The 57,671-nt window shown below is 65.1% G+C and carries 43 protein-coding genes (2 of these 43 cut by a window edge); 30 read left to right on the top strand and 13 right to left on the bottom strand.

What is annotated here, in order from left to right; genetic code table 11:
- The 5 genes from L1069_RS06945 to L1069_RS06925 form a co-directional block, all read left to right on the top strand.
- A protein-coding gene (locus L1069_RS06945; RefSeq protein ID WP_129373313.1) for a nucleoside-diphosphate sugar epimerase/dehydratase crosses the window boundary here: on the top strand, positions 1-414 show its 3' portion. The gene continues 1,467 nt to the left of window position 1, outside the view; the window shows 414 of its 1,881 coding nt (coding positions 1,468-1,881); its start codon lies off the left edge, out of view; the stop codon is at positions 412-414.
- A gap of 233 nt (positions 415-647) precedes the next feature.
- Complete coding sequence (locus L1069_RS06940; RefSeq protein ID WP_129373312.1) at positions 648-2,864, top strand: YjbH domain-containing protein; 2,217 nt, start codon at positions 648-650, stop codon at positions 2,862-2,864.
- A gap of 2 nt (positions 2,865-2,866) precedes the next feature.
- Positions 2,867-3,559, top strand: coding sequence for a YjbF family lipoprotein (locus L1069_RS06935; RefSeq protein WP_237455179.1), 693 nt, complete (start codon positions 2,867-2,869; stop codon positions 3,557-3,559).
- Positions 3,560-3,733: 174 nt separating this feature from the next.
- On the top strand, positions 3,734-3,988 hold the full coding sequence (locus L1069_RS06930; protein ID WP_237455178.1) for a hypothetical protein: 255 nt from the start codon (positions 3,734-3,736) through the stop codon (positions 3,986-3,988).
- A gap of 328 nt (positions 3,989-4,316) precedes the next feature.
- On the top strand, positions 4,317-5,030 hold the full coding sequence (locus L1069_RS06925) for a sugar transferase (RefSeq protein ID WP_237455177.1): 714 nt from the start codon (positions 4,317-4,319) through the stop codon (positions 5,028-5,030).
- A gap of 170 nt (positions 5,031-5,200) precedes the next feature.
- Here the strand turns inward: L1069_RS06925 and L1069_RS06920 are convergent, their stop codons facing one another.
- On the bottom strand, positions 5,201-5,392 hold the full coding sequence (locus L1069_RS06920; protein ID WP_237455176.1) for a hypothetical protein: 192 nt from the start codon (positions 5,390-5,392) through the stop codon (positions 5,201-5,203).
- A gap of 647 nt (positions 5,393-6,039) precedes the next feature.
- On the opposite strand from L1069_RS06920, the gene L1069_RS06915 reads away from it, so the two are divergent.
- Genes L1069_RS06915 through L1069_RS06905 form a run of 3 tightly spaced genes read left to right on the top strand, consistent with a single transcriptional unit; the run spans position 6,040 to position 8,911 of the window.
- Positions 6,040-7,503: a UbiA family prenyltransferase gene (locus L1069_RS06915; RefSeq protein WP_237455175.1), complete on the top strand. Its 1,464-nt coding sequence runs from the start codon at positions 6,040-6,042 to the stop codon at positions 7,501-7,503.
- Positions 7,500-7,925 (top strand): GtrA family protein, encoded by a 426-nt coding sequence (locus tag L1069_RS06910; protein WP_237455174.1) that lies wholly within the window; start codon positions 7,500-7,502, stop codon positions 7,923-7,925. Before L1069_RS06915 ends, L1069_RS06910 begins: the two co-directional genes overlap by 4 nt.
- Positions 7,922-8,911, top strand: a complete 990-nt coding sequence (locus tag L1069_RS06905) for a glycosyltransferase (protein WP_237455173.1) — start codon at positions 7,922-7,924, stop codon at positions 8,909-8,911. Before L1069_RS06910 ends, L1069_RS06905 begins: the two co-directional genes overlap by 4 nt.
- 16 nt (positions 8,912-8,927) lie before the next feature.
- On the opposite strand, the gene L1069_RS06900 is transcribed toward L1069_RS06905, so the two are convergent.
- Positions 8,928-10,133 (bottom strand): glycosyltransferase, encoded by a 1,206-nt coding sequence (locus tag L1069_RS06900; protein ID WP_237455172.1) that lies wholly within the window; start codon positions 10,131-10,133, stop codon positions 8,928-8,930.
- A gap of 283 nt (positions 10,134-10,416) precedes the next feature.
- On the opposite strand from L1069_RS06900, the gene L1069_RS06895 reads away from it, so the two are divergent.
- The 3 genes from L1069_RS06895 to L1069_RS06885 all read left to right on the top strand — a co-directional run bounded on the left by L1069_RS06895 (position 10,417) and on the right by L1069_RS06885 (position 14,990).
- The gene (locus L1069_RS06895; protein ID WP_237455171.1) at positions 10,417-11,418 is read left to right on the top strand and encodes a sulfotransferase; all 1,002 of its coding nucleotides are present in this window, start codon (positions 10,417-10,419) and stop codon (positions 11,416-11,418) included.
- 63 nt (positions 11,419-11,481) lie between these two features.
- Complete coding sequence (locus L1069_RS06890) at positions 11,482-13,767, top strand: exopolysaccharide transport family protein (RefSeq protein ID WP_237455170.1); 2,286 nt, start codon at positions 11,482-11,484, stop codon at positions 13,765-13,767.
- Positions 13,764-14,990: a polysaccharide biosynthesis/export family protein gene (locus L1069_RS06885; RefSeq protein ID WP_237455169.1), complete on the top strand. Its 1,227-nt coding sequence runs from the start codon at positions 13,764-13,766 to the stop codon at positions 14,988-14,990. Before L1069_RS06890 ends, L1069_RS06885 begins: the two co-directional genes overlap by 4 nt.
- 131 nt (positions 14,991-15,121) lie before the next feature.
- On the opposite strand, the gene L1069_RS06880 is transcribed toward L1069_RS06885, so the two are convergent.
- Both L1069_RS06880 and L1069_RS06875 read right to left on the bottom strand, forming a co-directional pair.
- Entirely contained in the window at positions 15,122-16,033 is a 912-nt protein-coding gene (locus L1069_RS06880) for a family 16 glycosylhydrolase (protein WP_237455168.1), read from the bottom strand.
- A complete protein-coding gene (locus tag L1069_RS06875) occupies positions 16,017-16,706 on the bottom strand; it encodes a hypothetical protein (RefSeq protein WP_237455167.1) in 690 nt (229 codons plus the stop codon). Before L1069_RS06875 ends, L1069_RS06880 begins: the two co-directional genes overlap by 17 nt.
- 290 nt (positions 16,707-16,996) lie before the next feature.
- Here L1069_RS06875 and L1069_RS06870 point away from each other — a divergent pair, with 290 nt between their 5' ends.
- From L1069_RS06870 to L1069_RS06850, 5 genes are all read left to right on the top strand, one after another.
- Positions 16,997-17,902, top strand: coding sequence for a glycosyltransferase (locus L1069_RS06870; RefSeq protein ID WP_237455166.1), 906 nt, complete (start codon positions 16,997-16,999; stop codon positions 17,900-17,902).
- Positions 17,903-17,939: 37 nt separating this feature from the next.
- Positions 17,940-18,746 carry a sulfotransferase family 2 domain-containing protein gene (locus L1069_RS06865; RefSeq protein ID WP_237455165.1) on the top strand — a complete coding sequence of 269 codons (807 nt, stop codon included), beginning with the start codon at positions 17,940-17,942 and terminating at the stop codon, positions 18,744-18,746.
- Positions 18,727-19,689: a glycosyltransferase gene (locus L1069_RS06860; RefSeq protein ID WP_237455164.1), complete on the top strand. Its 963-nt coding sequence runs from the start codon at positions 18,727-18,729 to the stop codon at positions 19,687-19,689. The genes L1069_RS06865 and L1069_RS06860 overlap by 20 nt, the downstream gene beginning before the upstream one ends.
- Entirely contained in the window at positions 19,686-20,972 is a 1,287-nt protein-coding gene (locus tag L1069_RS24255; protein WP_237455163.1) for a glycosyltransferase, read from the top strand. Before L1069_RS06860 ends, L1069_RS24255 begins: the two co-directional genes overlap by 4 nt.
- A gap of 621 nt (positions 20,973-21,593) precedes the next feature.
- Positions 21,594-24,644, top strand: coding sequence for a G8 domain-containing protein (locus L1069_RS06850; protein ID WP_237455162.1), 3,051 nt, complete (start codon positions 21,594-21,596; stop codon positions 24,642-24,644).
- Here the strand turns inward: L1069_RS06850 and L1069_RS06845 are convergent.
- From L1069_RS06845 to L1069_RS06835, 3 genes are all read right to left on the bottom strand, one after another.
- Positions 24,629-25,918, bottom strand: coding sequence for an O-antigen ligase family protein (locus tag L1069_RS06845; RefSeq protein ID WP_237455161.1), 1,290 nt, complete (start codon positions 25,916-25,918; stop codon positions 24,629-24,631). The genes L1069_RS06850 and L1069_RS06845 overlap by 16 nt on opposite strands.
- A gap of 20 nt (positions 25,919-25,938) precedes the next feature.
- Positions 25,939-27,594 (bottom strand): GMC oxidoreductase, encoded by a 1,656-nt coding sequence (locus L1069_RS06840; protein ID WP_237455160.1) that lies wholly within the window; start codon positions 27,592-27,594, stop codon positions 25,939-25,941.
- Between the two features lie 70 nt (positions 27,595-27,664).
- A complete protein-coding gene (locus L1069_RS06835; RefSeq protein WP_237455159.1) occupies positions 27,665-29,380 on the bottom strand; it encodes a hypothetical protein in 1,716 nt (571 codons plus the stop codon).
- Positions 29,381-29,584: 204 nt separating this feature from the next.
- Here L1069_RS06835 and L1069_RS06830 point away from each other — a divergent pair, with 204 nt between their 5' ends.
- From L1069_RS06830 to L1069_RS06800, 7 genes are read left to right on the top strand one after another with little or no spacing between them, the layout of a single operon-like run.
- A complete protein-coding gene (locus tag L1069_RS06830) occupies positions 29,585-35,026 on the top strand; it encodes a PQQ-dependent sugar dehydrogenase (RefSeq protein WP_237455158.1) in 5,442 nt (1,813 codons plus the stop codon).
- Between the two features lie 37 nt (positions 35,027-35,063).
- A complete protein-coding gene (locus L1069_RS06825; protein WP_237455157.1) occupies positions 35,064-37,103 on the top strand; it encodes an acyltransferase family protein in 2,040 nt (679 codons plus the stop codon).
- Positions 37,103-38,284 carry a glycosyltransferase gene (locus tag L1069_RS06820; protein WP_237455156.1) on the top strand — a complete coding sequence of 394 codons (1,182 nt, stop codon included), beginning with the start codon at positions 37,103-37,105 and terminating at the stop codon, positions 38,282-38,284. Before L1069_RS06825 ends, L1069_RS06820 begins: the two co-directional genes overlap by 1 nt.
- A complete protein-coding gene (locus L1069_RS06815; protein ID WP_237455155.1) occupies positions 38,284-39,165 on the top strand; it encodes a PIG-L family deacetylase in 882 nt (293 codons plus the stop codon). Before L1069_RS06820 ends, L1069_RS06815 begins: the two co-directional genes overlap by 1 nt.
- Positions 39,162-40,019 carry a formyltransferase family protein gene (locus tag L1069_RS06810; protein ID WP_237455154.1) on the top strand — a complete coding sequence of 286 codons (858 nt, stop codon included), beginning with the start codon at positions 39,162-39,164 and terminating at the stop codon, positions 40,017-40,019. Before L1069_RS06815 ends, L1069_RS06810 begins: the two co-directional genes overlap by 4 nt.
- Positions 40,016-41,005 carry a sulfotransferase gene (locus tag L1069_RS06805; protein ID WP_237455153.1) on the top strand — a complete coding sequence of 330 codons (990 nt, stop codon included), beginning with the start codon at positions 40,016-40,018 and terminating at the stop codon, positions 41,003-41,005. The genes L1069_RS06810 and L1069_RS06805 overlap by 4 nt, the downstream gene beginning before the upstream one ends.
- Positions 40,999-42,552, top strand: coding sequence for an oligosaccharide flippase family protein (locus tag L1069_RS06800; RefSeq protein ID WP_129373282.1), 1,554 nt, complete (start codon positions 40,999-41,001; stop codon positions 42,550-42,552). The genes L1069_RS06805 and L1069_RS06800 overlap by 7 nt, the downstream gene beginning before the upstream one ends.
- Here the strand turns inward: L1069_RS06800 and L1069_RS06795 are convergent.
- From L1069_RS06795 to L1069_RS06780, 4 genes are all read right to left on the bottom strand, one after another.
- Positions 42,494-43,615, bottom strand: a complete 1,122-nt coding sequence (locus tag L1069_RS06795; protein ID WP_237455152.1) for a glycosyltransferase — start codon at positions 43,613-43,615, stop codon at positions 42,494-42,496. The two genes, L1069_RS06800 and L1069_RS06795, sit on opposite strands and share 59 nt — an antisense overlap.
- A 178-nt stretch (positions 43,616-43,793) precedes the next feature.
- Positions 43,794-44,504, bottom strand: coding sequence for an IS30 family transposase (locus L1069_RS06790; RefSeq protein WP_237455151.1), 711 nt, complete (start codon positions 44,502-44,504; stop codon positions 43,794-43,796).
- Complete coding sequence (locus L1069_RS06785) at positions 44,435-44,629, bottom strand: helix-turn-helix domain-containing protein (protein WP_237455150.1); 195 nt, start codon at positions 44,627-44,629, stop codon at positions 44,435-44,437. The genes L1069_RS06790 and L1069_RS06785 overlap by 70 nt, the downstream gene beginning before the upstream one ends.
- Before the next feature lie 344 nt (positions 44,630-44,973).
- The gene (locus L1069_RS06780) at positions 44,974-47,373 is read right to left on the bottom strand and encodes a calcium-binding protein (RefSeq protein ID WP_237455149.1); all 2,400 of its coding nucleotides are present in this window, start codon (positions 47,371-47,373) and stop codon (positions 44,974-44,976) included.
- A gap of 305 nt (positions 47,374-47,678) precedes the next feature.
- On the opposite strand from L1069_RS06780, the gene L1069_RS06775 reads away from it, so the two are divergent.
- Positions 47,679-48,860, top strand: coding sequence for a DUF2793 domain-containing protein (locus L1069_RS06775; protein ID WP_237455148.1), 1,182 nt, complete (start codon positions 47,679-47,681; stop codon positions 48,858-48,860).
- A gap of 226 nt (positions 48,861-49,086) precedes the next feature.
- On the opposite strand, the gene L1069_RS06770 is transcribed toward L1069_RS06775, so the two are convergent.
- A complete protein-coding gene (locus tag L1069_RS06770) occupies positions 49,087-50,523 on the bottom strand; it encodes a mannose-1-phosphate guanylyltransferase/mannose-6-phosphate isomerase (protein WP_237455147.1) in 1,437 nt (478 codons plus the stop codon).
- Positions 50,524-50,691: 168 nt separating this feature from the next.
- Between L1069_RS06770 and L1069_RS06765 the strand changes: the two genes are divergently transcribed.
- Positions 50,692-51,213 (top strand): hypothetical protein, encoded by a 522-nt coding sequence (locus L1069_RS06765; protein ID WP_129373278.1) that lies wholly within the window; start codon positions 50,692-50,694, stop codon positions 51,211-51,213.
- Here L1069_RS06765 and L1069_RS24250 read toward each other — a convergent pair.
- On the bottom strand, positions 51,210-52,298 hold the full coding sequence (locus tag L1069_RS24250) for a glycosyltransferase family 10 (RefSeq protein ID WP_237455146.1): 1,089 nt from the start codon (positions 52,296-52,298) through the stop codon (positions 51,210-51,212). The genes L1069_RS06765 and L1069_RS24250 overlap by 4 nt on opposite strands.
- A gap of 144 nt (positions 52,299-52,442) precedes the next feature.
- On the opposite strand from L1069_RS24250, the gene L1069_RS06755 reads away from it, so the two are divergent.
- The 5 genes from L1069_RS06755 to L1069_RS06735 all read left to right on the top strand — a co-directional run.
- Complete coding sequence (locus tag L1069_RS06755) at positions 52,443-53,342, top strand: hypothetical protein (RefSeq protein ID WP_237455145.1); 900 nt, start codon at positions 52,443-52,445, stop codon at positions 53,340-53,342.
- A 1-nt stretch (position 53,343) separates the two neighbouring features.
- Positions 53,344-54,699: a hypothetical protein gene (locus L1069_RS06750; RefSeq protein ID WP_237455144.1), complete on the top strand. Its 1,356-nt coding sequence runs from the start codon at positions 53,344-53,346 to the stop codon at positions 54,697-54,699.
- Positions 54,696-55,628, top strand: coding sequence for a sulfotransferase (locus L1069_RS06745; RefSeq protein WP_237455143.1), 933 nt, complete (start codon positions 54,696-54,698; stop codon positions 55,626-55,628). The genes L1069_RS06750 and L1069_RS06745 overlap by 4 nt, the downstream gene beginning before the upstream one ends.
- A gap of 83 nt (positions 55,629-55,711) precedes the next feature.
- On the top strand, positions 55,712-56,830 hold the full coding sequence (gene gmd / locus L1069_RS06740; RefSeq protein ID WP_237455142.1) for a GDP-mannose 4,6-dehydratase: 1,119 nt from the start codon (positions 55,712-55,714) through the stop codon (positions 56,828-56,830).
- Positions 56,831-56,834: 4 nt separating this feature from the next.
- On the top strand, positions 56,835-57,671 hold the 5' portion of the coding sequence (locus L1069_RS06735) for a GDP-L-fucose synthase (protein ID WP_129373273.1). It continues 141 nt past the right edge of the window; 837 of the gene's 978 nt are visible here — the first part of the coding sequence; the start codon lies at positions 56,835-56,837; the stop codon falls past the right edge of the window.

Genomic DNA, 57,671 nt, shown 5'->3' with positions numbered 1-57,671 from the left:
GTGCAGCTGGTCTTGCAGGCCAGCGACATGGCCGAAGGCGGCGAGGTGTTTGTGCTGGACATGGGCGAGCCGGTGCCGATCCTGCAGCTGGCCCGCCAGGTGATCGAAAGTGCGGGCCATTCGGTGCGCGACGCAGACCATCCGGAGGGCGACATCGCCATCGAGATCATCGGGATGCGCCCTGGCGAGAAGATGGAGGAGGAGCTGACCCTGACCGGGGAGCTGGTCCATACCCGCCATCAGAAGATCTTTTGCGCCCGCGAAACCGTGCTGTCGGAGATCGAAGTGGCAGCGCTGCTCAGAAGCCTGCGCCAGGCGGTGGCCTCAGGCGACGAGGCGGCGGCGCGGCAGGTGATCAAGCGCTGGGTCGAGGGCTATTGCCAGCCGCCGGCCCCGGAGCGCAAAAGCTCCTGACCCTGCAGTATCCCGGTACAATATCCCCTTAATCAGACCCGTATATCCTGCGCGGGGGCGCATTGCAGCTGCGGCACATGTGCGGCCTTGGGGCTGCAGTGGCGGTGAAACTGCCGCCGCCGGGGCCGTGGCAATTGATCCGGCCTTGCCAATCATGCTCTAAACGGGGCAACAGGTGGCAAGCCCGGGCAGCGAGACCCGGCCAGAGGCAGTTCCAAAAGGCAGGTTTTCCCGTGATCCCGATCAAGACACTTGTGTGCAGAGCCGCGCCGGCTGCGCTGCTGTGCCTGGCGGCCGGGCCGGGTCTGGCCCTGGGGCCGGAGATCACCCGGGCAGGCCATGGCGCTGCCCCCGGCACCGAAGGTGCCGCACCGCGGCTGAAGCCGCTGCCGCCGCCGAGCCTCAACTTTTACGGCTCGCCGGGGATCATCGATACCCCCAGTTCCGAGATGCTGCCCGACGGCCAGTATGCGGTCACCTATTCCTGGTTCGGCGGCACCTCGCGCTACAACATCACCGTGCAGGCGCTGCCCTGGCTCAGCGCCTCGTTCCGCTACAACGGCATCCAGGATCTGGGGCTGTTTGGTTTTGACACCTATTACGACCGCGGCTTTGACGTGCGCGCCCGGCTGTGGCGCGAGCGCGGCTGGCTGCCCGAGGTCACCATGGGGCTGCAGGATTTTGCCGGCACCGGGGTTTATGCGGCAGAGTATTTTGTCGCCACCAAACGGTTTGAGGGCGCCGCCTTAGGCTGGGGCAAGACGCCGGGGCGGCTGAAGCTTTCGGCTGGCCTGGGCTGGGGACGGCTGGGCAGCAGCGGCGCCATTGGCAATATCGGCGGCGTGCGCCCGACCTTCGTGGGCGGCAGCACCGGCGGCGAGCTGGCCACCGACCAGTGGTTCCGCGGCGATTTCGCGCCCTTTGGCGGTTTTGAATGGCAGCCGGATGAGCGTTGGAGCCTGAAGGCGGAATATTCCACCGACGCCTATGTGACCGAAACCCAAGTCTCAAACGTGTTTGAGCGCAAATCCTCGGTCAACTACGGGGTGGAATACCAGTATTCCGACCGGCTGCGGCTGGGCGCCTATTACCTTTACGGCTCGGAAATCGGCTTTAATGCGCAGATCCAGCTGAACCCGAACAACCCGCCGACCCCGATGGCGGTGCCCGCGCCGCATCCCATTATCCCGCGCACGCAATGGGCCACGGAAGCCAGCCATTGGAGCCAGGACTGGGTGGCCAGCGAGAGCAAAAAACGCAAGGTCCGCGACCTGGCGGCGCAGGCGCTGAAGGCGGACGGGCTGGTGCTGGAGGCGATCACCCTTACTGGCACCACAGCCGAGCTGCGCTACCGCAACCCGCGCTACCGCTCGGCGGCGCAGGCCGCAGGCCGGGCCGCCCGGGCGCTGGCCCAGGCGCTGCCGCCCTCGGTTGAGACCTTCCGCCTGGTGCCGGTGCGCCGCGGCCTTGGCCTGGCGGTGCTGGAGGTGCGGCGCTCGGATCTGGAGGCGCTGGAGTTTGACGCGGATGCAGCGGATGCGCTGAGTGCCGCCGCCGGTGTCCGCGATGCCGGGCCGCTGCCGGACGACGCGATTTTCTCGGGTGAGCTGTATCCAGCCTTTGCCACCTCGGTCAGCCCCTTTACAAAACCGGCCTATTTCGATCCTGCGCAGCCGTTCCGGCTCGATGCCGGGCTTGATTTTGCCGCCTCTTATGCGCCGGCGCCGGGCTGGCGCATTGCCGGCACCATCCGTCAGCGGCTGGCGGGCAATGTGAAAAACGGCCGCGCCTCCAATTCGGTGCTGCCGCATGTGCGCACCGACCAGCGCGAATATGCCCAGTTCGGCACCACCCTGGAAAACCTCTATGCCAGCCGCCTGTGGAAGCCGGGCCGCAATCTTTATGCCCGTGCCACCGCGGGCCTGTTCGAGAGCATGTACGGCGGTGTCTCGGGCGAGCTCTTGTGGAAACCGGTCAACAGCCGCATCGGCCTGGGGGTCGAAGGCAACTACGTGGTGCAGCGCGATTTCGACCAGCGCTTTGGTTTTCGCGATTACCGCACCTTCACCGGCCATGCCTCGGCCTATGCGGAACTGGGCAAGGGCTATCTGATGCAGGTCGACGCGGGCCGCTACCTGGCAGGCGATTACGGCGGCACCTTCAGCCTCAACCGCGAGTTCAACAACGGCTTCTTGATCGGCGCCTTCTTTACGCTGACCAATGTCTCGGCCGAGGATTTCGGCGAAGGCTCCTTTGACAAGGGTTTCCGCTTCCGCATCCCCGTCGACTGGCTTTTGGGCAAGCCGTCGCGGTCCGGTTTCGGCCTGACCATCCGCCCGACCCAGCGCGACGGCGGCCAGCGGGTGTCGGTGCCGGACCGGCTGTACGGGTCGGTGCGCGAGGCCCACCGCAAGAGCCTGGAAGAACAGCGCGCGAGGTTCTGGGAATGAGCATGATCAGGAAAACCGCTGCCTTGGCCGGGCTGGCCGGGCTGGCGCTGGTGCTGGGGGCTTGTGCCAAAGGCCCCGAGAAAACCCCGGCGGAGCTGGAAGTGCTGCGGGCGGTGGGCGCGCAGATCACCAAACGCCGCAGCGCCGCGCCGCCGCCGGTGCAGCTGACCCGGGCGCTTTTGGACAAGCAAAGCCAGGCCTATATCGAGGTCACCATCGAAAACCGCGATGCCAAGGCCTATCTGACCCGCGCCCTGACGCGGCGCGACAGCAGCCCCGGCACGGTTGAGGTCTGGCGCACCCAGGACAATGTCTCGCTGGCCTTGCGCAGCGGCATGGTGATTGCCACCCGCGGCCTTGGCGGCGGGCTGCTGTCGGCGCAGGTGCCGGCTGCGGACGGCGCGGCGGGCCCGGCACGCGGCGGCGCGCGGCGTTATACGGTGCGCGCCAAGGGCAACGGCCAGGCGATCCTCAGCATGGCCTGCAGCCTGCAGGACCTGGGCCCGGAGCCGGTGGAGATTGTCGGGGTGACCCATCCCGCCCGCCGCCTGCAGGAGCGCTGCGAGGGCGCCGGCGGCGTGGTGATCAATGATTACTGGATTGATTCCCGCCCGGGCCGCACTCAGGTCTGGCAGTCGCGGCAATGGGCCGGACCGGAGACCGGATACGTGCGGATCCGCCAGCTGCGGCTGTGACCGGCGCGCGGATTCCGCCGGTTTCCCGCGGCTTTGCGGCAACGGGCAGAAAAAATCCGCGGAACAAACCGGATTTCAACAGTTTTGCGGCTATTCCATACGTTGAAAAGAAAAACCGCCTCCCATAAGGTCGCCTCAACACATGTTTCCACAGTTCTCCAGAGGAGTTTGAAAATGAAAACCATTCTGACCGCCCTGACCCTGGCCGCGCTGGCCTCCGCAACTGCTGTTTCGGCCCAGACCGCTCCGGCGCCCACCGGTGCTGAAGCTGGCGCAGGCGGCGGCGCAGGCGCAGGCGGCGGTATCGGTGCTGCCGGCGGGCTGAGCGCCGGCGCCATTGCAGGTGCCGTGGCTGGTCTGGCCGTGCTGGGCGTGGTTGCCAATGACGACGACGAAGTCGGCACCACCACCACCACCACCACCGAGTGATTTTGACTGCGCCGCTGGCGCAGGCATGACTTCACGGAAACGGGCCTCCTTCGGGGCCCGTTTTCTGTTGCGGTCCCGAGGGCCGGATACGCCCGCACCCTGGCGTCCTAAGAGCTTTTTACTCCCCCATGCCAGCTCGGGTATCCCCAGGATCCGGGAACGGTACGGTTTCCTGAAACTTAAACTGTTTCCTGAATTTCAGCTCACCTTGAATTCTTAGTTAAAAATTTACTTTTTTTGAGAATCGCGCTTAGAATGGCGTCTGTCAGGGGGGAAATTTTATCAAGTTGTTCTAGTTTGCCCTGATGTGGTGTTTTGGGTAGTGAGTATGAAAAATGTTGTTGAGTACCAGGTTCCGTTACGAAATTTCGATGCTTCGGGGACCTGCGGGGGGACCGACACGGCTGTTGCCAGGCTTGTAAAAACGGGGGGGATCTACCGCCGCGCCGGCAAGCGGGTCTTTGATCTTTTGCTGGCCATGGCGCTGCTGCCGCTGATTGCGCCGCTGATTGCCATCCTATGGCTGGCAGCCCGGCGGGACGGCGGGCCGGGCTTTTTCGGGCATACCCGGATCGGCCGGGGCGGCACCAGCTTCAAGTGCTGGAAGATCCGGACCATGGTGATGGGGGCGGAAGAGAAGCTGCAGGCCTATCTGCGCGATCATCCCGAGGCTGCAAAGGAATGGGAGGCCAGCCGCAAGCTGGCCAAGGATCCGCGGGTGACGCGGTTCGGGGATTTCCTGCGGAAATCCAGCCTGGATGAGCTGCCGCAAATCTGGAATGTGCTGGCCGGCGAGATGAGCTTTGTCGGGCCGCGTCCCGTGGTTGCGGACGAGATCAGGAAATACGGCAGCCAGTCCGGGTCCTATCTGGCGCAAACCCCGGGGATCACAGGGTTCTGGCAGGTTTCGGGACGCAACAGCGTCACCTATGGCGAGCGCGTGTCGATGGATGACGACTATCTGCGCAACATGAGCTTCCTGCTGGACCTGCGGATCCTGTTCAAGACCTGGCTGGTGGTGATCAAGCGCACCGGCTGCTGAGAGCCAAGCCTGCGGCCTGTTTGAATCAGCGGCCGCGGGCGGGACAGTCTCCGGTCACAAGCAGTGTCACCAGCTGCTGCTTTGGCACGGGGGGAGGCCGCCAGACAGGTGCTGGGGGCAGGGGGCAGGAAAATGTCCGGGCGGGAGACCGGAAACGGCGCGCGGCCGGATTACCGGCGCTGGCGCCGCGCGGCTGGATCACAGGGCAGAATGGCGGTGCAGACGACATAGCAGGCAGCCACAAAAAGCGGCGCCCCAAGCAGCAATCCCGCGGCAGCAAGCCACCAGGAGGCGCCGGACAGCATCAAAACCAGGCCCAGGCAGAGGGCAAAGCTCGGTGCGCTTACAGGCAGATGTCTCATACAAGGCGGCTCCGTTCAGGGTTGCAGGCATGTATCATACCCACAATCATTGCGCGATCCCTTCTCATAGTCAAATCCTACGGTCTCTCCTCAAAAACCGCAAGATGTTGTGTTCACATTGGCTTGAACACACGTTATCTTCCAAGTGCGCGCCATAAATGGACCTTGTACGGCCCTGGTGCGGCTGTGCGCGGGTCTTATAATGCGCTTTCGGACACCATTTTCCGTACCGGTGCAATCGAATGAAGCCGGACCGCCGCATTTCAGCAAAATCCTGCTGCCGGCAGGCAACCAGGCCCCGGTTTCACGGCAAAAAACCGCGCCCGGGCAAGTCCTGGGGCAAACGTTTCGAAATCACCGCATTGGCAGCAGAGTGCCCTTCGCTTGTAGCGGCTCCAATAGCGGAACTGTTCGGACGGCTTCGCGGCCAGGCCCCCTGACGCGCGCGAGTTTCTTACCTGAAGAAGAAGCAGCGCCGCAGCTGGCACCTTGCAGGAAAACCTGTGCATTTTCTGCAGACAACCCGGAATATTGCTCTAGATTTCTAGATCGTACGCCGGATCCACACGCAGCGTGAACGCGCGGCGCGCCGGAAACACGTGTTAGGATGCCGGGTGTGTGCCACTCTGTTTTATTGCGGGATTGCGATGGATGATTCACGAGGGTTCGGGACCCTTACCAAAGCCGGAATTGCGGATCTGACGCTGGTCGTCGACCTCGACGGCAGCCTGCTGCGGACGGATATGCTGTTTGAAACGGCCTGGTCGGCGCTGTCGCGCCGATGGACCAGCGTGCTGCCGGTACTGGGCAAGCTGGGCCAGGGCCGGGCGCCGCTGAAGCGGTTTCTGGAACGCGCCGGCCCGGTTGATGCGGCGACGCTGCCTTATAATGAAAAAGTGATCGCCTATGTCGCCGAATGGCGCCAGCAGGGCGGCCGCACGGCGCTGGTCTCGGCCTCGGACCAGAACATCGTGACGCGTATCGCCGATCATTTGGAACTGTTCGACGAGGCGATCGGCTCGGACGGGCAGGAAAACCTGAAGGGAGAGGCCAAAGCTGAACGGCTGCGGGCGCTTTATGGCGACAAAGGATACGCCTATATCGGCGACTCCCGGGCGGATCTGGCGGTCTGGCGCAGTGCCGCCCAGGCGGTCACCGTCGGCCTGCCGCCGCGGCTGGCGGCAGAGGCGGAGCGCACCACCGGGACCGTGCTGCACCTGACCCCCAGGGAGGACCGTCTGCGGCCGCTGCTGCGGGCGATGCGGCCGCATCAATGGCTGAAGAATGTCCTGGTGTTCCTGCCGCTGATGGCGGCGCATCAGTTCGGCCTTGCAGCCATCGTGCAGACGCTGATGGCCTTTGCCGCCTACAGTCTGATCGCCTCTTCGGTCTATCTGCTGAATGATCTGCTGGATCTGGCCGCCGACCGGGTGCACCCGCGCAAACGGCTGCGGCCCTTTGCCAGCGGCCGGCTGCCGCTGGCCTGGGGCACGGTGCTGGCGCCGGGGCTGCTGCTGGCCGGCTTTGCCATTGCCTTTGCGCTCGGGCCGGCCTTTGCGGCGGTGATGGCATTCTACTATGCGGTCACCACGGTCTATTCCTTCCTGCTCAAGCGCCGCCTGGTGGTGGACATCTGCGCACTGGCCGGCCTTTACACCCTGCGGATCATCGCCGGGGGGGTGGCCACCGGGATCCCGCTGTCGGTCTGGCTGCTGGCGTTTTCGATGTTCTTCTTCTTTGCGCTGGCGGCGATGAAGCGGCAGGCCGAGCTGGTTGCCGAAGGCGGCGGCGGGGACAAGACGGTGGCCGGGCGCGGCTACCGCACATCGGACACGCCGCTGGTGGCCAATATGGCGGTGTCTTCGGGCTACATGTCGGTGCTGGTGATGGCGCTGTATCTCAACACCGGCGGGGTGCGCGAGCTTTATGCCTATCCGGAGGCGCTGTGGGGCATCTGCCTGGTGCTGCTGTTCTGGCTCAGCCGGATGGTGATGATCACCCACCGCGGCTGGATGCATGATGATCCGGTGGTATTTGCGGCGCGGGATTATGTTTCCATTGTCTGCCTGGCGCTGATTTTCCTGTTTGCCCTGGGCGGGGTGATGCTGTGAGCGGCACCGCGCTGGCCCTGCGCTATAGCGCCTTTGCAGTGCTGGCGGTGCTGGCCAATCTGGCGGTGCAGCGGCTGGTGCTGGCTGCAAGCGGCAGCAGCGCGGGCGGTTTTGCCGCTGCGGTGGGCTGCGGCACAATCGCCGGGCTGGCCCTGAAATATGTCCTGGATAAGCGCTGGATCTTTGCCGATGCGACCCGGGGACTAGCCGCGCATGGCCGGAAATTCACGCTGTATACCGCGATGGGGCTGGTCACGACCGCGATCTTCTGGGGCACCGAGACCGTCTTTTGGCTGCTGTGGCAGAGCGATGCAATGCGCGAGCTGGGCGCGGTGCTGGGACTTGCTGTGGGCTATGCGGTCAAATACCGGCTCGACCGCCGCTTTGTGTTCCGCGAGACGATGCAGGTGCGGGCGGCATGAAGCCGGCCGCGCCCGTAGCGCCGCCGCGGGCAACCATCGTGATTGCCGCCTATAACGCCGAAGCCACGCTGGAGCGGGCCTTGCGCTCCGCCTTTGCCCAGACGGTGCCGGTTGAGGTCGTGGTGGTTGACGATGCCTCGCAGGACGGCACTGCGGATCTGGCCGAGCGGCTGTGCCGCAGCGTGCCGCGGGCCATGGTGCTGCGCCAGCCGCGCAATGCCGGGCCCGCGGCTGCCCGCAACCGCGCCATCGAGGCCGCCACGGCGCCCTGGATTGCAGTGCTGGACGCCGATGACCACATGGCCCCCGACCGTATCGCCCGGCTGGCGGCCGAGGCCGAGGCCGGGGCGCTCGATTGCCTGGCGGATGATCTTTACATGGTCACCGAAGCGGATCCTGCGGCTACCGCACGGCGGCTCTGGAGCCCGGATGACTTCGGGCGGATGCAGATCACGCTGGCGTTTTTTGCCAGTGCCAATACGCATGGCAGCCGCGGCCAGCGGGGCGAGCTGGGCTTTATCAAACCGCTGATGCGGCGCGCCTTTCTGCAGCAAAACGGGCTGCGCTACGCCGAGGATCTGCGCCTGGCCGAGGATTATATTCTCTATGCCCGGGCGCTTGCCGCCGGGGCGGCCTTCCGGCTGGTGGACCCGCGGGGCTATTTCGCCGTTTACCGGGAAAACTCCCTGAGCGGCTGCCACAGCACAGATGATCTCGGGGCGCTGGTACAGGCGGACCGGCGGCTGCTCAGCGCGCCGGAGCTGGACCGCAGCGCCCGCGCCGCCATCCGCCTCCATTGCCGGGAAGTGCATAAGGAATGGGTCTGGCGGCGGATGATCGATGCCGTGCGGGCCAGGGATCTGCGCAGCATGGCGGCGCTGTGGCTGTCACCGCCCGCGGTGTCGGCGGCGCTGCTGGGAAAACTGTTGGAGCAAGCCTGGTTGCGCGGGCGGCGCAGGCTGGGCCTGGGACGGAGGGAAAGCTAGGGGCGGCCTCTGCAAATCACCAGTTATAGGCGCTGGGTGGCAATGTGCTGTTCTCATGCAGCTCTGCGCTGCCGGGAGCGGAGACGGAGACGGCGGCCGGCCGCAGCTGCAGGCGGGTGGTGCCGAGCATCCGGGCAAGGCGCAGGGTTTCGGCCGCATCGCAGCCGGTCAGCGCGCGGCGCAGCGACCACAGCAGACCGCGCCCCAGGCTGGCGGTTATTTCAGACCCGCTGCGCCCGCTGCGGCGCAGCTGCACAAGGCGGGCGCTGTCCTGCGGGCTGAAGACAACCCCGTGCTTGCCGGAAACCGCCCGGCGGCAGATCGCAACCTCAGCCGGGGCCAGAGGCACCGCAGGCGCCGCGGCGGCGGCAGCCTCGAAATCCTCCAGCGCTTCCTGCCACAGCCCGTGCCGGGCAAAGACGCCGCCGCGCTGCAGATGCGCGGCGCGGCGCACCTGCGCCGGTTCGCCTGTGAACATCGCTTCCATCAGCGGCAGCGGCAGATGATCGCGCAGGCCCCGGAACACCGCCCTGTCCTGCTCGGCCCAGACGCGGTCGGCGGCGCTGGCGGCGTGGCGGTGGCCGGCCGGGCCGCGTTCACCGTCGTGCTTGCGCTGCAGAAACAGCACCCGGCTGGTCATCTTTATGGGAAAGCGCACCGCCAGCCGCACAATCATGTCGTAATCGATCGAGCGCGGCAGATCCTCGCGGAACGGGCCGGCCCGGTCATAACACTGGCGCCGCACCAGGGTGGCGTTCTGGAACAGAAAGATATCCTCCAGCAGATGGCGCAGCGGCGAGCCGGTGCCAAGATCGGGCCAATAGCCGGGGCCGGTCGCCTCGCGGCCCTGCGGGGTATCGCGGAACCGGTTGTAGCTGCCCCCCGCGATGCCGGTCCCGGGGGCCGCGTCCAATATCCCCGCCAGCCGCTCTGCCGCGTCCGGGGCGGCAATGTCATCGTCGTCGCAGATCCAGATGTAATCGCCGCCGGCCAGCGCCAGCGCCCGGTTCAGCGCTGCCGCCTTGCCGGCATTTTCCGCCCGGTGGTATTGCAGCCGCGGATCGCGGACGGCGGCCACGGCTTCACTGGTGCCATCGGAAGAGCCATCATCCCAGACAATGATCTGATCAACCGGCCGCGACTGCTGCTGCAGCGCCGCCAGCGCCTCCAGGAGGTAATCTCTGCGGTTGAACGTCGGAACGATGACGGAAATTGCCGGCACACTGCAGCCTGTTGAAATCCCTTACCGGTTCACTATCCGGCCCGGCCGGCGATTTGTCCACAGGCGATGTCCAATCGCGCCGCAAGCCTGCCACCGATGCCGGGAGCGATGCGCGCAGGGAGCCGGAACAGTCCAATCTGCGGCGCGCAGACCACAGGCCGGCCGCAATAGCGTTGCCGACCTCTCGTGTTGCCCTAGTCTTCTATGCAGTCGCATTTTCCTGCCGCCGCAACGCGTTCTCTGCCACGCGGATATTCAGGCTTAGTTTGAGGTACCGGTTCCGGTGAATAAAATTGTTCCGCATCCCGACGAAACGCCGGTCCGTTTTGATGCCGGGCCCGGTACCCGCCGGGGTCCCGATTTCATCATCGGCGGGGCGCCGAAATGCGGCACCACATCGCTGCATTTCATCCTCGATCAGCACCCGGCGATTTCGCTGCCGCAGGATGAGGTGCATTTCTTTGATGCCGACGACCCGATTGCGCATCCCGATTTCCTGAGCGTGCAGGGCGGTGCGCTGCAATGGTGGGATCCGCGGCCCGGGGCGCAGGCCAATCAGGACTGGTATGCAGGCCGCTTTCCCCGCCCGGCACCGGGCGGGCTGGTGGGTGAGGATTCGACCACCTATCTGATGTCGGAACTGGCGGCCCGGCGGATCGCGGCGCAGCTGCCCGATGCCAGGCTGGTGTTTATGCTGCGCCATCCGGTGCAGCGCGCCTATTCGCAGTACTGGCACCTGATCAAGACGTCCCGCGCCGCCGAGAGTTTTGAGACCGCGATCCTGCGCTATCCCCATATCCTGCTGGGATCGGGCTATGCGGCCGGCCTGCAGCGCTTTATCAGCGCGCTTGGCCGGGACCGGGTGCATGTCTGCCTGTTCGAGGACTTCCGCGCCGATATTCAGGGCTGCGTTGACGGGGTGACGCATTTTCTGGGGGCCGATCCGATGCGGGTCGACCCCGAGCGGGCCTGGTTCAACCGCACCAGATATCCCGCGCGCCCGGCCTTGCACCGGATGGCGAACCGGATCGGGCGGCATCTGGTGCGCGGCCGCTACCGGCAGCATATGGGCGGTTCCGCCACGCTGGCCCGGCGGGTGGAGAATAAACTGCATTACTGGTGGTTCGCGCATGTCAGCCCGCGCTTCATGACCGCCGGGCGGCCGCCGCCGATGGCCGCCGCCACACAGGCCTATCTGGAACAGCATCTGTCGGCCCGCAATGCGGGTCTCTCAACGCTGCTGGACCGCGATCTGCCGTCAATCTGGCCAGGGATGAGGTGCTGAAATGAGACATGGAACACCAGCAGTGCGCCCGGGCGCAGAGCCGGGCAACGGAGGACCGGGCCATTGAACCGGCGCAGCGGGGTTTTCAGTTTCATGGCGGATGATCCGCTTGATGCCACGCCGCGCGACGGTGCGGTCAAACTGTCCGATATCTATCTGTTTTTCTGGCGCCGCTGGCTGCTGATCGGGCTGATCTTTCTGGCCGTGGTGGTGGTGAACGGGGTGATGCTGATGCAGATCCAGCCGCGTTATACCGCCACCGCCGAGGTGACCCTGGTGGATCCGCGGCAGAACAGCACCCCGATTGCCGACCTGCTGACCGGCGTGCCGCTGAGCCGCCAGGTGGTCGAGCAGGAAATTGCGACGATGCGCTCCAAGGCGTTCATGATCGAGGTGGTGAAGCGTTTGGGCGTCGATGAAAACTCGCCGATGCTGGAGGCCGGCGGGCCGCCGGCGCTGCCGCTGCGCGTGCTGGGTTCGGTCAAGCGGTTCGTATCCGGGCTGATCCGCTCCAAATCTGCGGCAGGCGCCGCCGGCAAGCCCTCGGCAGCCAGTGTGCCGCTGCCGCAAACTGCCGCGGACACCGAGGCCACGGCGCAGATCCTGGCCGGAGACATGCTGCAATACGGTCCCGCCGCCGACCGCCTGGCTGCCTTGCTGCAGATTGAACAGAGCGGCAACGGCTATGGCATCAGCCTGTCGGCCGAGGCGGCGGATCCGCTGTTTGCAGCCGCCATCGCCAATGCAGTGGCCGCCGAATACCCGCGCTTCAGCCTTGGCCTGCGCAGCCAGGCCATCGAAGAACAGGTGCAGCTGCTGAGCGGCCGCGTTGAAGAGCTGGGGCATAACCTGGAAGAGGCCGAAACCGCGGTGGTGGACTTCCAGACCCGCGTCGCAGGCGTCAACCAGGACAATGCCGACCGGCTGAACCGGCAGATCGAGAACCTGGGCCGGGCGCTGATCGAGGCAAGGACCGAAATCGTGACCGTCGAAGCACAGCGTCTCCAGGTGCTGGAACTGGTGGCGGCCGATGGCCCCGCCGCAGCCTCGCAGGTGCTGGATTCACCGATTTTGAACGGCCTGCGCCTGCAGCTGTCCGGCCACCGGATTGAGCGCAGCCGCGCGGCCGGGCAGTTTGGCGCCGATGCGCCGCAGGTGGCGGCGCTGGATGCGGTGATTGCACGGGTCAAGGAAGAAGCGGCGCTGGAGACTACCCGCATCGTCGCGGAATATCAGACCCGGGCCAGCATTGCCTCTGCTGTGGTGGCCTCGATCGAAGAGAAACTGACGGGGCTGGAACAGCTGGTCAACGCCCGCTCGCGCAATATGGTCGAACTGGCCAAGCTGCGCCGCATCGCCGATGCCAACCGGATCGCCTATGAGGAATTCCTCAAGGTGGCCACGGAATCGGCGCAGCTGAAAGCGCTGCAGCAGCCGTCGGTGCGGCTGCTGTCCTTTGCCGAAGTCCCGCAGACCCCCAGTGCGCCAAGGTCGCTGCTGCGGCTGGCCATCGCGGGTGTGGCAGGGCTGGCCATCGGACTGGGAGCGGCGCTGCTGCTTGAGCTGACCAGCAACAGCATCAAGACCACCCGCGCCTTGCGCCAGGCGACCGGCCTGCCGGTCATCGGCAGCCTTTCGCATCTGCGCAAAAAACGGGCGGCACAGCTGCTTGGCCGCCTGGGCAGCGGCGCACAGCTGCCTGCAGCGGAACGCACCCTGGTCGAAGAGGGGCGCAAACTGGCGCTGTTCCTGTCCGGCGCCGCCGACCGCGGCCGCGGCACTATCGTTTTTACCTCGGCGCTGCCGGGCGAAGGCAAGGCCCTGACCGCAGCGCTGGTGGCGCATGCGCTGGCCGCGCGCGGCCAGTCTGTCATCCTGGTCGATGCGGCACAGGACAGTGCCAAGGCAAACCGCGCGCCCTCCCCGGCTGCCGGGGACACAGAGGCTGCGGGGCCGGTTCCGGGCGGGGTTGTCCGCTCCCCGGCGGGCTATTGGTTCCTGTCGGTTGCCGAGACCGCCCGGACCGGTCTGGACTGCCTGCCGGACCGCTGGATCGAAACCGCGGTGACCAGCCTGGCAGACAAATACGACTATGTTCTGATCAATACCACGCCGGTGCTGTCGCTGGGCAACGTGTCAAGCTTCCTGCGCCATGCGGATGCCCTGGTGGTGGCCTCGCGGTGGAACGCCACAGCCCAGCAAACCGTGGAAACCTGCATTGAGCGGCTCCGCGATCTGCGGGCGCAGAACATCTATGCGGTGATGACCGGGGTCAAACGCCGCGCCGAGCGGAAATACGAGTATCCCGGATTTATGAAAACCGTCAAACCATGGTGGAAACAGACATGATGCAGACCCTGCGATCTGCCGCAACCCTGGCCTGGCTGCTGCTGACCCTGCTGGCCGCAGCCGGAGCTGCCGCAGCCCCTTACCGGCTTGGCCCCGAGGACACCGTGTCGCTGCGGGTGGTTGCCTGGAACGACGAGAGCGCCTCTTATCAATCGATGGAGGCGCTGGCCGGAAACTATACCGTGGCGCCGGATGGCAGCCTGGCAATCCCCATTGCCGGAAGCATTGCCGCCGGCGGCGCCACCGCCGAGGACCTTGCCGCAGAAATCGCGGCAAGGCTGCAGGCCGCGGCAGGCCTGTACCAGCCGCCCGCGGTCTCTATGCAGATCCTGGCCTACCGGCCGTTTTATGTCAGCGGCGATGCCGCCGCGCCCGGCGCCTATGCCTGGCGTCCCGGGCTGACTGCCAGCAAGGCACTGGCGCTGGCCGGCGGGCTTTACCGCAGCCGCAGCCAGTTGCCGGGCGAAGGTACCGAATACCGGCTGGTGAATTCGCTGCGCGGAACCCAGGTGGAGCTGGTGCGGATGCGGGCGCGGCAGGCCCGGCTTATGGCCGAGCAGGCAGGCGCGGAGAGGATCGCCTTTCCGCAAGACCTGCGCCATCCCGACGGCCCGGAGGCTGTTGCACGGATCCTGACCGAAGAAACCGCAATCTTTGATATCCGGGGTGAATCGCAGGTCCGCACCATTGAATCGAACGAGGCGCTGATCGCGCTGTACCATACCGAGCTTGAGGCGCTGAACGGCAAGCTGGAGGGGCAGCGGCGGCAGGTTGAGATTGCCCGCGACCAGGCCGATAAACTGCGCGGCCTGGTGGATCGCGGCGCCGTGGTTGCCAGCCGTCTGGTGGATGCCGAACGCATCCTGGCCAATCTCAACGCCGAGGAACTGGACCTGAACACCGCGATCTTCCGCGCCCGCCAGCGGATCGGCGAAACCCGGCGCGACCTGCTGCAGGCGGTGGACAACCGCCGCCACGAGGTGGTCGCCCAGTTGCAGGACACCCGCCGCAAGATCGAGCTGGAAACCAAGCGCGAGGCGATGTTCCTGGGGCTGGCGGCCTCGCAAGGCTCTGCGCTGGGGGATCTGCCGCTGAGCGTCGGCATGAAAGTCCGCCGCAGCACTGCGGACGGGGTTGAGGTGATCACGGTAGGGCCTGATGATGCAATCCGGCCGGGCGACGTCTTTGAGGTATCGCTGGATTTCACACTCACCACTCAGTGATCCTGCCCCAGTGAACTCCCCGAGTGAATTTCTCAGAAACCCTGGCGTCCGGAATGCCGCCGGGGCGGTGCATCGGTTGCCCCCCCTGAGGCGCCGCTCCTGAATCTGCGCTGCGAGCCCGGTTTCAGGCTCTATTCCGTTGTCATCAACTCACTGCAAGACGGTGTGCCGCCTTCGGGCGGCGTGTAGGAGGCGCATTGCACCAGCGCCGAGGCATGGGTGTCCTTGGGCGCAATACCCGACCAATGGGCCTGCTTCTCACTGCCGGCCCAAAGCTCGAAGTAGATCTTCATCGGCGGCCGCGGCACATGCTCCGCCCCTGTCAGGCGGAACAGCTCGGTGCCGCCCGCGGACCAAATGATGGCGTCCTGGGACCAGTCGATTGTATAAAGGCGCGGCGCGGCTGCAGCGTCAAAACCCAGATCAACCCAGGGCGGCTGCTCCAGCGGCGCGCCATCGCGGAACCGGTTGAAATGCGCCCTGGCGGTGTCCTTGCCGAGGATCTCGATATTGATTTCCTCGTGGCTGTGGCCGAAATGCGGGCCGGTATAGAGGTAGAAGGCTGAGATCAGCCCTTTGCCGGCCGCCGCCTGCATCACCACCTCATAGCGGCCGTAACCGTACCAGTTGCGCCGCTGCACCTGTCCGCTGACAAACTCCTTTGAGGTTTTTCCGGCTTTCAGCAGCGATCCGTTATCCGTCTTCATCTCCTTGCCGTCCACGCGGTCTGCCGGGTCCGAAGGCGCGAGGTGCATCCGCGCGCCCGCTGCGCCGAACTCAACCGCCTCCTTGCGCCAGGCGGTTTGAAACCAGCCGGCCGGGTGGTCATACTCGGCCCGCCACCAGTTGGCTCCGGGGCCGCTGATCGGAAACACCGTCCGGAACGGCACCCCTGCCGTTTTGCCTTCTATCTGGCCGGCAGCAGCCCCCGTCATCAGCAGGCAGGACAGCCCAAGCGCTGCTGAAGTGAGAATACTCTTTTTGAGACGGACAGAAGGTCCGCCCCGAGTCGTTATGGCAGCCACGTCAATACTCCCATCCATGTAAGGAAATTTCATGTTCGAATGCATCGGCAATGATGCGGATTTGCTGCGGGGCGAAGACCTCGCGGTAGGGCCGCTTGTCCGGGCGCAGGGTGGATTTTGCCTGCGGCAGCCCTTCAAACGGCACCCCTATTTCGGCAAAGAGACCGGCAAGCTCCGCATCGAGACGGTCATAGCGCAGCACCCGGTCGACAAGCGGCTTGCCTTTGGTGTCGCAATAAAACGGCGCATTATGGCAGAAGATGCGGTTCTCCAGATAGCGGTCCAGCGTCAGCTCCGGATCGTGATGGCGGTGCCAGGCGGCATTGCGGAACATGTGAAAATGCGACAGCGTCTTGTCCCAGGGGTTCCGCTCGACGCAGACCTTCAGGTAGCTGTCCCAGATCCGCGCCGGCAGACGGGCACGGGCAAAACGGGCCGGGATATGGTTGTAGATCCGGTCGCGCCGCAGGCATTCCAGAACGTTCTTGCGCAGATCGCCGGACCTGCGCACCCCGCGCCAGGGCGCAAACCAGCCCCGCCAGTTGCGCGGCTTGTGCCCGGGGATACCCGGGAAGATCGGCGTCACGATATCATCCGGCCCGCAATGCCGGGCCAGCTCCAGTTCGATACTTGTTCCTGCAGACTTCAGCGTCTTCACAAAAATAAGCTTGTGACGATGCGAAACGATCATTTACGATTACCTAAGAACAAAACCACCCGTGCCGTGCAGCACCTCGACCTATCAAATAATATGGCCGCAGGCCGGTTCGGCGAGTTTTTTCTGCAAACCGGGACGGCATCCCTGCGGTCCCGGCAACCGCGCTGATGTGGCGGCTGGTCGATGCCGGGCGCAGTTTTCCAGCACCCTCCGGCAGGGCATTGCGTCTTGCAACAGCCTGATCACTTGTGCATAATTTTCCTGCAGCCCATGAGTGCCGGCCTTGACCGGATTGTTAAAGAGTACCCTTTCGGAGTGTGTCTTTGAAGATTTTCGTTTGTGCGTGCACGTTCCGGCGTCCTGACGAGCTCACCGCACTCTTGCGCTCCTATCGCACGCTTGACGTGCGCCGCGACATGGAGCTGACTTTTCTCATCGTGGACAATGATGACACCCCCTCCTCGCAGGAGGTGTTTAAACGGGAAACCCGCGATTTCCCCTGGCCCTGCCGCTATGTGCACGAGCCCCGGCCGGGGATCCCGATGGCGCGCAACCGCGGGCTGACGGAAGCCGGGAGCGAAGGGTTCTTTGCTTTTGTGGACGACGACGAGACAGTGACACCATCGTGGCTGACCGAGCTGGTGGGTGTGGCTGAACGCACTGGCGCCGCTTTTGTGCAGGGTCCGGTGCAGATGCTGGTCGATGATGCCAGCGATGCCTGGTGGCTGCAGACGCTGTTTTTCAAGCAGCGGCAGTATGCGGATGGCAGCAAAAGGACGGAAAGCTGGACCAACAACGTGCTGCTGGACCTTGGCTTTACCGCCCGGCACGGCTGCCGGTTCGACGAACGGCTCAGCTTCACCGGCGGCGAGGATACGATGTTCTTTCAGGATGTGGTGCGGGCGGGCGGCCTTGGCGCTTATGCGCAAAATGCCTGGGTCTGCGAAATACAGCCGCCGTACCGGCTGTCCTGGCGGTGGGCGGTCAGCCGCCAGTTCCGGTTTGGCAACACCCGGGCGCTGACCATGCTGCTGCGCCGCTCGCGGGGGCGCTCGATGGCTTATTGCCTGGTGCGCGGCGCAGGTATGCTCGTGGTGGGGTTTGGCTGGCTTGCCAGTTCAACCTTCAAGGGCAAGCGCGGTTTTGCCAATGGCATCGCCCTGTTTGCCCGGGCTGCCGGCGTTCTTTCAGGCCTGTTCGGAGCCCGCATGCAGGAATACCCGCGATGATGCCGGCGCGCATGCATCCCAGCTCAAGGTAAAGAGGATGTTCGACAACCGCACCGCCATGGACAAGGCCGGCCTGGGCAGGCTGCAGCAGCGGTTTGACGCGGTGCGCGGCATCGGGCGGAACCATTTCGGCCTGGAAATCGGCGGCCGGATGATCGGATATTGCTATATCCGCAAGAATGCCTGCTCCAGCTTCAAGAAGATGTTTATCGAGTGCTCCCCGCATCGGGCGCTGAAGCGCCAGGATCAGCACCCGATCGACTTTATCCGCCAGTATCACCGCCTGGCGCCCGGCGCGCTGGCCGCCTGCGACCATCTGATCTTTGCCTACCGCGACCCGTCCGAGCGAACGCTGTCGATGTTCCGCAACAAATTCATCGCACAGACCGGCGCCTCTGATATCAGTGCAAGCTACACCCGGATTGCCGGCCAGCCGCCAGAAGCCGCAACCTTCCGCAGTTTCATCGAAGGTTATCTGGGGCGCCGGTTTGCCCAACTTGACCGCCATGTGCTGCCGCAGCGGATGCATCTGCAGCGGGTCTGCTATACCGACGCCATACCGGTGCAGAATCTTCATGCCGGCATGTGCCGGGTGATCGGGCCAGAACTGGCAGACCAGTATTTTCTGCAACCGGTCAACCGGACCTCCGACGTGCCGCTGCAGCCGGTGTCCGATGCCGCCGACCGGCCGGTGCAAGAGCTGCGGGAAATTTACGCCCGCGAGGGCTGCATGCCCGATAACGCAAGCCTGCTGCCCGTCGGAGTGGCAGCCCGGCTGCGGAAACTTTATGCCATGGACTATGATATCATCGGGACAGTCAGCAATGCCGCATGCTCAGCCTGAACTGCCAAGGATCACCGTGGCCATTGCCGCCCATGACGCTGACGCTTGCATCACCGCCGCGGTTCAGTCGGCTCTGGCCCAGGACCAAGCTGCCGTCAGCGTCATTGTGGCGGATGATGCCTCGCGCGATGGCACTGCCGGGACGGTGGCCCGCATCGCGGCGAATGACAGGCGGGTGTCATTGGTCCGCAGCCCGGTCAACCTGGGGCCCGGCGGCGCCCGCAACCTGGCCTTTGCGGCGGCAGAGGATGATTGGATCGCGGTGCTGGACAGCGATGACAGCTTTCGGCCCGGCCGCCTGGCGCGGATGCATGCCCATGCGCAGCAGCAGGACGCGGATATCGTGATCGATGATTTTATCTCGGTGGATGCCGCTGGCCAGACCCTGCCCGGACCAGGGCTGGCAGTGCAGCGCCCTGCGGGGGTTCTGGATCTGGCCGATTGGCTGCGTCTGAACGACATGGCCCGCGCGCAGCTGAGCTTTGGATATGCAAAGCCGCTGCTGTCGCGCCGCTTTCTGTTGCAAAACGGCCTGCGCTATAATGAAAGCCTGCGCAACGGCGAGGATTTCCACCTGATCCTCGAAGCGCTTGCGGCCGGGGCGCGGCTCTATTTCACCGGCGAGACCGGCTACCGCTATACCCGCCGCGCAGGGTCTGTGTCGCGCCGGGCGCAGGGAGATCACATGCGCGCCCTGCTGGCCGCGGACAAGGCGGTGGCAGCCCGGTTTTCCCCGGCCCAGCACGCTGCGGCGGCCAGGCCGCTGGCCGCCCGGCGGCGCAACCTGCAGAACCTGATCACCACCGAGGAAGTCCTGGCCAACCTGAAAGCCAGGCACCCTGGCGCGGCGGCGGCCCGCCTGGCGCGCCATCCTGGCGCCCTGGGGCGGGTGACCGGGCATCTGGCTGAGGCCCTGCGCAAACGCATCGGTGCGCGCGGGTGACCGGCGGAGCAGGGAACAGGGCAGGCGGCAGGACAGAGGGCAAACGGCCCGCAACCCTGATCGTCGCGCGGCGGCTGGATGGCGCGCGCTCAGGCAGCAACACCTATCTGAAGGTCTATCTGCAACTGTGCCGGGACGCCGGGCTGTCGACCCGGATTGTCTTTGCGCCGCGGCGGTCCTTCGGCAACCTGGCCTGGGCCCGTCTCGACCCCGGCATTGCGGATCTTGCGGATCAGATCGACTGGGCGCAGGCGCTGCGCATCGGCAGAACCCGGATTTCGCTGTCGCCGGCGGTCTGGCTGCGCATGGCCCGCAGGGCCGCCGCGGAAGGGTGGCGGCGGTTGAGCGGGCAGGGCGGCAGCCCCTATCCGAGCCTGCTTGGCGTTGAGCTGCCGCCGCGGGAATCCGAGGAGGTGATGGCGCGCGCGCGGAGAGCTGACGCCGAGGTGCTGACCGTGGAATACAGCAGCCTCGGCCCGCTGCTGGACCAGCTGGAGGCGCGCATGCGTGTTGTGTTCCTGCATGATCTGTTTTCGCTGCGGGCCGAAAACTTTGCCGCGCAGGGGCTGCAGCCCGACCATTCGGTGATCACCCTGGCCGAAGAGGCGCAGCGCTGCCGGGCGGCGGACCTCCTGATCCATGCCAGCTGCATCGAACGCGACCGCTTGCGGCCGCTGCTGCCCGGCGCCCGGCACGAATGGATGCCGCCCGCGGCACAGGCCGTCCGCCCCCGCGCAGAGCCCGGCACAGAGCCGCACGGGCTGTTTCTCGGCTCTGTTCACGGCGGCAACACCGAAGCGCTTGGCTTCCTGCGCCGGCACGTCTGGCCAAAGGTGCGCGCCGGGCTTCCCGATGCAAAGCTGTGGATCGCAGGGTCAATCGCAGCCACGGTTTCCGCCCGGGAGGCGCAGGCCGAAGGGCTGGTGCTGCTTGGGCCGGTGGACGATCTGGCCGCCCTTGGCGGGCCGCAAGCGGTCGGGCTGGCGCCGATGAAGACCGGCAGCGGCATCCCGATCAAGGTGGTGGACTACCTTTCATTGGGTATGCCGGTGGCGGTGACACCCGGGACATTGGACGCTTTTGGCGGCACGCTGGACGGCTTCGTGGCCGTTTCCGACTCGGATGCCGACTATGCCGCCACGGTCTGTGCCCTGCTGCGCAACGATTCGGAGCGCGAAAAGCTGTCAATGGCTTCCGCATCGGCAATTTCGCAACTCCGTAATCCGGAGCTGGCAGACATCCTTGACAGCCAGGCAGGCGATTCATTTTGCCAGGATGTTTGAAATACCTGAAACAAAACATTTCTCCCCGAACACTCCGTATTCCGGAATGGTTTTTCCATTTGGTTAACACAGCATTAACGTGCGCTCTGAAATACCATGACGCGAATGGTTCGGCATAATTTCGCCGGCACGCCCGCTGCCCGCGCTCGGATTATTGCCCATGCGGGAGCAAACTTCGAATTCCTATTTGAACACGCTGGAAATGGGCGGCGAGTTGGGGCAGGTTCGCAAAAAATTCGGATAACGAGGGACACATCGATGCAGTTCAAGCGCAGCGCTTCCGCGCTTTGCGCGTGGCATAGCCGCGCATCATATCAATGGTTACCGGGCGGCAATTTTGAGCCCCGGGATCCTGCCTCAAGCACAACGCCTTGAGGCATCTGTTTTTTTGCGCCCTGCTCCCCTAGGTCAGCAGGGCTGGTGAAAGACACGGCCTGCGTCTCCGGAGGCAGGCAGGGGGGGGAAAGCGGTCAGTCGCGCAGCAGCGCGGCGGCCAAAGAACATGCCCTGAAGATGCCGTTAAAGCAACGTCAACATTCCTTTCTCACGGCATCCGCAAAACATAATCATCTGCCAGACCGCTAAGACGCGCCTGATCTGGCAATCCGGAGATCCAGTTCGATGAATTCAATGACCCACGACACCATGATGTCCCATCATGATATGACCATGCCGTTTACGAATCCCGCGGATGCAACCCACGTCGCAATACAATCCGGCAATTGGAACGACCCGTCAACCTGGAAAAACGGTAAGGTCCCGGGAACAGACGCAAAAGTCCACGTACCGGAAGGCGTGTCTGTCGAGTACAACTCCACATCCAACGCCCGGCTGGAATGGGTCCGCGTCGACGGCGGGCTTGATTTCGCCACCGATCAGGACACCCATATCCGGGTCGAGACATTCGTCACCGGCCTGAACTCGCATCTGACCATCGGCACCGCGGATAAGCCGGTTGAGGCGGATGTGAACACCTCGATCGTTTTTGCCGACGGAGCGATCGACACCAAGATTGATCCTGACCTGCTGAGCCACGGCCTGATTGCCCAGGGCAAGGTCGAAATCCATGGCGCCACAAAATATTCCTATTCAGCGCTGGACGGCAACGCAAAGGCCGGCACCAAGACCCTGAATTTTGAAGCCAACACCGACGGCTGGCAGGTCGGCGACACGCTTGTCGTGATGGGCACCCAGCAGGGCAAGTTCCAGGATGAAAGCCGGGAAATCGTGGCGATCAAAGAGACCTCGACGGGCGTTGAAATCACCCTGGACAAGGCGCTGAGTTACGATCATACAACCCCGCCGGGCTATGATCTGGACATTTTTGTCGGCAACGAGACCCGCAACGTTGTGTTCTCCTCCGAGAACCCCGAAGGGGTGCGCGGGCATGTGATGATGATGCACACGCCCGACGCCGTGGTCCAATACGCCGAATTCAGCGAGCTGGGCCGCACCGACAAATCGCTGCCGCTGGATGTCGGCACCAATGTCGCCGCGCGCTACCCGCTGCACCTGCACGAGACCGGCACCGAGGCCGGCAGCCAGATGGCGGTGCTGAACGGCAACGCGGTGCATGGCTCCCCGGGCTGGGGCATTGTGCAGCATTCCAGCCATGCGGCTGTTGATTTCAATTTTGTGCATGACATCGCAGGCGCCGGCATCGTGTCGGAAGACGGCGATGAGACCGGCCAGTGGATCGGCAACTTTGTCACCGGCATTCCCGGCGCGGGCGAGGATTTCTCGATTGCGCGCGATGAGCATAAAGCGGATTTCGGCCACAGCGGCGTGGCTTATGAAAACCAGGCCCGGCAAATAGTCCAGCACGATAACATTGCCGCAAACGCCAATACCGCATGGATGTTCCGCGCTGCCGAAACCAGCGTCGACAACCCCGACCGTGATGCGCTGCAGTTCGACCCGATGCCGTTCAAGGACGTCCTGAACAACGAAGAGCCAGCCATCACCGGTTTCCATGACAACACTGCAATTGCGGTGGAGACGATGATCGACACCGGCCACCGTCAGGACATGGCCACCACCACCGATCTGCGCAGTGACATGATCCGCATGACAGCCTGGGAAGTCGACAAGGTTTTCGACGTCTTCAGTTATACCGGCGAATATGTCATTCGCGATGGCCTGTTCATTGCTGACGACGACGGTGCAGGCAAGGCCATCGTCATGCCGTCCAAGCACGAAAGCACGTCGATCATCAACTCTCATTTTGACGGCTTCAAAACGGCGATTTATGATACCGGCGTGAACAATGACGGTGTTTACATCGGCAATACGTTCAAAAACGTCGGCAAGAAAATCGACAGCAGCAACTATGGTGACGAGCGGCTGGTATCAGCGGACGCGTCGTCGTTTGAAACCCTGGCGAAACCAGTGCTGAAGCTGGATGCAAATGCCGACCTCACTCTGGGCCCGCGCGACAAGGACCTGCTGATTTCCGGCACCATCACCGACAATGCCGGAGAACTGCGGCTGGCGTCGAACATATGGTCGAAGGTTCCGACAGCAGATCAGGACGGGATCAATACAAACGACACCCTTCTCGGCCAGCCCGACCCGGAAGATCTGCTCGCCCTGCATGGCGCGATGCGCGACGGCGACGGCGGCTGGACCATGCCGGTTGCGATCTGGATCACTGACCGCGTCACCGCCGAGCATTTTTCCTACCGCATCGACATCAAGCTGGAAGGCTATACCGACGAGTTCCTGAAGCAGTATGAGATCTCCGATTTCAAGCTGCCGTCCAGCAAGGTTGAGATTTTCGACGGCTATACCGAAGCCGGCGGCACGGACACCGGCGGCGGCACCCCGGATCCGAAACCGACTCCGGACCCGGATCCGGATACAGGCGGCGATGCTGAAGCCGTGCTGCAGGTCGGCACCGCAACCTTCAATCAAGGATCCCGCAACAACTGGTTCAGCACCGAGTTTGCCGAAGACATCGACAATCCGGTGGTGATCATGGGGCCGCTGACATCGAACGGCGGGGCTCCGGCCTTTGCCCGGGTCAAGGCGGCAACCGACGACGGGTTCAAAATGCAGATCGAGGAATGGGATTATCTCAACGGCAAGCACGCGGCGGAATCGGTGAGCTGGGTTGCCATGTCGAGCGGCACCTACGAGCTGGAAGACGGGCGCCAGGTCACTGCGGTGCAGGTGAAAACGGACAAAAACGGCAAGGCCACCGTAGATTTCTCCGGTTTTGACGGTGAAATCGCTGTCTTCACCCAGATCGGCAGCCATAACGCCTCCGAAGCGATCACCGTCCGCAACGAGGTGTCCGGCAACGATTCCGTCGAAATCTCGCTGCAGCGGCAGCAGGATAACAGCGGCGGTGCCTTCGCACCGGAGACCGTCTATGTGATGGCAATGGAAGTGGGCGAAGGCGAAGGCTTGCAAGCCGGGAACATGACCGGCGTGAAACGCAAAGCCTCGCAGGTGGATGTCGATCCGGACGCGTTCGATGAGCTGGCATTCCTCGCCTCCATGACGTCAACCAATGGCCAGGACCCTGCTGCGTTGCGTCTGCGCGATTTTGACAGCAACGGTATCTCGATCTTTGCCCAGGAAGAGAAATCCGCGGATAATGAAACCTGGCACAAGCGTGAAGACGTCAGCTGGTTTGCGGCAGAGACCGGCGTCTACGATCTGTTCTGAACCGCCGCATCCGCAGCATGAAAGGCGACGGCCGGCCCCGAAGGGGCTGGCCGTCGCTGCACCGGGCCCTGCCCGGTGCCATGCCTGCTGCCAAACCGGTGCTTGGCCAGGTAGCAGGCGCCGATCCAGATCAGCATATGGGCCAGCACAAAGGGCCGCATCAGCTCGCTTTCGACCATGGCGCGGATCAGTTCGACCATCGCCACCGTCAGAAAGAAAATGAACGGCATGCCGCCGCGGCGCAGCAGCTGGGCAGCCAGGCGGGCCAGCGCCCAGACCAGCATGAACACCGTCAAACCCAGCCCGATCAGGCCGAAATGCACGGTGTTTTCATAAAATGAGTTGTGGAAGGAAAAGACCTGGTTCGGGCTTTTGTGGAACGCCGCAAAAATCTGCCGGACCAGGTCGTTCTCCTGATACCGCCAGAAGCCGCCGCCGCCGTATCCGGTCACCGGATGCTCCCGGATAACATCCTCGGCATAGGCCCATAACTGGGTGCGCCCGGTGAGTGTGCGGCTCTTGCCCAGCCGGTCGAAGAACAGATCAGCAAGGGAGTCAGGCCCGCTCAGCAGCACCGGCAGGGCAATGGCCAGCACCCCCGCAGTGATCAGCCCGGTGGCGATCCGGTCGGCAGGCGTGCGGTCTCCGGCGCCGGCAAAAAAGCCGAAGCCGCCGATCATCGTGATGATGGCAAGGCTCAGCACCAGCGCCGTGGCCGAATGGCTGCGCAGGATCAGCACAAAGGCCAGCGCCGCCAGCACCAGGGCGGTAAACCGCAGCCACAGCCGGAACCAGGGGTCGAAAGCCACGCAGAGCGCCGCCGCCCACAGCAGCAGCATCTTTGCCCCCAGCATGTTTTTATGCGGGAAGACGCCGGTCATCGCGCCATCCTGATAAGAGGTGAAGACAACGCTCAGCACCCCGCAGATGCCGGTCGCAAAGAAGGTGGCCAGGACAATCCGGCGCGGGCTCATCCAGGCTGCAAAAAGCACACAGATCAGCCCGGACAGCACCATCTGGACACCCGTGCGCAACGCCTCTCCCGGCACCACGCCCAGCGGCGATGACAACATCGCCCAGGCGGGCAGCAGCAGCAGCGGCCAGCTGCCCGCCAGGATCGGCACCGTGGCCCGGCGATCGCGCCAGACCGCGTAGGAAAAGTAGAGCGCCAGCGGATAAAGGATATACTCATCTCTCTGAAAGACGGTGAAGGTGACCAGGAACCACAGCACGGCCAAGGCCAGTTCCACAGGCCGGGCCGGGGCCGAGCTCATTGCGGCTTGCACCCCTGTGGTCATTGGGCTGCCGGTGCAGAGCAACCGCTCCCAGCCGCGGCATGGTGCCCGGCATGGACCGATACCAAATGGTGTGCCAGCCGCATAGAGAAGGCCGCGATGGAATGCGTTGGCTGCGGTGCGCCGCTGCTGCGAAAGACCGCCGAGCCTGCCAGGTACAGGCCCTGCACGCCATGCACCCGGCAATTTCCGTCAACAACGCTGTCGCGCGGGTCCAGCCCCATCCGTGCCATCCCCGTCTGATGATAGCCATCCCTGGCACTGGCGCGGATGGCCCGGACCTGGTCTTCGGGAGCCATGTCATGCTGCAGCCTGGCCAGGCCGGAGGCGGCAAACGCCGCCGATAGCATCTCGTGGCCGCGGACGACACGGTCCACATCAGCCTGCGAGAAATTGAAGTGGATACGGACCCCGGGCAAAGTGTCCGGCTGCACAGGGCCGGCAAGCTCGATACGGTTTCCGGCCTGGGAGTCCTGTTCCGCGTGATAACTCAGCTTGTACCGGTTTGCGCCATTCGGGATCAAATGATCGACCACCTCCCGCCTGCGGTCGCAGCGGGCGCTGATCATTCCGGGCAGGGCACGCAGGCTGGGCCCGGCGTCTGCAGCCAGATTGCGCAGATGCGGCAGAACCGGACTTGGTTCCAGCCGTTCAGGGGGTTTGGGTCCCGGCAGCGAGGGATCGCGCACCCTGCGCCCGCGCAGCCGCGCAAGCAGGTGCTTTGCCGAGAGAATGCCTGAACCGTGCCCGGCATTGGCCGCGGGCCAGTTGCGGGCCCAGAAGAACATATTGACCCCGTCCGCCATGGCCTGGGGCGTGCTGCGGAACACCCGCCGGCTGAGCCCCTGTGCGCCCTGCCGCCGCCAGCCGTAGGCACGCACATCGGCCCGGGACGGAAAGACAATACTGGCAATGCTGCCGGTCAAATGCCCGGCATAATACTGCCCCAGTGCCGCCAGGTGGCCCAGCTCGGCCCGGTGCCGCGCCTGCGCGGCCAGCAGCAGCCGGGCGGTTTCGATCCCGCCCTGGGCCAGAACCGTTGTCCCGGCCCGGATGCTGGCTGCCGGCGCCCCGTCCTGCTGCCGGACCCGGACACCGGCGCAGCGGGGGCGGCCATCGGCACCAGTCCCGAACTCGAGACCCACCGCATTGGCCTGCAGCACCACATCAGGGCCCCCCGGGGCATCGATACGGGCCTGGTGCCAACGCATGAGCGAGCCGGAATCGGCCAGTACTTCTGTCGCGTTCAGATCGAAATCCCCCGCCGCACCGGGCCGCAAGAAAGGGACCGCCGGCGCATAACCGCCAAGAAAAGCGGTCGCGGCGCTGAAATAGGTCGCCAGATCGCTGAACGGCAGCGGCCAGCCCGCCATCTCAAGGTCGTGCTGCACAAGAGGCAGAATCCGCCCGCCCCACAGGGACGTCGTGCCTCCAAGCCCCTGGCAATGCGTCTCAGCAGGATCCATATGGGTGCCGGGATATTCGAACACGGCCCCGGGCCCGGGGCTGGGCGCATGGCCGCCGGCCTCCAGCACCAGAACGGTCTGCCCGGCCTCGGCCAGCGGCAGCGCAACCGCAAGCCCGGCCGGCCCGGAGCCAACGATGCAGGCATCATAGCGCCGTTCAAGCGCGGTTTGAAATGTTACCAATGGCACTGTGTACTGTTCCCCTTGGTGTTCTGCTATAGAGACTAGAGCGCAATACCGGACCCGGCCACGAAAACGTCTACCTTTTGCTGCCGGTTAACGTGACAGCGTCCCAGCCGGCCCGGATGATCCTGCCGCTGTCCACCTGTGCCAGCCAGCGGTTCGCAGCAAAGGCGTTGGTGCAGCGGCCCCCGCCCATCTCCAGCACCACCGGAGTATATTCGGCCTGAAACCGCGGCTGCACAAACAGCTGCTTCACGCCGGTGTCGGAGGCACGCGCCGCCTCGGTCCAATTCTCCCGCTGGCAGCCAGGCTTGTGGAATTGCGGCAGGAGGTCCAGCGGATGCTTCCAGAAGGTATCCGCGTCAAAGCTCGCATGGTTGCGGAAGCCGATCTTGATGGGATTGGCATGGGCCATTTCGACCCAGTTCAGCCCCATCAGGTCGCGCAGCTCCCCGCCGTAGGTCAGCGCAATGCCGCCTGCGGCAACAACCCCCATGCTGGGCCGCGGGGAAAAGCCGTTCATATAGGTTCCAAACACCTCGCCGCGGGCCGACAGGGTGAATTCGCGAGCAATGCGGAACCGCTCTTGCCGGTAGGCAATAGCATTGACCGCACTCCAAACCAGCAGCGCCGCCAGGCCCAGACCGAGGGCCGTGGCGCGCCGAACCGGCTGCAAAGCCCGCAGCAGCGCCAGCCCGCCCAGCACCAGCGGCAGCGCCAGGATCGGCATCACCGGCTGGTAAAACCGCCAGAGCGCAAAATGATCGCCGCCCAGCATCACATAGGAAAACAGAATGCCGAACACCGCCGCCGCCGCCAGGACCCTGGTGCGCTGGCCGGGGGCAGGGCGCCGGATCAGGCCAATGATGCTGACCGCGGCCAGCAGCAGCCAGGCCGGCACCAGCACCTCGGCAAAGGGCTGCCCGGTCAGGAAGCTGATGAAATACTTGGCCCCGTCGAGGATATTCTGCAGCCGGTCCGCAGAGACCTTGGCGTAATAGGTATTGGGAAAGGGAAACCCGAAATAGGCCATCCGCCCCAGCGTCAGCACCGCAAACCCCGTGATGGCCGCAACAACAGCAAGCCCTGCCGGGCGCCAGGCCGCCGGGCGCAGGACAATCGCCAGCAGCCCCAGGCCAGCGGCAACCGCGATGCCTTCGGGGCGGGTCAGCGGTAAGGCGGCCGCCGCCAGCAGCAGCGGCAGATCCATGTGCGGCGGTGCCGCCCCTTCGGCCAGCTGCGACAGCCGGTCGAGCAGCAGCAGGATCAGCGCCGTCCACAGCGCGATCTCCATCATTGACCAGACCGACCAGATGAAAAAGGACGGCAACCCGCATAAGGCCAGCGCCGACAGCACCGCCGCCGTTGTGCCCTCCGGGCTGCCAGGGCCGCCACCCGCGCGGCGGGCGATGCGCAGGCTGAACCAGACCGCGGCCACGGTGAATCCTGCCGCAACCAGCAGGATCGCAGCCTCGGGGTTGCCGCCGCCCAGATAGGGAACGGCCAGAATGAGGGTCCACAGGAAGGAGGTCGCCCCCTCCACCCGCTCGCCGCCGATGTTGTACACAAAGCCATGCCCGTTTGCGATGTTCTCGGAATAGGAGCGGGTGATCGCCGCATCATCGATGCCGTTTGTGCCCGGCGCCCCGGCCAGGATCCAGGACAGGAGCGCCATCACTGCCACCACCGCGGCGGCAGCCAGGAGGTCGGTCAGGCGGCCTCTCCGGCCGCGTTGCCCTGCGGTTGCAGGGCGGCGGGCGTGCGGCGGTTCAGGAGCAGAAAAATCGGTCATATCGTATCCAGGCCTTACAAAACTGTCTCAAATCACTTGGCACCCAGATGCCTTTGTAAACCGTAGCATTTCCCGGAATGCGGAAACGGCACCGGCCTTGATTTCCATTACCGGCCCTCTACCATTTCCGCAGCAGAAGCAGGGTCTTTAACCTGTCCGGTTGTTGCGGCCGCTGTGCGTCTGGTGTCTGTTGAGGGTAAACTAGTGTCTTATGTTTTAGAAACAAACGCCCAGGGGATCGATATTCAAGACATATCGCTTTCCGGGGATTTCACGATTGAATTCAATATTTTCTTCGATCCGCTTGAGCTTGTCAGCAAGGCGGACGGCGCGGTGTCCTCGGGCAATGCCGCCAACGGGCAGGACATTAATTTCCACCAGGGGCTGCCGCGACTGTTCGACTCCGCCGAAGGCGATGTCGTGACCGGTGCCGAAAAGTTGAACGCAGGCGAATGGAACCATGTGGCCTTTGTCCGCGAAAATGACTTCGTCCGGCTCTACCTCAACGGGGTGAATGACGCGACTTCTTTCCATGAGTACACTGCAACCTTCACGATTGAAGAATTTGCCTCCAGCGTCGCCGGGGCGTTGGACGGGCGGATGGATGAGCTGCGCATCTGGTCGACTGCCCGCAGCTCTGAGGAAATCCAGGAGTTTGCCGCCCGCACCATCGACATGACCGGCGGCGGACCTGCCGGGCTGGAACGCTATTACCGGTTCGATGACGATCCCGACCACATTGTGGATGCGACCGGCAATGCGGAAACCGGGCACACATTGCACCCGCCGGCGGGCACCGCGATTGTCAACGACGATACAGTCTTTGATGTGAACATCGGCGATGCGGGGAACCTGATCGATACCCAGGTGGTGTCCGGCCTGCAGCTGCCGACCGGCATGGCTTTCCTGCCGGACGGGCGGCTGCTCGTCGCTCAGAAGGATGGCATCGTCCGCATCATCGAGGATCCGACAACCGCCAACAGCGCCTCGGCGGTCTATATGGATCTCTCGTCGCAGGTTCTGAACGACCGGGAAGCCGGCCTGCTGAACATCAAGGTCGATCCGGAGTTCGAAACCAACGGCAATATCTACCTGTTCTATTCCAACGAGCAGGAACAGCGCACAACCGTGTCACGCTTCACCCATCAGGAAAACACCGGCGGCGCGGCCAGCCGTGCCGACCCGGCCAGTGAACAAGTGCTGTGGCGCGAGCATGACACCTATTCCGGCGAGGACCACCAGGGCGGCGGCCTGGCGATCGCCTATGAACCGACAGGGCCCGGCGATCCCAGCCCCTACAAGATGTACATTACCATCGGCGAGGAATTTCATGCCGAGAACGCCCAGGATCTGACCCATGACGATGGCAAGGTGCACCGGATCAACCTGACCGACGGGTCGGTGCCCACGGACAACCCCTACTACGATGCGGCCGCAGCCGCCAGCTACACGCCGTCGGTGAACACGCTGTCAGCCATCTCGACGAGCCCGGAGAACCTGGCGATTGATCCCGAAGGCGTGATCACCACGATCTACAGCCACGGCCTGCGCAACCCGTTCCGGGCGGAATACGACCAGCCCAGCAACACGCTCTGGATCGGCGAGGTCGGCGGCAATTTCCGCGGCGCCTCGGAAGATATCCACATCGCCGCACCCGGCGCCGACCACGGCTGGCCGGATTTTGAAGGTTACCTGCCCGACCCGGACGACCCGGGCAGCCCGATCTTTTCCTACTTTCATGCCTCCGGTCCGGGCCAGGATCAGCTGCCGCAGTTCGGCGATGCCGGCGCGTCGGTCTCAGGCGGGATCGTCTACCGCGGGTCGCTGCTGCCGGATGAATACCAGGGCGCCTATTTCTACGGCGACTGGGTGCGCAACTGGATCCGCTATCTTGAAGTCGATTATTCCAGCGGCGAGCCGGTGGTTGTGTCAGACAATCACTTCAAGAATGCCACCGGCCAGGTGCTGACCTTCGCCGAAGGGCCGGATGGCGCGCTTTATTACATCACAACTTTCTCGACCGGCACGCTGTTCACCTTTGAAGGCGCGGTGAACCGGATCGAATTTTCCGCCGATAATCAGGCGCCGGGAGGCACCGGCATCCTGCTGGATCCCGGCGAAGAGAGCAATCTGACCGCGCCGCATACGGTGACGTTTGACACCGATGCCTTTGACCCGGACGGCGACGCGCTGACGTACACCTGGTCGTTCGGCGACGGCATCGATTTTGATGGCGACGGGGTCGGCGACACTGCCACCTCGACCGAACGCGCACCGACCTATACCTACACTTCCGAGGGCAGCTATGTCGTCGAGCTGGTGGTCACGGACGAACACGGTGCCCAGACTGTCTACAACGCTCAGACCATCACCGTGGGCGAAGCGCCAACAGTCACCATCGATACCCCGGACGCGGCCACCAGCTTCCGGGCCGGCGACACCATCACCCTGACCGGCAGCGCCTTTGATACCCAGGACGGGGCTTTGTCGGGACCGGATGTCTACTGGTCCATGGTGCTGAACCACAACGAGCATTCGCACCCCGAGTTTGCCGGGATCGAAAACGTGCCGGGCGGCATCAGTTTTGACATTCCCGATACCGGCCACGACTATTTCGGCGACGTCGGCTTTGAGATTTTCCTGACGGCGATCGACAGCGACGGGCTCAGCACCACGGAATCGGTGCAGATCCGCCCCGAGGAATCGATCACCACCTTCGACAATCCGGATATTGCCGGTTTCACCTTCACCATCGACAGCGTCGCCTTCCAGGGTGATCTCGTCTATGACAACATCGTCGGCTTCCGCCATACCATCGGCGTGCAGCAAAGCTATCAGGATGCCGGTTTCCAATGGGATTTCTCCCATTGGGAGGATGATCCCAGCATCACCACGGCGACCCGCGAGTTCATCGTGCCAGAAACCGATACCGTTCTGCGGCCGGTCTATAGCCAGGGCGCGCCGATCGGCCCGGTCGACGCGGTGGAGGACAATCTGGCCGCCGATACTGCAGATCTGGCCGGCGGCGGCTGGATCACCCTGCCGGTCAATGCGCTGGCCAATGACACCAACCCCAGCGGCAACCCCTTCGATGTGGTCAGCCTTGACGGGTACAAGACAAATGGGCAGCCCAAGACCACCAGCAATTTCGACGGATCCGGACGGCTCAAGGTCTGGGGCGACAATGGCGGCCAGTTCCGGGTATCGCAGGACGGCACCATTGAATTCCGCGACCGCGACGGCGTTTTCGCGGACCTTGCCGCAGGCAGCAGCATCATCACCTCGATCGGCTATTCGATCAGCGATGGCGACGATCTGGACACCGCACCGATCTCGCTGAACATCAGCGTGGGCGGCACGCCCAATACCGCGCCGCAGGGACCGGGCATTCTGCTGGATCCCGGCGAGGACATGGCCGCCGCGGCACCGCATCTGGTCACCTTCGCCTCTGACGTGACCGACGCCGAGGGGCACACGCTGAGCTATGCCTGGGACTTCGGCGACGGCAACAGCGGAACCGGCGCCGCGCCCAGCCATACCTACAACGCGGATGGCCTCTATGATGTCACCCTGACCGTCACCGACGAGCTGGGGGCAGCAACCCTGTTCAGCGGCACCTCTATCGATGTGGGCAACACCCCGCCACTGGCGGTGGACGACAGCGTGGTGCTGCCGGTGGGCTTTGACCCGGTGGCCAGCCACCTTCATATCCTCGACAATGACAGCGATCCCGACGGCAGCCTCAACATGCAGATGGTCGAGATCCTGTCCGGGCCAAGCCACGGCACCATCGAGATAATGGACACCGAGGCCGAGCTGCTGGCGCGCGGCCTGCCTGCGGGGCACTACGGCCATGCGGAATACACGCCCACAGACCCGGATTTCGAGGGCACCGACAGTTTCACTTACCGGGTGCAGGACAATGAGGGCGCCTGGTCCAATGCCGCAACCGTGACCATCGAGGTCACAGACACGCCGACGCCGCCGCTTGATGCGGTTGATGATGCCCCGGCAACGGCTCTGGACGATCTGGCCGGCGGCAACTGGATCACCCTGGGCACCAACGCCTTTAATAATGACATCAGCCAAGGCGGCGCGCCGTTCGATCTGGTGCAGCTGGACGGCTACAAGTCAAACGGCCAGCAGACAACCACCGCCAACCAGGATTCGACCGGGCGTATCAAGATCTGGGGCGACAACGGCGGCCAGTTCCGGGTGGCGCAGGATGGCACCATTGAATTCCGCGACCGCGACGGTGTCTTTACCGGGCTTACTGCAGGCAGCAGCATCATCACTGCCATCGCCTATACAATTGATGACGGCACCAACTCCGACATGGCGTCGATCAGCCTGTCGATTTCGGCCGACGGCACGCCCAATACCGCGCCGCAGGGACCGGGCATTCTGCTGGATCCCGGCGAGGACATGGCCGCCGCGGCACCGCATCTGGTCACCTTCGCCTCTGACGTGACCGACGCCGAGGGGCACACGCTGAGCTATGCCTGGGACTTCGGCGACGGCAACAGCGGAACCGGCGCCGCGCCCAGCCATACCTACAACGCGGATGGCCTCTATGATGTCACCCTGACCGTCACCGACGAGCTGGGGGCAGCAACCCTGTTCAGCGGCACCTCTATCGATGTGGGCAACACCCCGCCACTGGCGGTGGACGACAGCGTGGTGCTGCCGGTGGGCTTTGACCCGGTGGCCAGCCACCTTCATATCCTCGACAATGACAGCGATCCCGACGGCAGCCTCAACATGCAGATGGTCGAGATCCTGTCCGGGCCAAGCCACGGCACCATCGAGATAATGGACACCGAGGCCGAGCTGCTGGCGCGCGGCCTGCCTGCGGGGCACTACGGCCATGCGGAATACACGCCCACAGACCCGGATTTCGAGGGCACCGACAGTTTCACTTACCGGGTGCAGGACAATGAGGGCGCCTGGTCCAATGCCGCAACCGTGACCATCGAGGTCACAGACACGCCGACGCCGCCCGCACAGAACGGTGTCCTGGTGTCCGGACCGAACCTGACCGGGCTTGATATCGCCGATTTCACGCTCTCCGGCGATTTCACCATCGAGTTCATGGCGAGCTTCGATGCCGGGCGGCCGATCAACAAGGACGATGCGATTTTCGGGGCCGGTATCTTCCAAGGGGCCGGATCCAACGATCTGAACTTCCACGGCGGCAACATGCGGCTCTATGCGTTTGAGGACGGCGGCGACCAGGCGGTGTCAACCTTCCAGGCGCCGGCTGACGGATCCTGGCACCACTACGCGCTGGTGCGCGAAAGCGGGGTGCTCAATGTCTATGTCGATGGCGTGCTGGATACAGCGGACAGTTTCGTGTTCAATTCGGATGTGATGGTCGAACGGCTGGCCAGCGGCGTTCATGCCAATGAATCGCTGGATGGCGCCCTGGACGAGGTGCGCTTCTGGGATATTGCCCGCAGCCAGGCCGAAATCGATGCCGGCCGCGGCGGTGTGGTCGATCCCGCCTCTGCCGGGCTGCTGCGCTATTACCGCTTCGACGATCCTGACTTCATCTTCGAGGAGACCGGTGCAGGCGAAGCCCATGGCACGCTGGCCTGGAACACGACAGACGTGGAGTACCAGCTGCAATCGGACCTCTTTGTATGACGGCCATGGCTGCAGCCGCGCAAACGGACGCCCTGCCATGACCGGCTACCGGCGCGATATCGACGGGTTGCGCGCGGTCGCGGTTGTGCCGGTCGTGCTGTTCCATGCCGGCGCCGTCGGCCTGCCCGGCGGCTTTGTGGGGGTGGATGTCTTCTTTGTGATCTCGGGCTTTCTGATCACCTCTATCATCCACCGCGAGATCACGGCGGGCACCTTCTCGATCCTGCGCTTCTATGAGCGCCGCGCACGGCGCATCCTGCCGGCCCTGTTTGCGGTAACCGCGGCGGTGCTGGCGGCGGGGTATGTCCTGCTGATGCCGGCTGAATTCGAGGACGCGGCCCGCGCCGCGCTGGCGGCGGCGGTGTTTCTGTCGAACATCCTGTTCTGGTCCGAGACCGGCTATTTCAGCCCCGGGATCTACGACCAGCCATTGCTGCATACCTGGTCGCTGGCGATAGAAGAGCAGTTCTACATCATCTTTCCGCCGCTGATGATGCTGCTCGCCGCTTTGCGCCGCGGCCCGGTCAGGCTGATCGCCGCACTCACCCTGCTGTCCTTCGGCCTCAGCGTGCTGACCACCCATATGCGGCCCGACATGGCTTATTACCTGCTGCCCTGGCGCGCCTGGGAGCTGGGCGCAGGCGCGCTTACGGCACTGCTGATCGCCGGCCTGCGCCTCGGGCGCCTGGCCCGCGAGGCAATGGGCCTCGGCGGGCTGGCGATGATTGCCTATGCGGTTGTCCGCTTTGACGAGGCGACAGTGTTTCCGGGTGCGGCCGCCGTGCTGCCGGTTGCCGGCGCGGCAATGATCATCGCCGCGGGCGGGCAGGCGGGAACTGTCTGCGACCGCATCTTGTCCCTGCGGCCGTTGGTGTGGATAGGGCTGATCTCCTATTCGCTGTACCTGTGGCACTGGCCGGTGATCGTGTTCTACCAGCAAATCACCCTTGACCGTCCCGATACAGCGGGCTGCATCCTGGTGGTGGCGGTCTCCACCGTCCTGGCCTGGGCCAGCTGGAAATACGTCGAGACCCCGTTCCGCCGCCCGCCCGCGCAGCAGGCCGCAGGGCGCGCGCCGTCTTCGGCGCGGGTGCTTGCAACCGCCTTGGTCGGCATTGCAGCCGCAGCGGCGGTTTCTGCGGCAGTGCTGGCCGGGAACGGCTTTCCGGGCCGCCTGCCGCCAGAGGCCGTACGGCTGGCGGGGTTTGCTGCTGACCGCCACCCGCGGCTGCGCGAATGCACGGCACGGGACAGCGCCTGGCGCCCGCCCGGCACCCCCTGCCTGTTCGGCCCCGAAACCGCGGGCCCGGCCACGGTGGCGATCTGGGGCGACAGCCATGCCGCAGCGCTTCTGCCCGAAGCCGAGGCCGCCGCGCAGCGCAGCGGGCGGCGGCTGGCCTATCTGTCGCGCTCCGGCTGCCTGCCGGTGCCGGAAACCGAACGGCTGGACGGCCAGACCGGGCGCTGCGCCGAATACGGCAACGGGGCGCTGGCCTATCTGACCGGCACAGACAGCATTGAAACCGTGATCCTGGTGTCGCGCTACGCCATGGCGGCAGAGGGCTACCTTGTGGATTATGGCCTGGCTGAGCGGGACTGGGGGCCAACGCTGTTTGCCGATACCGGAACCGGCCCTTGGCCCGAGGATCAGCGGCTTGAACGGCTTACCGCCAAGCTCAGCACGACGGTGGCCCGGCTGCGCAGCGCCGGGCGGCAGGTGGCGATTGTCTATCCGGTCCCCGAGATCGGCCATAAGGTGCCCGAGACCCTGGCCAAACTGGTGCTGCACGGCCGTGATCCTGATGCGTTCGGCCTGGCCCGCAGCGAATATGACCGCCGCAACACCGCCGTGATCGCAGCGCTCGACCGTATCACGGAACAGCATGGCGCCACCCGCATCCTTCCCCAGGACGCCCTGTGCGGCGCGGACCGCTGCCGGGTGACCCAGGACGGAACGCCGCTGTATTACGACGATGATCACCTCAATTCTGCCGGTGCGGCGCTACTTGGAGCTGCCTTTGACGCGGTCATGGCGCCGCCGCATATCGAAGCCCGCGCCGCAGAGGGAACCCGCTGATGCTGGATGCTGCCTGCGTGATCGACCCGCGGTTCTGCGGCGGCACTGCTGCCGCCATGGCCAGCGATATCGCGGCATTTCTCGAGGCCGGGCTGCGCGTTGGCCTGGCTGAGGTGCGCAGCCCCTATCTCGACGGCGCCCCGGACCGGCGCAGCCCGGCAATTGCGGCGCTGTGCGAGGACCCGCGGATCGAACGGCTGGAGCCGTCTGCAGACCGCCCTGTCACCGCCCGCAGCGTGTTTCTGCATCATCCGATGACCTTTTTCTACGGTATCCGCACACCGCTGCGGCTGCGGGCGGAAAAAACGTTTCTAGTCGCCCACCACCTGCCGTTCCGGGGCGACGGATCGCTGCAGTATGACCCCATTGCCACCGCCCACCGGGTGGCGCGCGCCACCGGGGCGCGGCCGCTCTGGCTGCCGGTGTCGGGACTGTGCCGCCAGCAATTGCGCTCGTTCACCCCGTTCATCCGCCTTGGCGCCCTGGACTGGCCCAATGTGTTCGACCCCGCCGCCTGGACGCCCGCACGGCAGGCCTTCTCCAGCCGCAGGCTGGTGATCGGCCGCCACGGCCGGGCTGATCCGCTGAAATGGCCGGATACCGCAACCGGTATTGCCGCCAGTCTGCCCTGCCTGCCGGACACAGAGATCCGGGTGATGGGATGCCCGCGCGCGGATCTGGAACAGATGGGTGCGGACCTGTCGGACTGGACGATCCTTGATTTCGACGCACAGCCGGTGGCTGGTTTCCTCGACGGGCTTGATGTGTTTGTCTACCACTTCCACCCCGCTTCCAGCGAAAGCTTCGGGCGCACAGTGGCCGAGGCGATGCTGATGGGCGCCGTCTGCGTGCTGGACCCGCGGCTGGCGCCCACGTTCGGCGATCTGGCGCTGTATTGCCCGCCGTCAGGCACCGCCGGGGTGATCGAAAAACTGCGCCGCGATCCGGCAGCGGCCCGCACCCTTGCCGCCCGGGCACGGGCCGCCATCGCACAGCGCCACAGTCTGGCCTCGGTGCCGGAGCGGCTGGCCGCCCTGCACAACGCCGCTGCCGCCGCCGCACCGGGTCCGCGTTATGCCCCGCCCCTGGAAGTGCTGCGCAAGACCCTTGGGATGATCCGGCGCGGCGAGTATTTTCCGGCGCATCTTGCGGCGCGCCGCCGCGGTCCGGGGGCGGCCTGATGACAGAGCTGGCCCCGTCCGCGACCCGTCCCGCCGCGCCGCCGCCCTTGCGCCAGCGCGCCTGGCTGCAGGCCGAACAGACCGCCTGCCGCGGCTTTCACGCAGCGCTGCGCCTGAAGGCGCGCGATATGACCGCGCGCACCGCGCACCGGACCGCCCTGGTGCTAGCGCCGCATGCGGATGATGAGACCCTGGGCTGCGGCGGTCTGATCGCGCTCAAACGGCGCAGCGGAACCCCGGTCACCGTGCTGATGGCAACCGACGGCTCCGCCTCGCACCGCTATGAGCAGACCCTGCAAACCACCGGGGAGCGGCTGGCGGCGCTGCGCGAGGCCGAAACCCGCACCGCCTGCGCCCGGCTGGGAGTGGAGGCCGGGGCGCTGCACTTCCTGCGGTTCCAGGACAGCCGCCTTGACGCACAGGAACAGCGGCTGAGCGCGGCGGTCCTGGACACCTTGGTCCGGACCCAGCCGCAAGAGGTCTATGTCTGCGCCCTCAGCGACGGCCACCCCGACCATCAGGCGCTGGCCCGCGCCGCGCGCCGGGCCATGGCCGCCTGGGACGGCCCGGCTGCCGCGTTTTATGAATACCCGGTCTGGAGCTATGATTTCCGCTCCTGGCGCGGGCAGGGCAGCAATACCGGCGGCTTCCTGCGCGGGGTGGCTTTGATGACGCGCGCGGTGCTCGGCTGGCAAATGCATACGGTCCGGATCACAGATCTGCGGGCGCAGAAAGCCCATGCGCTGGCGGCACATTGCTCGCAGCTGGGCCAGTACGGCCCCGAGCCGCATTGGTCGGGGCTGCCAGACAGTTTCCTGCGCCATTTTCAGTCCCGGCACGAGCTGTTCCGCAAGCTTGACCCGCGGGAGCTGTCGGAATGAGCGCGCAGCCTCCACCGCCACAAGCGCAGACGCAGCCCTGCGCGCGGATCCTGCTGATCTGCCACAACGTGCCTTTTGGCCGCGCCATGGCGGCGGCGCTGCAGGCGCGATCCGGCGCGCAGTTATGCGGCATTCTCGCCATTGAGCGCCCGGTCCCGCGGCGCCAAAAGCTGCGCCGGATGCTGGCCTTTGCCCTGCGCGCCTCATTCCTGGAACGCCGGGTCCGGCGCCTGGAAACCCGCCTTGAACAGCAGGCCGCCCGGGCCTTTGACACTGCCGCCGCCCCGCCTGCGGCCTGGCCGCCGGGCATCAAGGTGCACACATCCGCAAACCCCAATGCCGCCGCCAGCCTGGCCTGGCTGGCTGCCCGGCAGCCGGACCTGATCGCGGTCACCGGCGCCCCGGTGCTGCAGCCGGAGGTGTTCAGCCTGCCGCGGCTCGGCACGCTCAACATGCATTCCTCGATCCTGCCGGCCTACCGCGGCACCCAGGCCGAATTCTGGCAGGTGCTGGAGCAAGGCTGGGACAGCTGCGGGATCACCGTGCATTTTGTCGATGCCGGCGTCGACACCGGCCGCATCGTGCTGCAGCAGCGGACCGAAGCGGCGCCGCCGCTGACGCCGCAGATGCTGCGGGCCCGCAACCTGCTGCAGGCGCTGCACACGGTGCCGCAAGCGGTAGCAGCGGTGCTGGACGGCAGCGCCCGGCCAATGCTGCAAGGCCCCGGCCCGCGGCCCCGCCGCAGCCGCGACCGCACCCTTGCGGCACGGGCGCAGCTTCTGCGCCGCCTGGGCTATCTGACCGGCCCCGAGGCGCCCGCGCCTGTGCCGCAGCCCGCGGAGGACCGCCGGTGAAACAGCTGCTGCGCGCCCCTGTCATTGCCGCCGCCCTGAAGATGCGCGGCTTCTGCGCCGAGGATGCGGTGCTGCTGTCCTGCGATCCGCGCAGCGGCTCCACCTGGCTGAGCGAGGTGCTGTGCGCTGCCGCCCCCAGCGCGGTCATCTGGGAGCCGTTCCATCTGGATCATGCGCCAAAGGTGCGCGACTTCGGCTTTGCCTGGCGCCAGATCATCCCGCCCGGCGCGGACTGGCCCGAGGCCGAGACCCTGCTGCGCGAAGTCCTGTCCGGGCGGCATATCAACGGCTGGACAGGCTGGGCCAGTCCGGTTGCGGATTTCCTGCGCGCCCGGCAGCTGATCGTGAAATGCTGCCGCGCCAACGGGTTTTTGCCCTGGATGCTGCGCCGGATTGCCTTCCGGCGCGCGCCGATCCATTTTCTGCGCCATCCCTTTGCCATCGCCGCTTCGCAAATCCGCATGGGGAACTTCAGCACCGATGGCATGGAGGCCGATCTGGCCCGCGGCCGCTATGCCGGGGATCTGGCAGAGTCTGCCCGCTATATCCGCGCGCTGGACACAGACGAGGAGCGTATCGTCGCGATGTGGTGCCGGATCCAGCAGCCCGCGCTGGAGGATCCGGTGACCCGCGCCCGCACTGTCCGGATGCATTATGAGACGCTGACCCTGCATCCGGAACAGGAGATTGCCCGCCTGTTTGCCGCCTGGGGCAGTCCGGTGCCTGCCGCGGCGCTGGCCCGGATCGACAAGGCCAGCCGGATGACCGTCGACGCCAGCCTGCTGGGCAACCCGCAGGCCCAGGTCGGCAAGTGGCAGCAGGCCTTCAGCGACCGTCAGATCAGCCGCATGTCGCGGGTGCTGACGGATTTCGGCATCGGGGTCTATGACGAAACGCTGCTGCCCAAGGTGCCGCCGCCTGCTGCCGTCCAGCCGCAGCCGGACACCCGTGCGGCTGCGGCTGCCGCGGACGGGCAGACATGCTGAGGCTGCGCGCCCGCCTGCCGTTTCCGGGGCGCAGCCCCGGCCGGAGCGAAAGCGGCGGCAGCGGCGGCGCTGCACCGGCGCAGTTTTTTGCCAGCATCCGCGCGCTGATCGGCGCCCGCGCCGTTCTGGCCCTGCTGCAGCTGTTCAGCCTGCCGGTGCTGACCCGGCTGCTGGATGTACGGGACTTTGCGCTGATGGCGCTTGGCATGGTGATCCCGCTGTTTGCCAATACCGTCAGCGACGCCGGCCTTGGCCGGTCGCTGGTGCGCAGGCAGCATTTTGATCCGGTGGAGTGGAGCAGCGTGTTCTGGTTCCTGTTTCTGGTCGGCGCAGCGCTGGCCGGGATGACCGCTGCCGCGGCGCCGGTTTTTGCCGGGGTGATGGGCGAACCCGGTCTGGCGGCAATTGTGCTGGTGCTGGCCTCGGTGCCTTTCCTGCTATCGCTGACGTCAGCGCATCAGGCTGCGCTGGAGCGCGCCTACCGCTTTGATCAGATCTCAAGCGTGACCGTGGCGGCAGGGATCGCCGGGGTGCTGACGGCAGTGGCGCTGGCGCTGGCGGGTGCAGGGGTGTGGGCGCTGGTGGCGCAGCAGGTGGTCACAGCCCTGTTGCGGGCGGCCGGGTTTGCCTGGCTGTCCGCGTTTCAGCCGCGCTTTGCCTTTGATTGGCCCTTGCTGCGGCCGCATCTGCACTTCGGCAAGAACACGCTGCTGTTTTCCGGTGTCATGACGCTGCAGAACCAGACGCCGGTGCTGGCCTTCGGGCCAGTGTTCGGCACCCTTGCGGTGTCGCTCTGGGCAATGTCCGAACGCGCCGCCCGGCTGGCCCGGACCGCATTGGCCGGGCCGGTGTCGCAGGTGACGCTTGTGTCGATGTCGCGGCAGTGGCGGGAGGGCAAGGGCGCGGCAGAGGTCGCAGCCCTGTATCTTGCCTCGACCCGGCTGCTGGCGACGCTGCTGTTTCCCTCTTTCCTGGTGATCGCTCTGGCCGGCGAGGCGGCCTTTGTCTGGATCCTGTCCGAACCCTGGCGCCCGGTGGCCGTTGTCTTTGCGCTGGCGGTGCCCGGCCTGCTGATCGACGCGGTGGCCTCCAGCGGCGCCCGCGTCTTCATGGTGGCCGACCGGACCGACCTGCGGCTGCGCATGGCGGCTGAGCGTTTTGCCATCGGGCTGCTGCTGTTCCTGGCGGCGCTGCCGTTCGGGCTGGAGGCAGCCATCCTGGTCCGCAGCCTGTTCGCCATCGCCTATCTGCCGCGGTACTGGGCCTATCTCGGGCGCTGCGTGCCGCTGGACCGCCTGGCCTGCGCGCGCCAGCTGATCCTGCCGGCGGCGGCAGGCATCGCCGCCGGGCTGGGGTTCAGGATCTGGGCCGCACCGCAAATCCCCGGACTGGCCTGGGAAGCGCTGGCAGTGCTGGCAGCCGCCGCTGCCGCGCCGGTCCTGGCCGCCGCGCTGTCCTGGCGTCCGCTCAGAGCCGACATCGCCCGGCTCAGGGCTTCGGCGAACGAGACAGCATCCGCTGCGCCCGCTGCATCCCCCGCACCATGACCCCGGACAGCCAAGCGGGCACCCAAGCAGCCACCCATATACGCAGAAATCCCAGCCCCCAGGCATTGTGCATGACCCCCAGCGCCGCCCCGGCCCACAGGCCGGCCGGGCCGCGCAGGCACAGCGCGCCCGTCAGCGAGACCGCCAGCAGCGCCGCAGCATAAGCCACAGGCCAGATCAGCGCGGGCGGCCACACTGCGCCAAGAACCAGGCAGCCCAGCAGCCCCAGCACATTCAGCACCGGCACAAGCTGGCGCAGGCGCGGCCGCATCCGGTGCTCCAGCACCGTGCGTGCGCGGCCGCGGCCGTAATTCCAGTACTGCCGCATCAAGGCCGCCAGCGATGGCCGCATCCTGTAGATCAGCCGGTTTTCCGCATCCAGCCAGATCCGCCCCCCGGCCAGCACCAGGCGGCGGTCGTATTCGGCATCCTCGTTATGGCTGAAGCGCGGGCTATAGCCGCCGATGCGGCGGAACCAATCCAGCCGGAACCCGGCATGATGGCCATGATCCACCCATTGCGACCGCCCGCCGCCGCGGTGCTGCGACCCGCCCGAGCCAAGCGGCGTATCCACCACCCAGGCGCAGGCGCGCTCAAACCCGCTGTGGCCTGCGGCATCCATCACGGTGGCAACCGAGGCCGCCTCAGGGCGCGCCGCAAAGGCTTCGGCCACCCGCCTGACATAGCCCGGCGGATAGACCGAATGGGCATCGCAGCGCACCAGGATTGTGTGTTCAGGCCGCGCTGCGCTGTCCACCGCGCGGTTGATCCCCGCCGATTGCAGCCGGTCCGGATTATGAACAAGCTGCAGCATCGGATCCGACGCCGCCAGGCCGGCAACAATATCCTGGGTGCCATCATTGCTGCCGCCGTCGGCGATGACGATCCGCACATGCTCCATGAACCCGTCCCCGGCACGCAAGGACGCGATGCAAGCCTCGATTGCGGCCGCTTCATTCAGGGCAGGGACCACAACCAGCACGCTCTCCGGCCCGCAGCAAACTGCGCTCTCTGCAGGCAGGCCTGGCCCCTGGCCGGATGTCATCGTGTCAAAACCCGGCACCTGAGACCCCCCGGAACATCGCTCCAAACCCTGGCAATGCTATTCAAGGTTGCGATTCGTTCCTACCCGGGCAGACGGCCGCGTATCACCTGCGGATTGCAGCTGCAAAAGCGGGCGGCAAGGAGAGTGACATTTCTGCTTTGCGGTGGAAACTCAAGGGTCGTTGCGACGGCGTCCACTATCTTAGTTTCATCAGCTCTTCCCTGAAGGCTTCAGTTGGTGTTCGCCATCCCAGGCACTTTCTTGGCGTGCCATTCAAGCGGTCGCAAATTGACTTCATTTCTCGATTTGAGAGTGCGGCCACAGGCGCATCCCGTGGCAAATATCGACGTGCACGCTTGTTCAGATTCTCGACAGAACCCTTTTGCCAGGGTGCCTGAGGATCGCAAAACCACGCTTTTGTTCCTATCTCTGGTTTGAGTTTACGCCAATTGCGGAACTCAATGCCGCGATCAAACGTGATGGATTTGCGGGCTGGTTGGGGCTGGGGTTCCATCACGTTCATCAGGTGCGTTGCGCTTCGGTCGTTGTTGCGGAACAGAACGGCGAAGCGCGTCTTGCGTTCGACTAGGGAAGCGACGTTTGTCTTGCCCTGAGCCCGCTCAAAAATCATCAGGTCGCCCTCCCATTCGCCAAAAGTCTCACGGGTTTTGACGTAGTCAGGGCGTTCATGGATCGACCGATCCGGTGGAAACACAAGGCCACGCGGTGTGCGCCGCCGTCTTGGCTGCCGCTTCTTGCGACGATGCGGAAGATAGCGCGCCAGACCTTCAGACTGACCATCTGGACCGTAAACATAGGCATGGATTGTCTCGTGACTCACGCGCAAAGCCTGGCCATCGTGTTGCAAGCGACCTGCGATCTGTTCGGGCGACCATCCTGGCGGCACCGCTTCAACAGCCGGAATATTTGCCGCCGTGTCAGATCCAGCAGGTTCGCCGCGTTATCAACTGTCAACCGGCCGTCATCGACCTGCGCCAGAACCTCAACGCGGTTCAACTCGCGCTCGCTCATCATCACCCATCCCAAGTCCGCTCGTCCTCGATGCCTTATGCGAAGAGAGTGACATTACTGCTTTGCGGCTACCCGAGGGAGTCCTGTAATCAGTATTATGCTTAATATTTAATCGCTGCCCCGCAAAAGCGGCGGCGCGGCGCAAGTGCAGCATCACCTGATGCCGCTGACGGGCTGCCGCCAACAGCCCGGCAAACGGCCAGCCCCTGATCTTCCTGACATCACACAACTGCTCTGCTGGCAGCTGGCCCGGCGCCGCAGGACCCCAATGTCAAAAGTGTATACGTTCGGCATATCCTGCCAGTGTCACATTCAGCCAGTGCCACATGCAGCCCCGGCCATCCTCAAAACAAAAAGTCATCCGCATCCAGCCGGCCCGGGTTCAGGTCTTCCAGAAAGATCCTGCCCGAGCCGGTGAGGATCAGCGCTCCGCCGTCCTGGCGGCTGATGTCCAGATCCGCAAACCCGTCCGCCGCAGCCCCCTGCAGATCAATCAGGTCGCGGCCGGGGCGGAAATCGGAAATGGTGTCGCGCCCGTGGCCGCGGGCAAAGACAAAGACATCCTCGCCGCCGCCGCCGCTGAGCAGATCATGCCCCTTGCCGCCCTCCAGGCGGTCATCGCCGCCCTGGCCCTTGAGCTGGTCGCGGCCCTTGCCGCCGTCCAGCGTATCGCGCCCCGCCCCGCCCTTCAGGCTGTCCTTGCCGCCGCCGCCCTTCAAGTCATCATGCCCGCCCTGGCCCTTGAGCTGGTCCTTGCCGCCGCCGCCGGACAGGGTGTCGCTGCCGCCGCCGCCCTGCAGCAGATCGCGGCCGCCCTGCCCGGACAGCAGGTCCTGACCGCCGCCGCCTTTGAGACTGTCGGCGCCGCTGCCGCCATAAAGCCTGTCATCGCTGCCGCCGCCTTTCAGCAGGTCATTGCCGATGCTGCCCTTCAGCCTGTCGCTGCCGCCGCCGCCATAAAGCCGGTCATTGCCGGATCCGCCCTCCAGCACATCATTGCCGCTGCCGCCCTTCAGGCTGTCGGCGCCGCTGCCGCCCTCCAGCCGGTCATTGCCCGACCCGCCCTCCAGCAGGTCGTTGCCGATGCCGCCTTCAAGACTGTCATTGCCACGCCCCCCGTCCAGCCGGTCGTTGCCGCCCTCGCCGCTCAGCAGGTCATCGCCGCCGGTGCCGTCCAGCCGGTCGGCGCCGCTGCCGCCGTAGAAACTGCCGCCGGGCAGGGTCTCCCCCGCCTCCTGCCGCTGCGGAAAGGAAAACCGCAGATCCGGGCCGAACACATCCGCCAGCTCCAGCGGCGTGCCCGCATCGCTGATCAGCACAATCCGGGTGCCTCCCGCCGCCATCACCATGCCGCTGCTGCGCGCCTGCGCATCCAGCTGGCCGGTGCTGTAGAGCCCTTCGAACAGCGACAGGTCCAGCTGGTCTTCGCCGGGGGTGAAATCGCGCACCGTCACCGCCCCGGCCGCCGGGTTGATGACAAAGGTATCAGCACCGCTGCCGCCGGTCAGCCAGCCGCCTTCCGCCCCCGCAACCAGCACATCATCGCCCGCCTGGCCATAGAGGTTTGCACCGCTCCGGCCGCCCTCCAGCACGTCATTGCCGGCACTGCCGTCCAGCCACGCCGCCCCCGCCGCCGCCAGATGCATCTCGCCCAGGCTGCCAAGCGGCAGGGTGAACCGGCTGATGCCGCCTGCCGCACCCGAGGCGGCAAAGACCTGCAGCTGGCCGCCAACCGCCGCCGCCTCCAGCGCGGTCACATTCTGCAAACCCAGCCCCGGTGTGTGCTCCAGGCTCTCAAGATGGATCAGCGCGCCGCCCGGGGTCAGGGTGAACAGGCTGAGGCCGCCGTCATTGCCCGCCGCCAGCACCAGCACATGGCCCTCTGCCTCCACCACCTCCAGCGCGCTAAGGCCGCCGAAACGGGTCATCGCGGTATCCTGCAGCCGGGCTGAGACCTGCAGCCCGCCATCCGCGCCCACCTGCATCAGAGTAAGCGAGCTGCTGCCCGCCGCCCCCAGCAGCGCCCAGGATTTGCCGCCGGCCTCAAACCCTTCCAGCACAGTAACGCCGGAGACCGCCAGCCCCTGTTCCGCCCCCAGATCGCTGCCGGGGCTCAGCGCGCCGGTGGCGGCATCGGCCCGGAAGCTGTGCAGCCCCCGCGCATCCGCCGCCAGCAGCACCGGGCCGCCCGCCGTCTGCACCAAAGCCAAAAGCGCCGCCGGATCCAGGCCATAAGCCGCATGGCCGCCCGCGGCACCGGCCTGGCCCTGCACATCCCCCGCCGCATCCAGCTGCCAGCCCTGCAGACCGCCGCTGGCCGCCCCCACCGCATAAAACGCGGATTTGCCATCTGCCAGCTGCAGCACCGCCACCGCGCCAAAGCCGCCCGCATCGGCGCCTGCCAGCGCATCGCGGTCCTGGCTGCCCAGGCTGCCATCTTCCGCCAGCTCATAAAATGTCAGCGCGCTTTGGCTGGTTCCGCCCTGCAGCAGCCGCAGCCCGCCGCCGGCCTCTGCCAGGTGGAAATCCCCGGTCCGGATCCCGGCCTGCCCGTGCAGCTGCTGGCCCGCCAGCTGCGGCAGGGCGCCGGAGCCATCCAGCTGCCAGCGGCTGATACCGCCGTTCATGCCGGTGGCCGCATAAAGCACCGCCTGGCCGTCCTGCACGGCGATTTCCAGATCGCGCAGATCGGCGCCGAAAATCAGATCCTCTGCGGCGAACCGCCCGGTGAATGCCAGTGCCATAACCCCGCTCCTTTGCGCTTGCGGCCCGGGGCTGAGACTGGCCAGGGCGCGGGGCGCAATGCGGGAAGCAAAGCGGGCAAAATCAGGGACATTGTTTACAGATTGACGACAATTGAACGAACAGACCCAAAACAGGCCGGAAACGGCCCGGGAACAACTGTGGTCATACGTCCTGCCCTGTCTGCCCGCTCCCCGCCCCCCGATCCGCCGTTGCGCAAGCAGCGCACGCCCCGTTATCCGCAGTTTGACGCGGCTCTGGCACTCTGGCGCGGAACCCGTTTTTTGCCGCTGCCGGAGCCCTGTTCATGACCCAGACCTCGCCGATCCTTGCCCTGCCCTATCTGATGCCTGCCCAGGCGCAGAAACATGTGACCCATAACGAGGCGCTGCAGATGCTGGATGCGCTGGTGCAGCTCCGCGTCGAGGGCTTTGACGCCGCCGCCCCGCCCGCCGGCCCCGCTGTTGGCGAGACCCATGCGCTGGCCGCAGCGCCAACCGGTGCCTGGGCCGGCCACGGGGCTGAGATTGCGGTCTGGCAGGGCGAGGGCTGGCTGTTCCTGGCGCCGCAGACCGGCTGGCGCGCCTGGAGCCTGGCGGACGCGGAGCTGAGGGTCTGGGACGGCAGCAGCTGGATTCTGCCGCCCGCTGAAACCCAGAACCTCGGCCGCCTCGGGGTGGGCACTGCCGCGGATGCCGCCAACCCGCTGTCGGTTGCAGGGCCTGCGACGCTGCTGACCCATGGCGGCGCGGGCCATCAGCTCAAGGTGAACAAGGCCGCCGCCGCTGACACCGCCGCGCTGCTGTTTCAGTCGAACTGGAGCGGCCGGGCCGAAATGGGGCTGGCGGGCTCTGACGATTTCTCCATCAAGATCTCCGCCGACGGCAGCGCCTGGGGCACCGCGCTGGCGCTGACCGCAGACGGGCGCGCAGGCTTCGGCACTGCCAGCCCGGCGGCGCATCTGGAAATCCTGGGCGGCAGCGCCGATTACCTGCTGGCAGGCGATGGCAGCGCCGATTTCCGGCTGGGATCGGATGGCAACGGCAGTTGCTCCGGCGCCTGGTCCGGCGGCGGCGCCGATTACGCCGAATGGTTCGAATGGGCGGATGGCAATCCCGAAGGCGAAGACCGCCGCGGACTTGCTGTGGTGCTGGAGGGCGCCAAGATCCGCCCGGCCCTCGCGGGGGAAACCCCGGCGGGCGTGATCAGCGGCAACCCGGCGGTGGTGGGCGATGGCGACATGGGGGAGTGGAAGAGGCGCTGGCTGCGCGACGCTTACGGCAGCCTGTTGCGCGATGCCTCAGGCCGCCCGCAGGAAAACCCCGCCTATGATCCGTCACAGCCTTACCTGCCGCGCGCCGAACGCCCGGAATGGGCACTGCTGGGGCTGACCGGCAAGCTGCGGCTGAGGACAGGCCAGCCCGTGGCGCCGGACTGGATCCGGATGCGGCAGGTCTCGGCTGAGGTCGAGGAATGGCTGGTCCGCTGAAAACAGGCGGGATCTCCCGGCCTCTCTTTCGAACGCCTCTTTGGGCGGCAGGCTCCTGCCCGTCCCGGAACAATCACAGATTGATCCTCCCCGTTGGGTCCGGCGCCATGCGTTCGCATGGCGCTGCGCCGCGCCAGCGGCGCCGGGCCCAAGGCTTTGAGCCGCATCTATGATGCGGCGCACAGGCGCGGGAGCGCCCGCCTTTTACCCTCTGCCCTTTGCCGCCCTACCCTTTGGCGCCCTGGCCGCGGGCATAGACGTCCTCGTAACGGATGATGTCATCCTCGCCCAGGTAGCTGCCGGTCTGCACCTCGATCAGCACCATCGGCACCTTGCCCGGGTTCTCCATCCGGTGCACGGCGCCAAGCGGGATATAGACCGACTGGTTCTCCGTCACCAGCTGCACCGTGTCATCCACCGTCACCTTGGCGGTGCCTTCGACCACAATCCAATGCTCCGAGCGGTGGTGATGGCTTTGCAAGGACAGCGCCGCGCCGGGATGCACATGGATGCGCTTGACCTGAAAGCGATCGCCCACGGCCAGGCTCTCAAACCAGCCCCAGGGGCGGTGATCCATGGGAAATTCTGTGGCCTGTTTGGCCTGTTTTTCCTTCAGCGCCGCCACCGCCTGCTTCACATCCTGGGCGCGGTCCGCCGCCGCCACCAGCACCGCATCCGGCATTGCCACGGCAATGATATTTTCCAGCCCGATGCCGACCAGCTCCAGCCCTTCGCCTTCGGACCGCAGCAGGCTGTCCGCACAGTCGATCGCGGTGGCAGGCCCGGACGTCACCACACCCGCCGCATCCGGGCCGCTCTCGCGCCAGACCGCGTCCCAGCCGCCCAGATCGGACCAGCCGCCCGCAAAGGGAACAACGCTGAGATTCTCTGCCTTCTCCATCACCGCATAGTCGATCGAGATATCCGCCGCCCCCTGCCAGGCCGCCGGGTCCAGCCGCAAAAAGCCCAAATCAGGCTGGCCCTGATCCACGGCAGCCTGCACCGGCGCCAGCAGATCCGGCGCATGGGCGCGGAACGCCGCCAGAATGGTCTTGACGGAAAACAGGAAAATCCCCGCATTCCACAGATACTGCCCCGAGGCCAGCATCTGCGCCGCAGTCTGTGCATCCGGTTTTTCGACAAACCGTTTCAGCCCGATCGGGCGCGGGGTGAAATCGCCGGGGTCCTCTGCCAGCTCCAGATAGCCATAGCCGGTTTCGGCCCGGTCCGGCTTGATGCCGAAAGTGACCAGCCGGCCTGCGCGGGCGGCCGCCTCGCCTGCCGTGACAGCAGTCCGGAACGCCGCCGCATCCGGCACCACATGGTCCGAGGGCGCCACCAGCATCAGCGCTTCGGGATCCTGTTTCTCCAGCCACAAGGCCGCCGCCAGCACCGCAGGCGCCGTGTTGCGCCCTGCAGGCTCGATCAGGACCGCACCGGGATCAATGCCGGCACCCGCCAGCTGCTCGGTGACAATGAAACGGAAATCGGAATTGGTCAGCACCACCGGGCTGGAAAACCCCTCCCCCGACAGCCGCGCCGCCGAGGCCTGAAACAGCGTCTCCTCCCCGGTCAGCGGCACAAACTGCTTGGGGTAGCTCTTGCGCGACAGGGGCCACAGCCGGGTGCCGGAGCCGCCGCAAAGGAGGATGGGGGTAATCATGCTCTCACTCCAAAATGTCCGCGTGACGCGCCTGAAAAAACGCTCTTCGCTTGTGCTTATGATCTATCTTCCTATTTCACAATAGATGTTTCCAGCACCGGCCGACTGACTTAGAAACCGCCGCAAGCACATCTTCCTGCCTCCTTCAGACGACTGGAAAGCCAGACCGTGACAAAATCAGTTTTTGCGTCCCTTACTGCGCAGCTCCAAGCCCTGCACAATGCCCCCGCGCAAACCGCTGCAGCCGGGCATTGCCCGCTTGCCCCCGACGCAAAACTGTGGCTGTCCACCGACCCCGAAGGCCAGGCAAAATTGACGTGTGCCCCTGCCGCAGAGGGTTTCACACTGACGCTGGAAGACGGAGACAGCGGCCTGTGGGCCAGTCTGGGGTTCCGGCTGGAACGGGCTCAATTATGCACTGCCCGCTATCTGGGCCTGCTCGCGGCAGCCGAAAGCAAAGACTTGCTGATCTATACCCCCACCCTGCGCTATTATCTGAGCAGCGGCGGCTTTACCGAGACCGCAGCCGCCCCTGTTGTCGCGGCCGGCGGCGCACTGGAGCAGCTGTCGCATATCCCTGTGGATCCAAGCCTGCTCGCCCGCAGCAGCAGTTGTGAGTTCAATTTGTTTTTTCAAACCGCGCAGTTCCAGGCAACCTTCCGGCAGCTTGAGCCTCTGACGGTAAATTAGGCAGCCGTGCCGCTGCCCGGATACTGTTCACACGGCCCGTCCAGAACACCGGTCAAAGCGGATTTCACTGCCGCACCCAGCCGCTTACGCTCCGCCAGCCAAAGCGCGGGGTTGCAAAACAGCTCTGCCAGCTGCCGCTGCGCACAGGCGTAAGCCGCGAAACGGTCCTGCCCCCAGCCTTGAACCCGGCTCCGGCTGCAGCCCAACCCTTCCAGTTGCTCCGCCGCTTCTCGCGCCGTCCGCCCGTAAAAATTGATCCAGGCGTCCTCAGGCAAGCCAAAATCATGGATACGATGTTCCGGCGACGCAAAATAGAGCGGCACAGATCCGCAGGCGAATGCATCGAATATCTTCTCGGTCACATAATCCGGCTGATGGGTATTCTCAAACGCCCCCAGCATCCGGGCCCGGCGGTCCAGGCGGGTGAGCTTATCCAGATACCAGTTGCGCTGCTGGAATCTGCTTTGGCCGTCCTGCCAGCTTTGGCCCAGCCGCTCTACTGTGCCGGCCTGCACGGCTTCGGCCAGTTCTGTCCGCCAGGAACACAGGCCAATAATACCGGCCTCTGGCCATTCCACCGCGTGGTAAGGTTCCGGGCGGCGCTCGAACATGAATGCGATATCGGTGCTGCGCGCTTCGAAACACGCCTGCCAGTCTGCTGCGTCCAATGCTGCATTGCGCGCGAAGCGGGCCGCATAGGCATTGGCAAAACGGTGGTTGGTCAAAAGGTAATAGGGAATTCGCGAAAAACGGAAAATACTGGTGGTGGCATGATTCAGTTGAATCACTGGCACCGCACCGAAGCGGGTTTCCACGATCAGTTCCCGATTCAGCGGCCGGCAGCCCCAGATTGTATCCCAGAACGGCTCTTCCGACAAAAGCACAATCGGCTTGCGCCGCTGCCGCCAGGCTGTGATTGCCGCCTGCGGCGCCTCTTCAATGTCCAGTATATGGGTAAAGAGATACAAATCGGCCTGCTCTGGTTCCGAAACGCGTTCGACCCAGCCTTCAAACAGCGGTGCCAGGGCACTGTAGCTGAGCGGCGACCGTTTCATGTGCTTGCCGGCCATGTAAATTTTGATCACGCTGCTCTACCTGCTGGTTCGCCGCCCCATCATCCGGGCAGCAAAGGAAGGGATGCCTGAAGCCCTTAGCGGTTGACTTCCCCCCGGGACAATAAGATTGCTTTTCTGGAACAGGCCGCAAGCATATACAAGAACACAGTGCAAATGAATGTAACTCCTAAGGCCGCCAAGGCGGAGGCGCGGTACATCTGGTACCCGGAGGATGCGGCTTATGGTCAGGCTCTAGCCGCGTTATCCGATCGCTTCGGCCTGACCCGGCTGAACTCTCCGCTGGAGGCAAGCCGCGGCCCGGCATTGCTGCTTTATCAAACTCCAGAGCACCATCTGTACCAGGCGCTTCTGCAGGATCAGGCCCCGGCAGACGCCCTGGCCGCCTGGTCCGCACAAGCCGAAGATATCCTGTGTGCGGTCCGTGAAGAGGGGGCACAAACAGCGGTCGCCGGACTCAGCCAGTTTATCCTTTCTCCACAAGCATTTATCACACATCTGGGCCTGCCCGGCGGCGGCGCCCCGGACGAGTCGGCACCCTCCGTCCCTCCAGTGGCAGACGACGCAGCAGACGACCCGGTTCTTTTGGCACTCGCCACAGCCTGCCTGCAGCAGGACAGCACTGTGCTGAGCTTGGCTCAAGCGGTGCAACAGGCCGCGCTGCCCCCTGCCGCGCCCTCCGCTGCCGCAAGCCTGAACACAACCGCCGCGATACAGGCTCACCGGAATGCTGACGCACAGGCTGCCCTCCTGCAGGAGCAGAAAAACCTGATGCATCAAGAACTGGAAACCCTTCAAATCCTGAACTGCCGCCTGGCAGAGTCACAGCAGCGGCGGGTCGCTGCAAAAGAGCAGGCGCTGCAGGCCGCGGGCCGGAAAATCCGCAGCCTGGAAGCCCATACGGCCCTGCTGCAAGACCGCCTGCTTGACGCCCGGACGCCGAAGCAAACGCGGCTGCACTCTCTCACCGCCGGAATTTTCCGCCTTATCGCCCCGCTGCGGTCTCTGCGTCAGAACCAGGCAGGGCAGGAACAGATCCAACAGGGCCGCAAATAACATGCAAAACAGCACCTTCTTCCAGACACAGCTTTCCCGGATCAGCCAATCAGGCGGCCTCGGCACACTGGTCTATCTGGGGGCCGGCAAAGCCGGTCCGGATACCGTCAAAGCCTGCCTGAACAGCGGTGCTGAACATATTCTCTTGACCGAAGCAGACCCGGAAAGGGCTGCAGCACTCAGACCGGCCTGCATTGCTGCCGGCGTTCAACTGCGCGAAGCAGCGGTCGCGGACGAGGCCGGAGAGCGCCCCTTTCACATCTTCAACATCCGCTCCCTGTCCAGCTGCTGCCGGCCGGACGGGCTGGAAAAAGTTTTCCCCGGCCTGCGCCAGACCGATACAGTGCAAGTGAAAGCCGAGCCCGTAACCAGCCTGCTTGATATGCCGGAGCGGACCGGGCCTGGCTGCAACCTTCTGGCAATTGATTGCCCCGGCCAGGAAGCCGAAATCCTTCGCCAGCTGCAGGCTTCCGGCCTGCTCTCCAAATTCCAGCATCTCTACCTTTCCCTCCCTGCTGCCCCGCTCTACGAAGGCAGCGAGCCCATGGCGGAGATTCTGCAGCGTCTGCACACTGCAGGGTGGCGGTTGCGGCATACGGAAAACCAAGACCCTGATTTCCCGGCCTGTTTTCTGGAGCAGGAACCGCTCGTTCTTCAGGTGGCTGATCTGGAAAAAAAACTGGCTGCAACCGGGGCCGCACAGCAGGCAAGTGAACTCCGTTCTGCCGAGCTGGAAGCAAAGGCCGGGCACCAGGCGCAGGCGCGGGAGCAGGCGGTTGCGGAGCGTGACAGCGCGCGTGCCGAGGCCGCGGAGCTGACTGCGAAGGTTGCGGAACAGGATGCGGAGACGGCGCGCCAGGCACAGGCGCTGGAGCAGGCGGTTGCGGAGCGTGACAGCGCGCGTGCCGAAGCCGCGGAGCTGGCTGCGAAGGTTGCGGACCAGGATGCAGAGGCGGCGCGCCAAGCACAGGCGCTGGAGCAGGCGGTTGCGGAGCGTGACAGCGCGCGTGCCGAGGCCGCAGCACTGGCTGCAAAGGCGGCGGACCAGGATGCAGAGGCCGCGCGCCAGGCACAAGCGCTGGAGCAGGCCGCAGCCCGCGAAGCCGAGGCCCGGAAAGCCCAGCAGAACCTGGCAGTGGCCCTGCGGCTGCAGAGCCAGCGCGAGGCTGATCTGAAAGAATTGCAGGCACGCTACAGCGCACTGCTGGAACGCCAGGAGGCGCAGGATGATTTGCTCCAGCGCACCAAAGCCTGCCTTGCATATCTGGTGGATGAAGCGCCTTCAGAGGAGGCCGGTCTGGTGCTTGCGGAGGCCGCGGCTGCGCCTGCGCGTCTGAAGGAGGGCCAAAGCACGTGAACGGCCTGGTCCCGCGCGTCTCTACCCTCCAGGGCTTGCAACGCCAGCTGGCCCTGGCCGCCGCTCAGCGGGATCCCGCGCTGGCAGCGCGGCTGCGGAATTCAGAGGAGCTGCAAAATCTGCTGGCAGAGGCTGAAACTTTGGCCGGCCGCCCGCAGCGCACGGTGCTGCGCACGGTGCACCACTTTGCCTGCACCGGCGGCACATTGATCAGCAAATGCATCGCAGCCATGCCCTGCACCCGGTTGCTGAGCGAAGTGGACCCTTTGAGCGGGCTAACGCACAAAAACAGCTTCCTGCCTGCTGACCTGATCGGTCTGGCTAAGCTCGGGTCCAGCCCGCCGGGGCAGGACACCCTGCTGCGCATCTTCCGGGCCGGCCTTGCGGCACTGGCCGAAGACACCCGGGCCGAGGGGCGCGACCTGATCCTGCGCGACCATGCCCACAGCCATTTCTGCTGCGGCAGCAAAATCCCGGAACGGCCCTCGCTGCTGCAAATGCTGGAGGGAAACTACCGGCTGCTGAGCCTGGTGAGCGTGCGCCATCCGCTGGATTCGTATCTGAGTCTCCTGCGCCGGAAATGGGTGCATTGGCAGCCGGCCGGTCTTGAGGAATATGCCCGCCGCTACCTGGCTTTCCTTGATCTCTATGCCGGTGCGGAGCTGTTGCGCTATGAGGACTTTCTGGCAGAGCCTGAAATGTGCATGCAGCAGATTTGCAGCATTCTGGATCTGGCTTTCAATCCAGGTTTCCAGGAGGATTTTTCCGCGGTGCAGCTCTCCGGCGACAGCGGCCGCGGCGACGGGGTGATCGCTCCCCGCCCGCGGCGGCCCGTGCCGGAAGATGTGAAGCAGGAAGTCCGCGTCTCATCCAGCTATGCGGCCCTCTGCGCCCGGTTGGATTATGACCCGGGCCCGGAAACCGCTTAAGCAGAAAACCCCCCTTCAATTCCCTCCGCATCTGCCCTAAGCACTCGCGCAGGCGTTTACAGATAGACAGTAGTAGGATTGTAATGAAAAAAGCTCTTATCACCGGCATCACCGGCCAGGACGGCTCCTATCTTGCAGAGTTCCTTCTGGAGAAGGGCTATGAAGTGCATGGCATCAAACGCCGCGCCTCATCATTCAACACTCAGCGGGTCGATCACATCTACCAGGATCCGCATGTGGATCATGCCCGCCTGAAGCTGCATTACGGCGATCTGAGCGATACGTCTAACCTGACCCGGATCCTGCAGGAAGTGCAGCCCGACGAGGTCTATAACCTCGGCGCCCAGTCCCATGTGGCGGTGAGCTTTGAAAGCCCGGAATACACCGCCGATGTGGATGCCATGGGCACCCTGCGCCTGCTGGAGGCGATCCGTTTCCTCGGCCTGGAGAAGAAGACCCGCTTCTATCAGGCCTCGACTTCGGAATTATACGGGCTGGTGCAGGAGACGCCGCAGCGCGAGACGACGCCGTTCTACCCGCGCTCGCCTTATGCGGTGGCCAAGCTCTATTCCTATTGGATCACGGTGAACTACCGCGAGGCCTATGGCATGTATGCCTGCAACGGCATCCTGTTCAACCACGAGAGCCCGCGCCGCGGCGAGACTTTTGTGACCCGCAAGATCACCCGCGGCCTGGCCAATATCGCGCAAGGGCTGGAGCCGTGCCTGTATATGGGCAACATCGACGCGCTGCGCGACTGGGGCCATGCCAAAGATTACGTGCGGATGCAGTGGATGATGCTGCAGCAGGACGCGGCGGAGGATTTTGTGATCGCCACCGGCAAGCAGTACTCAGTCCGCCAGTTCATCCAGTGGTCGGCAGCCGAGCTGGGCATTCACCTGGAGTTTTCCGGCAGCGGCGTCGACGAGATTGCCACCGTGGCCGCGATTGAGGGCGATAACGCGCCCAGCTTGAAGGCGGGTGACGTGATCATGCGGATAGACCCGCGCTATTTCCGCCCGGCGGAGGTGGAAACGCTGCTCGGCGATCCGGCCAAGGCCAAGGAAAAGCTGGGCTGGGTGCCGGAAATCACCACCCAGGAAATGTGCGCCGAGATGGTCGCCGAGGATCTGAAAACCGCCCGCCGCCATGCGCTGTTGAAAGAGCACGGCATGGATCTGCCGGTCAGCGTTGAGGGCTAAGGTCATGACCCGGATTTATGTGGCAGGCCACCGCGGCATGGTCGGCGGTGCGATCCTGCGGCAATTGCAGACGCGCCGGGACGCAGGCGAAGAGCTTGCGCTGATCACCCGCAGCAGCGCCGAGCTGGATCTGACCGATCAGGCCGCGGTGCGCGCCTTCATGCAGGCGGAACAGCCCGATCAGGTCATTCTGGCCGCTGCCAAAGTGGGCGGCATCGTTGCCAACAACAGCTACCCGGCTGAGTTCATCTATGAAAACCTGATGATCGAGTGCAACGTCATCCACGCCGCCTATGAGGCCGGGGTGAAAAAACTGCTGCAGCTGGGGTCAAGCTGCATCTACCCCAAGCTGGCAGACCAGCCGATGGCCGAGGATGCGCTGCTGACAGGCGTGCTGGAGCCCACCAACGAGCCTTATGCAATTGCCAAGATCGCCGGCATCAAGCTGTGTGAAAGCTACAACCGCCAGTACGGCGTGGATTACCGCTCGGTGATGCCGACCAACCTTTACGGGCCGGGCGACAATTTCCACCCGGAGAACAGCCATGTGCTGCCCGCCCTGATCCGCCGCTTCCACGAGGCGGCCGCGGCCGGCGCAGAGAGCGTCACCATCTGGGGCTCCGGCACGCCCCGGCGCGAGTTCCTGCATGTGGACGACATGGCGGCGGCCTCGCTGTTTGTGATGGATCTCGAGGCGCAGACGTATCAGCGCGAGACCGAGCCGATGCTCTCCCATATCAATGTGGGCTGCGGCGCGGATGTGTCGATCCTGGAGCTGGCGCAGCTGGTGGCAGAGGTGACGGGGTTTGAAGGGGAGATCCTGACCGACCCGTCAAAACCC

It is taken from the genome of Leisingera sp. MMG026 (genome assembly GCF_021654205.1).
GTDB lineage: Bacteria > Pseudomonadota > Alphaproteobacteria > Rhodobacterales > Rhodobacteraceae > Leisingera.
The sequence above is the reverse complement of the archived record's forward strand: the minus strand, read 5'-3'. Positions and strand labels throughout refer to the sequence as shown.

Bases quoted from the DNA above. Each gene is read 5' to 3' on its own strand.
- L1069_RS06935 (WP_237455179.1), top strand. From the start codon at position 2,867: ATGATCAGGAAAACCGCTGCCTTGGCCGGGCTGGCCGGGCTGGCGCTG.
- L1069_RS06930 (WP_237455178.1), top strand. From the start codon at position 3,734: ATGAAAACCATTCTGACCGCCCTGACCCTGGCCGCGCTGGCCTCCGCA.
- L1069_RS06925 (WP_237455177.1), top strand. From the start codon at position 4,317: ATGAAAAATGTTGTTGAGTACCAGGTTCCGTTACGAAATTTCGATGCT.
- L1069_RS06920 (WP_237455176.1), bottom strand. From the start codon at position 5,392: ATGAGACATCTGCCTGTAAGCGCACCGAGCTTTGCCCTCTGCCTGGGC.
- L1069_RS06915 (WP_237455175.1), top strand. From the start codon at position 6,040: ATGGATGATTCACGAGGGTTCGGGACCCTTACCAAAGCCGGAATTGCG.
- L1069_RS06905 (WP_237455173.1), top strand. From the start codon at position 7,922: ATGAAGCCGGCCGCGCCCGTAGCGCCGCCGCGGGCAACCATCGTGATT.
- L1069_RS06885 (WP_237455169.1), top strand. From the start codon at position 13,764: ATGATGCAGACCCTGCGATCTGCCGCAACCCTGGCCTGGCTGCTGCTG.
- L1069_RS06880 (WP_237455168.1), bottom strand. From the start codon at position 16,033: ATGGATGGGAGTATTGACGTGGCTGCCATAACGACTCGGGGCGGACCT.
- L1069_RS06875 (WP_237455167.1), bottom strand. From the start codon at position 16,706: ATGATCGTTTCGCATCGTCACAAGCTTATTTTTGTGAAGACGCTGAAG.
- L1069_RS06865 (WP_237455165.1), top strand. From the start codon at position 17,940: ATGTTCGACAACCGCACCGCCATGGACAAGGCCGGCCTGGGCAGGCTG.
- L1069_RS06860 (WP_237455164.1), top strand. From the start codon at position 18,727: ATGCCGCATGCTCAGCCTGAACTGCCAAGGATCACCGTGGCCATTGCC.
- L1069_RS06850 (WP_237455162.1), top strand. From the start codon at position 21,594: ATGAATTCAATGACCCACGACACCATGATGTCCCATCATGATATGACC.
- L1069_RS06845 (WP_237455161.1), bottom strand. From the start codon at position 25,918: ATGAGCTCGGCCCCGGCCCGGCCTGTGGAACTGGCCTTGGCCGTGCTG.
- L1069_RS06835 (WP_237455159.1), bottom strand. From the start codon at position 29,380: ATGACCGATTTTTCTGCTCCTGAACCGCCGCACGCCCGCCGCCCTGCA.
- L1069_RS06825 (WP_237455157.1), top strand. From the start codon at position 35,064: ATGACCGGCTACCGGCGCGATATCGACGGGTTGCGCGCGGTCGCGGTT.
- L1069_RS06820 (WP_237455156.1), top strand. From the start codon at position 37,103: ATGCTGGATGCTGCCTGCGTGATCGACCCGCGGTTCTGCGGCGGCACT.
- L1069_RS06815 (WP_237455155.1), top strand. From the start codon at position 38,284: ATGACAGAGCTGGCCCCGTCCGCGACCCGTCCCGCCGCGCCGCCGCCC.
- L1069_RS06810 (WP_237455154.1), top strand. From the start codon at position 39,162: ATGAGCGCGCAGCCTCCACCGCCACAAGCGCAGACGCAGCCCTGCGCG.
- L1069_RS06800 (WP_129373282.1), top strand. From the start codon at position 40,999: ATGCTGAGGCTGCGCGCCCGCCTGCCGTTTCCGGGGCGCAGCCCCGGC.
- L1069_RS06785 (WP_237455150.1), bottom strand. From the start codon at position 44,629: ATGAGCGAGCGCGAGTTGAACCGCGTTGAGGTTCTGGCGCAGGTCGAT.
- L1069_RS06780 (WP_237455149.1), bottom strand. From the start codon at position 47,373: ATGGCACTGGCATTCACCGGGCGGTTCGCCGCAGAGGATCTGATTTTC.
- L1069_RS06775 (WP_237455148.1), top strand. From the start codon at position 47,679: ATGACCCAGACCTCGCCGATCCTTGCCCTGCCCTATCTGATGCCTGCC.
- L1069_RS06770 (WP_237455147.1), bottom strand. From the start codon at position 50,523: ATGATTACCCCCATCCTCCTTTGCGGCGGCTCCGGCACCCGGCTGTGG.
- L1069_RS06755 (WP_237455145.1), top strand. From the start codon at position 52,443: ATGAATGTAACTCCTAAGGCCGCCAAGGCGGAGGCGCGGTACATCTGG.
- L1069_RS06750 (WP_237455144.1), top strand. From the start codon at position 53,344: ATGCAAAACAGCACCTTCTTCCAGACACAGCTTTCCCGGATCAGCCAA.
- gmd (WP_237455142.1), top strand. From the start codon at position 55,712: ATGAAAAAAGCTCTTATCACCGGCATCACCGGCCAGGACGGCTCCTAT.